Origin of the sequence: Pedobacter chinensis, from assembly GCF_003339865.1 — a bacterium.
GTDB classification, from domain to species: Bacteria; Bacteroidota; Bacteroidia; order Sphingobacteriales; family Sphingobacteriaceae; genus Pedobacter; species Pedobacter chinensis.
Window position 1 is genome coordinate 1 of sequence record NZ_QPKV01000014.1, and the last position, 57,671, is coordinate 57,671.

Genomic DNA, 57,671 nt, shown 5'->3' on the forward strand with positions numbered 1-57,671 from the left:
CTGGTATAACAGAAAGAGAAGGCATTCAGCATTGGACTATAACACTCCCGAACAAGCCGGGCAGACCATCGCTGGGGAAAAAACAGAAGCTGCATAAAAAGGTCTCTACTTTTCTATTGCAATTCCAAGGTCTATCTTCGCTGCATTGCGGGTCCCAGGGCAGGAAAAAAGCTCTTTGGTGTGGGCTGGCAGAACGAGTACATGGCCTGGGAAATACGTACCGCTGCCCAGTGGAAGCATTGTCTCGGTCAGAAAGGGATGAGCATTTTCAAAGGCGAGTCAAACCGGCTGGTACTTTTTGAAGGTATGATGGACTACCTGAGCTGGGCGACAAAAAATCCCCAGGACAAATCTTCGGTTTTTGTACTGAACAGCATTGCGTTGATCGACTATGCAATAAAGGCGGCAGTCGATTTTAAGGATAAGACCTGCTTTTTTGACAATGATGAGCCAGGCCGGAAAGCAGCAGCTTCTTTTTTGGCTGTTTACCCGGACGCTGCCAATGGTGCATCAGCTTACCAGGGCTATGAAGATTACAATGCCATGCTGATGGACGAGCCCCAGCCCCGGATGCCCTGGGAAGAAGAAGGGGTGTTCCAAAAGGTCCTGAATACTTATAAACGTTAAACTAATTACTTAAAAAATACAAGATGATGATGTTATGTTTTATCAATTCCAATGTGAATTTTATTTTACTGCTGACAAATATTGTAGCGAACATTCTCCTGCTTATCGCTGCTGTTTATTTTGCATTAGAAGCCATGCGCAGTCAATCAAAGGTCGTCCAGGCTTATGTGACAGGAAGGGCGGATGCGCTTGAAGATGTCCTGAGAGGTTTTGAGAAAATGGCAAAAGATCAGCCTTCAGCTCAAGCACCTGAAGCACCTTTGAAGCCTGAAAAATTTGAGCCGGTTAATGGCTGTTAAGCGGATTGGCCCGCAAATCTGTAAAGCGATTGGCGGGGTCAACAGTTGGCAGCTTGGCAAGCTAAACCCTTTGCATGCCTAATAATAGGCTGGCCAAGTGGTAGGCTCTTTTGCGAGCCGATCAGCCAACCAGCTGATTAGCCAATTTGCTAAAACCCCAAGTTGCGCGGGGTTTTTTACTCCTTTTCCCGAACCTCTCCCCTGATCAGGGGATGAGGCGGGTAAAGGCAAGTTAGTTTTCGGGTACCCGAAAACACAACTTGCCGAATACAAAAAGTCAGTACTTTATCGCGGATTCCTGCAAAACAGCTAAGCACTAGGCCAGCTAAATACGAATTACCGTAAACGGGTGCGTGCTGGTGGCAGGATCATGGCATCTATTCAATAAGATTTTTCTCAAGCGGATGAAAACACCTATAAAAAAAGTAGGCAGACCTGTACTGGAGTCGGGAAGGCGTGAGCATATATTGAAGGCAAAATTGACCGAGGAAGAACATCAACAGGTCATGGCTACTGCCCGGGAGTTAGGCATTTCAAGGACAGAACTCATCCGCACCAGACTGCTTAGTCAGCAAGGGCAGGTATTGGTCAATACATCAGAGCTCCTGGCATCCCTGGATAATATAGGATCGGAATTGGGCCGTAGTGGCAATAACATTAACCAATTGGCCCGGCATGCCAATGTCCTGAATAAGCGGGGAATGCTGGAAGCAGCAGTGATTTCAGAATTTAATGGCCTCTTTTCTATATATCAGCAGCAGCACCTGGAGATCCAGCAACTGATGCGGCTTCTGATCCGCCTGATGAAGGGTTGAAATATGATCGTAAAATTCCTTAGAAAATCAGAGACTTTCCGCGGGATCGGCTACAATTCTGGTAAGATGGAGAAAGATAAGGGAGAACTGATGCTGGTCTCCGGCTTCGGAGCTTTACAGGGAATGGACAACCTGCAGCCCTCAGACTACATCAATTACCTGGCGGCGGTGACTGCCCGAAGTTCAAAGATCGTGTATCCCCAGCTGCATGTCAGCATCTCCTGTAAGGGGCAATCGCATTCCAAGCAGCAGCTTACAGAGATCGCCGCTGAATGGATGAAAGGAATGGGGTATGGATCGCAGCCCTACATCGTCGTCTTTCATAACGACACCGCTAATGCGCACGTGCATATCGTCTCTACCCGTATTGACCGGTCTGGAAAAAAGATCAATGATTCCTTTGAGAAGTTAAAGGCTTACCAGGTGCTGGGCAGGATCATGGCCCAGGATCCTGCGGAGCAGTTTACAAAAGATATTACGGAAGCCCTTGCCTATAATTTTTCCACCCGGCCTCAGTTTGCCATGTTGATGGAAGCGAAAGGATACAGATTGGAAATGAAAGGCGCGGATTACAGGCTCTACAAATTTGGCCATATGCTGGGCAAAGTTCCGCTAAGGGATGTTGATAACCGGATTGCTGGTTATGAAAAGAATAAACCACGCACCAGCCAGCTCCGGGCGATTGTGGAAAGGTACCGCCTGATACATTCCGGGGAGGTCTTTCCTGTATCCAGACCATTGCCTGGTGGAACCGCAGGCCCGGCCTTTACCTATTCGTCAAAGCTATCTGAAGTACTCCAGCAAAAATTCGGGTTGCAGGTTTTATATCATGGCGCACCCGGCAAGCCCCCTTATGGCTTTTCTGTCATTGACCATAAAGAGAAAATGGTACTGAAAGGAAAAGAGCTGATGGACATCAGGGAACTGATTTCTCCTGTCGCCGGGTGGACGGAGGAACTACAGCAAACAGAACTTTATCCGCCAATTGCCGGTTTGGATGAACCGGTAACGGACAGCAGTCATTTGGACATCTGGCTAGCTGAACCCGAAGTAATGCCGGAACCCACCTGGACAGCTGAAGCTCCACAAGATCAATACGATCAATCCGGGCAAGCACCCATTTTATCTGCGCTGGAGGATCTGCGCCTGGATATTTCGGGTGATGTGGATGATGAGCAGATCCTGGGTCCAACCCGCAGGCGGAAGCGCAAGGCCCGAACAAATACCCGATAAATTTTTTTACCCTTTAATCGCTTTTTTATGGTCATTTTAATTGGCAACCAAAAAGGTGGCGCAGGTAAAAGTACACTCACCCTACTGCTGGCAAATTACCTGAGCCAGGTCCGCAGGCGCAGGATTACCGTCCTGGACATGGATTACCAGCAAAGTATCGTCACCAAATATGAAAAGGCGAAAGTACTGGAAAACCCTGAACCCTACGAAGTGATCCCATGCGACCTGAAGCATTTTCCGGTACTGCTGGAAGCCATACAAAGAAAAAAGGGAGAGTTGCTGCTGATCGATCTGCCCGGTAAGATGGACGATGATGGACTGATCCCTGTTTTTCTCTCTGCCGATCTGATCTTGTGCCCCTTTAATTATGATGAATTTTCAGTAGACTCGACCCTGCTATTCGCAATGGTAACCCAGCGGATCAATAACCACGCTCCATTGCTGTTTGTACCGAACCGGATCAAGACCACCGTACGTTATGAGACCCGCCAGCAGGTAGACCAAGTGCTGGAACGGTTCGGCAAACTTTGTCCTGGTATTGCAGACCGCGTGGATTTCCAGCGCCTGAGTACCAATGAAACACCGGCAATCGTGCTGCCTGTGGTGTTGCCCCTGCTGGAACACCTTTATGAAAAATATATTCCAAGGGAGGGCGCTTCATGAACGAGCAGATCAAAAGCCTCGCCGATGAAATCCGGGAGAAACTTCGTGCCAATGAGCCCCCGGAACCAGAAAAAAATGTTAAGCAATCGTTAGAACCGGATCCCGGAATTCAGTTGCCAGCCGCGCAGGTTAGTGATTGTTCTGCATCAACTTCGACCGATCAGGAAACATTGATGCCTGCCGCCAAAAAATATACCGAAGGGCAGGTTAACAAGTTTTTTGAACAATTGGAGGCTTTTAACTATTCGGGCGAGCAAAAAAGTATGATCCGGGTGGATGCGGGCACCATGAAGCTGCTCCGGCGTTTAAAGCTGGTCCGCGGCGTGGAGATGAACAAGGTTATTGTTTTTGCACTGCACAGGCTGCTGTCGAAACATTCCTGGCTGCAGACCTATATCCAAGACTCACTTAAAAATCCTGATTTATGACATGGACTACTTTTGGCCTATGGATAAGCCTGGCTTATCTGGCCTATTATGGCCTCAACCTGGCCTTTGATTTATTGATCTCTGGCCGCTCATCACCAGCCGTACCAGAGCAAGAGGAACTGTTTTTTGAAGAGTCCTCCGAGCCTGAACTGATTTCCTATTTGCAGGATTCCCCTGTTGATGAAATCCCCGCCATTGGTAATGCTATGGCATTACCAGGGACGGTTGTTTTGAGTTCCGGGCAGATCCAGGCAACCGGCGCGGTGAGTATTGCTGAGCTACTGATCCGGGCCAAGGACGAACTGATTCAGCATACCAGGGAGATCCCCTATTGATCTATGATCTTCAAATTTCTAAAGACAGTTCCGGCTGTCTTGTTTTATGCCCTCATTTTTTCCAGCGCCCCGCTCTCACTTTATGCCCAGCCGGGGATCGCTGAGTTTTATAGTGCAGGAAACGAAGTCCACCGATGGTACTTCAGCTTTACAGACCTGGTGCTGGTGATGGCCGCCATTGCCGGGATGTTTGGAGGTCTTCGTGTTTATGCCAATTGGCAGTCCGGTAGCCGTCACATTGATGCCCAGGTCATGGGCTGGTTTTTCTCCTGCCTGTTCCTGCTGCTGGTCGCAGGGTTTCTCAGCGCCCTTTACGGGATTTATTAATTCATCATTTTTTTACCATTAATCTTTCTTTATGACAGTAAAACCCAAAAGTCTATTGTCTTTGGTGGTCATTGCTATGGCTTCCTTCAACTCGGCTAAAGCCCAGGGCGGCGGTGTGACCGGTATCAATGCGGCCACTTCATCTTTAAGCACTTATGTCGACCCGGTTTCTTTTTTGATCCTGGCCATCGGCGCGGTGGTCGGTCTCATTGGCGGTGTGCGTGTATACATCAAATGGAACAACGGGGATCAGGACATCAACAAAGAGATCATGGGTTGGGGCGGATCATGCCTTTTCCTGGTCTTGGTTTCGGTCGTGATCAAAGCCTTCTTTGGCGTCTAATGGTTCGGTATCCAATTTATAAGGGGCTGCAAAAGCCCCTTATTTATCGCGGTTTTCGCGGAAAGTTCATTGCCTGGGGTATTGGCTCGCTTGTCATTGGACTGATTTCGGGCGGTATCATCAGTGCATTATCCAATATGTACCTGGGTGGACTGTTTACCATTCTGAATGCTTCGGCAGGTCTATTCTACACCTTTCATAAACAGAAAGGCGGTCTTTATTCCAGGACACTGCACCGGGGTGTCATGATCCATCCTATCCCTTTTCAAAAATCCTATGCAACATAAACGGGCATTTGAAATGCCTTTTGCCGGAATCGATGAGTTCCAGGGAAAGGCGATCTTGCTGGGAAAAGCCGGGGAAAGCTCAGTGATCATCAGTATCCGCAACCCTGTTATACAATATGGCGCTGATCCCCAGCCTTACCAGGGTTATCAGCAGGTTTTGCTGAACGCCATCAAAATTCTTGGAGAAGGTTATCTCCTGCAAAAGCAGGATGTGTTTTCCAGACGTGCTTTTGAGCCCCGTCCTGCATCTACTTTTCTTCAGCAAAAGTACAATGAGCATTTTTCCGGTAGGATCAGTACACACATCAACACATACCTGATCCTGACCCGGCAGGTGAAGAAAGGTGCATTTTATGTATACAACGAAAAAGTACTCTCCGAGCTGGTTCAGCATGCCGATAAGGTGCTGGACTTATTTTCCGGAGCCGGACTGCGACCAGTACTATTAATGGAACCTGACATCCAGAAATATGTCACCAGGGTACTTGCTATGGAATTTTCTTCCGGGCATCCGGTAATGGACAACCTGCTTTGCGGTGAACAGCAACTGGGGCTTGGGAGTAGGGCGGTGCGCAGTATTTCATTGATCAATACTGATGTGATAGATCTGCCTGAGGAAATCGCGCCCTATAGTGAACGGCAGGAATCTGCTGCGCTCAAAGGCTTTCCCGTTGATAATTTGTTTTTCCTGCACCAGGTGCCGGGTTATCATTGCATGATTTACAACCAGGTCATAGAAATTCCCTCACAGCAGCTGGTGCTCACCAAACTGGAGGTCAAGCGCAAGCGGCACAGCGGGGTGCCAGATCCGGCCAACCTGGTTTGTGTGCAGGATATTGATAGGCTAATGGAGGATGTGGCCAGGGAAAACCAGCTGTTGGTCCAGGCTCACTTTAATATCCTTGTCTGCGCAGATCAGGACAAAATTGCCAGGGCCTGCAACTTCGTGGAATCCTCACTCTTTCAACAGGGCATTTTGCCGAGCAGGCAAAGCTATAACCAGATGGAACTGTTCAGGACTGCCTTGCCTGGCAATGGGGTTGAACTCAAAGTTTACGACTGGTTTTTGACAACGGCGGATGCCGCTCTTTGCTTTTTCTTTAAGGAGAGCTTGCAGCAGGACGAGGATTCTGAATTTCTGATCCGTTTTACTAACCGGGAAGGGATTCCCATTGGCATTGACCCTTCAGATCTGAACTCCGGAAGGCTGAATAATAGGAATAAGCTCATCGTCGGGCCATCCGGATCTGGGAAGTCGGTATGCGTCAATGCGATAGTGGAGCAATATTTATTGTACAATATGGATGTGGTGATCGTTGATGTCGGCCACTCTTATTCAGGTCTGAATACCTACCTGAAGGCCAGGTACATTACCTATACAGAGGAAAGGCCTATCACGATGAACCCCTTTCTGATCAGCCAATCTGAATACAATATCGAAAAGAAGGATTTTCTGATCACCCTGGTCTCTTTACTTTGGAAGGGAACCGAAGGCCAGATCTCCTCTGTTGAACGGGACGTGATTGCCAGTGTCATCTCCGGCTATTATGCGACTTATTTTTCCGGATCAGATCCGGGTGGGGAAGATGCCTTTAAAATTGCCGAGCTGAATTTCAATAGTTTTTATGAGTATGCACTCCGGCGTATTCCGCAGATCAAGGAGCAGGAGCGCATCCCATTTGACCTGGATGAGTTCCGGTTTGTATTGAAGAAGTTTTACAAGGAAGGTGAATACGAGGCCATTTTGAATGAGCGCACGGATGCTTCGCTGTTTTCCGAACCTTTTATCGTCTTTGAAATTGACTCGGTACAGTCAAACAAAATTCTGTTTCCAATTATTACCCTGGCGATTGTGGATTTGTTCATCCAGAAGATGCGCTTTCGTACCCATCAGCGTAAATGCCTCATTTTAGAGGAATGCTGGAAGGCCATCGGGTCACCCCTGATGGCAGGATTTTTATTGTATCTCAATAAGACAGTCCGAAAGTTTTGGGGAGAGGTGATCGAAGTGACGCAGTCGCTGTCTGATGTGCTGGGGAATCCCATTTTAAAGGAATGTATCATCTCCGAGTCGGATACAGTCATCCTTTTGGACCAGAGTAAATTCAGGGACAACTATGGGGAGATTGCCCGCTTATTGTCATTGTCAGAGGCTGAACAAAAGAAGATTTTCACCATTAACAAGCTGGATAACCAGGAAGGCCGCGGCCGTTTTAAGGAGGTTTATATCAAAAGGGGAACCGTCGGAGAAGTATATGGGATCGAGCTTTCGATTTATCAGTACCTGGTTTATACGACCGAAAAACCAGAAAAAAATGCTGTCGAAACCTATGCAAGAAATTTTGGTGATTACTCCGCTGCTTTGAACGCCTTTGTCTCGCACTTAAATGAGAGCGGTTTATCTCTGGCCGCTTTTGTGGCTGAAGTCAACCGAAGCGGTATTTACCCATTTACAACTTAGTTTTATGAAACGATTATTTTTATGGATCGGATGCCTGCTATTGTACGGCTCAAGCTTCTCTCAGGCCATTTATATTGATCCGACTACCTCTGCCGCTATGGCCTCACATGGCAGCATCATCAATTCACAGCTGAACAGAACCAATGATAACCTGACCCTGATCCAGCGGGGACAACTGGCCGTAACTGGACAACTGACCATCGTCAATGATCTGCAAAGCCAGATTTATCGTGGCCTGAGTGAAGTGTCTGCCGTAGTCCGAAATTTACTGGCGGTAAGGGACATAGCTGAAATCAGTATGGATATCGCTTCGGATGCCAATAAAGCTTTGCAGATCGCCGGATCCAACCCTGTACTATTGTTATTTGCCGAAGGCGGAGCCAGGGAATTTAAAAACCGTTCAATAGCCCTTGCGGCTGAGGTCAGCTCATTTGTATTGGCTGGAGGGATAAATAATTTGATGGACTCCGGAGAAAGGGCCAGGCTATTGGGCAGGATTGTTACCGAGCTGACTATTTTGCGTGGGGTGGCCTATGGCATGCACCGGTCGATGTACTGGGCGAAACAGCGAGGCATTTTGAACTCCTTAAATCCCTACAGCGGATTTATGAATATGGACAAGCGCATTGCCGATGACATCATCCGGACGGCCAAATATTTGAAGCAATGAGGTTAGTGCTTTTAATATTGGGACTGTTGAACCTGCATGGACTGGCCATCGCGCAAACCAACGTAGTCCTGCTTCACCAGCTGGTGGACCAGAGCAAGTCGGAAAACACCCGGCAAAAAGAAGCCAGGGACAAACAAGCACTGGCTTCGGCAAACGAGGAAGTCAACCGTGGGCAAATGGCAAAATTGAAGTCTAAGTACAGAGAGCTGCAATCCAGGTTTAAGGTTTTAGGCCTGGCCATTGATGCGGCCCAGATTGGCATCCAGGCCGCACCGATCATAAGTGAGATTGTGGATCGTCAGCAGCAGATTATTTCGCTTGCCTCAGATGATCCCTTGCTGATCGCGCTGGCCCTGGATGTAGAAGCCGATCTGGTCGGGCAGGCACATTTACTTGGCAATTACCTCTATGGCCTGGCCATTAGTATTGGAGACTTAAACCAGATGAAATCTTCAGACCGGAAGATGCTGTTCGGTCATGTGCTGGTTGAGCTCAGGCGCATCGCGGGCACCTCCCGTGGTCTTGCCCAATCCCTGCAATATGCCAGCGGAAAGAAAAAACTGGACAGCCTCAATCCCTTTGCTGCCTTTGTCCAGCAGGACAAGCAGCTGGTAGAGGAGATCATGCGCCGCATAGATATTTTAAAACAGCCCTGATATGAGCAGATTTTTGCAAACGATCCTGCTGGTATTTTTTCTTTTGATTTTCAACCGGCAAGGCTTTTCCCAGCGGGTAGTATTGACCGCAGGCATTTTACTGCGGTGAATGAGAACGGGGCAATGCGGCTTACAACTGAAAATACACATACAGGGTATTTATCGACGATTAAGCAGCAGCTGGACGATATCAATCTGAATGTTTCCTCAGTGGTGCTGGTGCAAGACATCATCCGTGGTTCCTTAATAGAGGTCAACCAGGTGTTGAAAACAGGGATTATGGCCAGGCAGGTCGGGAGTTTGGCTACTGAAATCGTTTCAGAAAGCAATTACATGCTTGATTTGGCAGCCAATGATCCCCATTTGCTGTTATTTGCTGAAGACGTTGCTCGGCAGTTGAAAAACCGGGGGATCAATCTGGTTAGCGAGGTTTCTTCTTTCGTCCTGCGCGAAGGGGAAAATGTACTCATGGACTTTGATAAACGCGATCTGCTGCTGAAAAAGGTGATCCTGGAGTTGCAGGTCATGCGTGCACTGGTGTATAGTCTTGGACGCTCTATGTACTGGGCAAAGCAGGCGGGACTGCTGCGTTCGCTCAATCCTTACCAGGGCTTTATCAACCAGGACAAAAGAAAAGTGGATGAACTGCTTTTGAATTTAAAATTCTTAAAAAATTAATCATGAAATACGTGCTATTGGCTTTGCTCCTTTTGGGGCTGGCCATGCCTGTGGCCTTTGGTCAAAAGGCAATCCGCGATGATGCCATCCGTTACCAGCAGGAGCGTATGGTGTTTAAGCAATGGGACCGGAATAAGTTTGTGCCGGAACCGGGGTTTTTATACCTGAACCCTATGTACTGGCTCACTTGGGGTTTACATCCGAATTACCCTAAAACAGATTTGAGGCCGCTTAGCCCTTACGGTCCGCAGACCCAGCGCCTGGGCTTGGTGCTGGCCATGCAACAAAGCAGCAATTCCTATAAACTGCATGCGGATACCCTGCGAAATACCGCTTTAACAGAAACCTCCAACTATATTGGCGCTGTTTCCGGACTGGATCCGCTTTGGATGCTGTATTATTCCAAAGAGTTTGATCCGCTGACCGGGCAAAATGATGGGGCATTGCTTTCCGGATTGGAAATTAAGGAACGTGAGTACCTTCAAAGTACGGGCTTAGTGAACTGGTACCTGGAAGAGAGCCTTGCTATCCGCGAAAGGCTTGCCGCTTTGCGTACCGCCAATATGGACCGTGGTTCCCGGATCCTGGGCTATCACCGGATCCTTGGAGAATACCGCACGCTCAGGGCAAGCTGGGAAGCTAAAAGGCAAAGGTCTAAACTGTACTTGTCACTGGCAGAAACGGCGGAGAAGGCTAGAAAACCTAATGCACAGGCCACTTCAGCTGGTGAACAGAATGACAAGCTGATCGCCGACAGGATATTGAGTAATTCTAAACTATAGCTTATGGGATCGAATATGTTAGGCAGTTGCCTGTTGCTACAGGCCGCACCGGTTGATCCGGAAGCATTTAAGAATACTTTTAATTTTCTGCAGGGCAATGGGGTGTACGAGGAAGGTATGATGCACTTCTTAAAAGCCATGCGCAATACCGTCTGGACTCATTATGATGCCTTCATTGCTGATGCGCAGGCACTCTCTGCAATCTTCATGCTGATCTTCTTTGCAGTAAAGAGTTACGAAATGATGGCCGGTGACAAGCAGCTGGAGGTGATGCCACTGCTGCGTCCTTTTGGGCTGGTGATGGTGATCTTATGGTGGCCGGTCTTTACAAGGGTAGTGGCTTTTCCGACCGATATTGTGGCCAATAAGACCGAGGCCATGTTCGATGGCAGCCAGGTGGAGGTCAATAACCTGCGTTTGCAGCGTGCCCAGCTCATGAACGAAGTGGCCAATCAGCTGATGACCATTCAGGCGGAGACTGAAACGGCCAAAAAAGAGGCGGATACCTGGTATGAGAATGCCTGGGAGTCGGTGAAGTCCTCGGTAAAGGAAGGGTTTGCTGAAGTCTGGAACCCCATTGTTGAACTCAGGAACCGTTTGCAGGTCAGCTTGCAGTTACTGGCTACCTCTATGCTGGAAACACTGGCGCTTTGGATACTACGGATCTGTGTATATATTATATTTATGGTGCAGATTATTTTCTCGACCATACTGATCATACTCGGGCCATTCGCTGTAGCCATCAGTATTCTGCCTGCCTTCAGGGATTCTTTTACGACCTGGGTGGCCCGGTTCGTCTCAGTGAACCTCTATTCGGGGATTGCTTACCTGGTGCTTTATGTAGCCTCTCTTTTTCAGCAATATGCTATGGAGGCGGAAATATCACGATATCAGGAGTTAGTTGGAGGTGCTGGTTCAAATATGGAAAAGCTGCTTGCGTTCGCAGGAAACGGATTGCTTTCTTTCGGGATGGTGATCGTTACCTTTTTGATAGGCGGCCTGACCATGCTGACCGTACCCAGTATATCGACCTGGGTAGTTTCTACTTCCGGGATTACTTCAGCGGCATCCAGCATGGGGCGGGGTGCATCTAATTTGTCCCGTATGGCCATTAAAATGATGAAGGGGTAAACATATGATTATAAAGAATATTGAAGGAAAAGTCCGGTTGGCAACTTTCCTTTCCGCTGGCTGCTTAATTTGCTCGGTGTTAATAGCCGTCAGTGTCAGTTTTTTTGCCTACCGGCAGGTGAGCAATGCCCGAAAGAGCATTTACATCCTGGATCCTGGTGGCATTCCCGTACTTGCCAGGCAGACGGATGTACAGATGAACCGTGCAGCAGAATACAGGGCGCACATTGCGCGTTTTCACAGCCTGTTTTTTTCACTCACCCCCGATGATAAGTACATCGAATACCAGATGAAACAGGCCATGTACCTGATTGATGAGAGCGGCGCGGCACAATACAACAATTTAAAAGAGCGGAATTTTTTCAATTCTATCTTGTCCTCAAGCTCGGTGCTAACGATCCGGACAGATTCCATTTTTCTGGATGAGGCGCGAAAATATTTCCGGTATTACGGCACTCAAAAAATTGACCGGCGCAGTTCCATGATTACCCGCTCACTGGTTACTGAGGGTTATTTGCGTGACCTGGAGTTCCGTTCGGACAACAACCCCAATGCGGTGCTGATCACCTCCTGGAAGACCCTTCAAAATAAAGACCTGGAAAATGTTCAGAAAAACAATCTCTAAGCGCATTGCCTTCTTTGCGATGATCACGCTCATCCTGGGGTCTGCCCTGCTTGCCTTTACCGTGCTGCGCAAGCCAAAACCTGAAGGGTTTCCCAGGATGCCCGCACAGAGTTTGCCGTCCAGCGGCGGATTGGGCCAGGCTTTATCTATTTACCAGGACCTGGAGCAGCTGGAAGTGTTGAACGGGCAGGTCAGGGAGATACTAAAAAAGCAAAAGCTGTCGGATGCGGATAGCACGCTGCTGAAAGGTAAGCTCAAGCAGATCGATTCCATTTACAAGCGGGCAGGAGCCCATTAACAAAACCGTTATGAAAATGAATTTTAAGCAGCCCAGGTATATCCTGCCGCTGATTTTGTTGCCTTTTCTTTTTATTTTCTTCTATATCTATAAAGGTGTAGCTGACCCCCCAACATCGGGTGATCCGGGAAAAGATTCACTGCAAATGAATGTTGCCGGGGTGTCAGACCAGGTGAAGAATTCTGGTTTGAGCGGTAAACTGGATGCTTACCGCGACCGCTTTAAACAGTCAGATGGCTATACGGCCATAGGTGCGATACAGGAAGAACAAACAGTAGCTGCTGAGCCAGGCTCATTGTACAATGAGCGGGAAAAGCGAATGCTGGATTCCATTGACCAGGTCATGAAGTCAAGATATGGTGGAGCAGGTCATATGGGTAATCCCGGACAGGCTGGCACCTATTCTTCTGGCAGAGGCAGTGCCGGACGTTCTTCCTCTTTTGCCCAGGACAGGGCACTTGCAGATGCCCTGGCAAAAATGTCCAGGCCAGCCCCTGTGATTGGCCCTACCCGGAGCTCAGCTTCCGAGCCTGATGCGATGCAGCTTTTTCGTCAGCAGATGGCATTGGTAGACAGCATGGGTAAGGCCGCGGATCCGGAATACAAGGCAGCACAGGAAAAAAAACGCCAGCATGATCAGCTACAAGGGGACCGGGAATCTGAGAAAAAGCTGCCAGTGAGTAAATCTATTTCTGGATCATCCGTTTTCAATACCATTTCAGCGGCTTCCCCGGAGGGTTTTATTAACGCTATCGTCGATCAGAACATTACCGGGTATGCGGGGTCCAGGTTGCGGATCCGGTTGCTGGAAGATATGATGGCCGGCCGTTTCCTGATCAAAAAGGGGACTTATCTGTTTGCCCAGATCAATGGTTTCAGCGGGCAACGTGTGAACCTGGTCATCAGTTCCATTATGCAGGATGGCCATATCCTGCCGGTACGCCTGGAGGTCTATGACAATGATGGTGCCGCTGGTTTGTATGTCCCTGCTTCAGCTTTCCGGGAATTCTCGCGGGAACTGGGTAATAATACAACTCAGGGACTCACCTTACAGCAGCAGGCAGAAAACAACAATCAGCTGGTGATGGGGCTGCTCCAGAAAATGTTCCAGTCAACCACCACCGCTGTAGGAAAACTGATCCGCCAGAACAAAGCAAAACTAAAGTACAATACACTGGTCTACCTGATAGACCCGGAAGAACTCAGAAAAAATCAGAATAATTACTAAGCTTATGTCAAACCTGATCACCCGCCAGCCAATACGCTCTTTACTGGCATTTTTGTTTTCATTCTCTTTTTTGGCTGTTGCTACCCATGCCCAGCATAGTGCGCTGGTCAAGCTGAACAGCCTGCCAAGGATAGAAATTACCCACGGTGTTTCCTTGCACATCGTTTCTCCGGAGCCTATCCAGAAAGTGGACGTGTCCAGTCATGCTTTAGCCGGGGATTTGCTGGAGGCAAATGTGCTTCGTTTGAAAGTTATCCCGGATTCAGCCTATTTGTTGCTCCGTACTCCCGATGCTTCGGTCGTCGTAACCGTTATTGGAGAAAGCTTTATTGCACAATACCAGCTTTGCTTTGTACCACCAGGCCTGGGGTTGACCCCTACATTGCTAAACATCATGCCGGAGCACTGCCAGCCCCTGGATATTTCCGGTGTAGATCTGTCTACCCCGGCTATGAAAGTCCATGCTTTGAGCTTACTGAAAAGCAGAATGTCCGCTGCAATCCGGAGTGCAGATGGATATGGCATCCGCACCAGGCTAAACCAGGTTTACACATTGGGTGAATACATCTTCCTGGATCTTTCTTTTGAAAACAGGACTGGCCTTAAGTATAACATCGATGAACTCCGTTTCAAGATTGAGGACAAGAAAATCACAAAGGCAACCAATGTGCAGTCCGCAGAGGTCAAACCAGTGTGGCAACTCTACCCGAATACCCCCTTTAAACGGAACTACCGCAATATTTTTGTGCTGAAGAAGATGACATTTCCGGAAAATAAGGTGTTGAATATTGAGCTCACTGAGAAGCAAATATCGGGAAGAACGGTGACCCTGAAAGTGAAATATGGGGATATTTTGAAGGCTGATACTTTTTAGAATGGGTTCATTTTAAAAGCTTGTTCATGATTCATGAACAAATGTAACTGAAAAATAGTATATGCGTTTTACTGAAGTGAAGCCTCTTGTTATCAATTTTACTGAAGCAATAATCATTTTACTGAGATTTTGATCGGGTACAATAGCACTAATTCTGTTTACACATTTTGTAGTTTTCGGCGATGATCGCCGAAAACTCGCGTTTACGTAAATAAAATCGTCTGGGAAAAGAGCTGGAGGAGTTGATTTGTTCATTGAATTTGAATGTTCGTGTTTCATGAACATTTATTGGGATTGAACACGAAATATTGATTGCTTCTCAAGAATGATTAGGGTTTCAATTTTATGTTTGAAAGTATAAATGTATTTTAAATGCAATTAATTATTGCGTATTGTAAAGTATATAAAACAAATTTACTATTTTTGTGGTTATAAACGCATTAAAATATAACGTATGCTTATTAAACGCATTGAGGTCGGCGGGTTTGCGAACCTGGACCGTTTTCAGCTTGAGCTCTCTAAATTTAACGCCCTTGTGGCCTTGAATAACTACGGGAAATCCAACGCAATCTTTGCTTTAGATTTTGCTATTGATTTCATTAAGGCAAATACGGCAAAGAAGGATAACATGATGGCGTATATGCCGTACATCCCGACCAATATCCATAATGATAAATTACCCTATCATTTTGAAATTGAATTTGAAACAGGTCTAAAAAAGGACATTCAGACCGTTCTATATGCTTTTTCATTTGACTGGATCAAGAACAAAAAAAAGGACGGGAAAATTATACGTTCAGAATCGCTTAAGGTGAAAAGCGCAAAAGAAGCTAAGTTTAAGACTTACATTCTGAGGGAATTCGAAAAGGCCACCTATCTTCCTTCTCCCAGCGGAAGGTGTGACCGTACGGTAAAAATCAAATCCGATGAGCTGGTGATCAATAAACTGCTCAACTTTGATGATTTGTTTTATCTGTCCATTCTGGCAGAGATCAATGAGATTTCAATACTGAACGTAAATACCCTGGAACACCCCGACAAATTGTTCCGACGTATCGCTCAAGATGTAGTTAAAACAGAATACTCAGTAAAAGTACCAGAAGAATTTGATGTAGCATTTTTTATCTACAGTCTTGAAAAGCTAAAGTCGCCATTTTATAACATCTTTAGAGATGCCGTGATGACCCTCCTTCCTTGCCTGGAGGATTTTGAACCAGTTGAAATAGATATGAAGGCTATCTCCAGCCGAAAGAAGGTTAATGTTCCGCTGGAGTTCCCTGAAAAAATATATGATATCCAGGTAAAAGAGCGCAACTGCAACCAATACACGGCCATTGATAGACTTTCCTCCGGATCGCAAAAGCTTTTCTATGTACTAGCTATGGCCATTGCTGCTGAAATTAATAAAGTACCGCTGATTACTTTTGAAGAGCTGGAAAATTCCATTCACCCTGGTTTGCTACAAAAGTTGCTTCAGATTTTAAGTGGTATTTTGGAGAATACCAAGATCATGATTACGAGTCATTCTCCGTATTTACTGCAATACCTTGATGCTGAGCAAATCAGTATTGGTATGCCTAATAAAAAAGGACTAGCTACCTTTAGGAAGATTAAAAAGTCCAAGCTGAAAAAGATCACTGATATTGCCCAGCAAGAAGGCATGTCCTTTGGTGACTTCATATTCGATCAAATGATTGACAGTGCCATGGGCGAGTCAGAGGTGTTAAACGAATTGTGTGACTGATGGCCGGGAAGTTAATTGTAATCTTTGTTGAGGGAGAGACAGAAAAGGAGTTTTATAATGCATTGATTCAGTACTATAAGGCTCAGTCCTCTAACAAGCTTCGTGAATTTAAAGTCATTAATCTTGGGGGTATTAATCGTTTTGAAACGAAAATGGCGCTAAAACTTCAAAATGAGATCCTGGTGAAGCATAACCCGAAGGATGTAGAAGTTGTCTGCTGCTATGATACCGATGTATTTGAGTTTGCAAAACGCCCGCCTGTGAATTGGACTAAGGTTAAATCAAGGGTGGCGGATCTAGGCATCTCTGAACTGACACAGGTGATGGCCAGCCGGATGATAGAAGATTGGTTTTTAGCAGACCTGCCGGGGATATGTAAGTTCCTGAAGATTAAAGAAGTTAAAAAAGCAGATGGAAAAGATGGCAACGATAAGATGATAAAGCTCTTTAAAAAGGGCTCTAAACTGTATATCAAAGGTACGCCGACCAGTAAGTTTATTCCTTCGCTTAACATGGAAACTATCCGCAAACATGCTGCCTCGCAATTATCTCCCCTTGAAAAATTGCTGCATGTAAGTCTTGCCGAAAAGGGAAAGCAAAAAAAGAAAAAGTAGTCGATTGCGCTGCCTGTGACCTCAGCATAAGGCGATTTTCTTATCAAACATTCGGCAGTAAATTGGGATTACTGCCAATTGTTTGCATTTCGAAGTGGTTCGATCCAATTTTGAACCAGTCTGTTATGCTAAAGATTATCTGGAGATGTGATAAGGCTGATGCTTTATATCTTTCCTTTTTTATTAAACGTAGTAAGATCAACCCTAACCTAAAAAATTTGCAGAAAATGCCGAGTTAGCATTAAAAATTTGACTTATGACTAGTCATTTCGGTAATTCGCGTTAAAAATTTACCGGTGCATTGGGATGTGCGTGTCCCAGTTGCTTATTACAACAATTGCTCAATGTCTCTACGGGCAGCACCGAGACCCACCTTTCAATAGATTTATGGAAGAATCCAAAGAACAGCAGCACCTGCACAGGCTGCTGCAATTTGGCATATACCTTTCTGTGGCTTTCGATATCCTTGTATTTGTATATGCCGTTAAAATACTTGCTTTCCCCTGGGCGGAACATTACGGTCTTCACCGATTTTTCCAGGGGTTAAGCAAAATGATGATCTACCAGGCTCCGCTATACAGTAAGGCCTTTACCCTACTGCTCATTTGCCTGACTTCCGTAGGAACCCTTAGCCGGAAACAAAAAGACCTCAACCCTAAAAACAGTATCGTTTACCCTATGTGCGCTGCCTTGTTCATTCTGGGTGTCGGACTTTGGTGCTATGGAAAGCCAGGGCAGCAGGTGGTTGCATTGGCCAACTGGTATGAGCTGGCCTATATGGCCTGTTCCTTTACCGGCTGTTTGCTTTTACATCTGGCCATGGACAACATTTCAAAGATCATCAGCTCCAAGCTGGGGAAAGACAAATGGAATGTTGAGGGTGAAAGTTTCATGCAGGCAACCGAGCCCGTTCTTAATTCCCATGCCGTAAACATACCCATGCTTTTTTATTATAAGCGAAAGGTACGCAAGGGATATATCGTGTTACAAAATTTATACCGTGGTATGATCCTGCTTGGGGTTCCCGGATCCGGTAAAAGTTTTTCGGTCGTGATGCCGGTAATCAGGGGGATGATCGCAAACCGGGCCTGCCTGGTGATTTATGACATCAAGTTTCCGGACCTGGGCAAGATTGCATATTACCATTATTTACTGGCCAGGCAAAAAGGAGATTACCAGAATTTTAGGTTTCATGTAATCAACCTTAATGAACCGGAACGCAGCAGGCGCATCAATCCATGGAAAGCAATTTATTTGCAAAGCCTAGCTGATGCCTCCGAGACAGCGGAAGGCTTGGTTGAAGCTTTAAAGAAGGGGGATAAGTCCGGCGGATCTGACCAGTTTTTTACGCAGTCGGCGATCAACTTCCTTGCCGCCTGCATCTATTTTTTCAGTAAACATGACGGCGGGAAATATTCCAGTCTTCCTCATGTACTGGCCTTTTTGAACTGTTCCTACGAAGAGATCTTCAGTACCCTTTTTTCCAATAAAGAGCTTAGCTCACTTTTATCGCCGTTCATGACAGCCTACAAGGCCAAAGCTTTTGAGCAGCTGGAAGGCCAGGTGGGTACCTTAAAAATCTTTATCAGCCGCATTGCTACTAAGGAAACTTATTGGGTGTTTTCCGGTGACGATTTCGATCTGAAGATCAATAACCCGGCCTCTCCCGGAATATTAATCCTGGCGAATGATCCGCTGACCCAAAGCACCAATGCGGCCTGTTATTCCGTGGTATTGAACCGGATAACCAAACTGATCAATACAAAGGGTAATCTGCCTGTAGGATTGATTATAGATGAGGCAGCATCGCTTATGGTAAACCGTCTGGACCTACTATTGGCCCAAGCACGTTCCAATAAGGTCGCCACGCTTTTAGGCTTTCAGTCTATGCAACAGATCCAGCAGCAATATGGCAAAGAGACGGCCGCTACAATCACCTCTATTGTTGGTAATGTTTTGTCCGGATCGGTGCAGAACAAAGACACACTGGACTGGCTGGAGCGCATATTTGGAAAGGTAAAGCAGCTCAGTGAAAGTGTATCTATTGACCGAAGTAAGGTTTCACTGTCATTGAGTGAAAAACTGGAGCCACTGATTCCGGCAGGTAAAATAGCTGCTTTGAAGGCCGGGGAAATGGTCGGTCTGTTGGCCTCTGACGCCATAGAAGAATACACGGGCAGTTTTGAGCCCTCCACCGTTCATTGCAGGGTGAACCTGGATCTGGATGCGATTAAAAAAGAAGAAGAAGCCTACAGGGAGTTACCCCTATATTATGATTTCAAAGGACGCAGGGATGAAATCCTGCTTCAGAATTTTAACCGTATTACCCATGAAGTACAGGAACTGGTCAAGCAGTTTAAACCGGCAGCACGTCCGGCACAAGTTCCTCCGGCAATGAAGGGTTCAATGAGGCCGGGCATGGGCAAATAAAATTTTATTAATCAATTAACTTATGGACGAACTCTTAGGTATGCCAGTGATGGTACATCCCCAGCTCACCCAGGATCCTGTGCTGATGCGTGGGCAGGTGGGAACGGTTATCGGAGCGGATCTGCATAGCGACACCATTGTAGTAGCATTTGGGAACAAAGGTGCTGGAAGTTACCACAGCGATGCACTTCTGGTATTAAAACCACATAACGAATTGTACAAAGATCTTTTAGAAAAAGTAAAGCAACTAAAAATAGCAGATTTTAAAAGTCTGCTCAGGCTCAGCATGCACCAGAGTACGGGTAGCCCCCGTCAGATCATGGAGGCCATGGCAGCTTTGAAGGATAGTCCGCAGGCACTCGATTTCGCAACACGTCCTTTACCAGAAATGCTTGAGATGGACTATGGAACTGACCTTCAGCAGGGCAATAGCATTGGGATGGGCAGATAATGAGTTGGTTCTGTAACCGGCATGGAACATTCATCATGCTTATGGTGTTGCTGTTGTTTTCTCCAGTTTACCTGCCCGCCCAATTTTGTCTCCCTTTAAACTCCCTTAGGCTAACTTCTGGCTTTGGGTGGCGTAAGCATCCGGTCACGGGCAGCAGGGATTTTCATTATGGCGTGGATTTGTCTGCCAAATTTGAGCCTGTATATGCGATTATAGGCGGAAGGGTAACTTCTCAGGGATTTCATCCAGTTTTAGGAAACTTTATCCGTATGGAACATGGCGGATTTGAAGTTGTTTATGGTCATTTATCCGTTTCTATAGTTACCCAAGGGCAAGATGTCCAGACTGGGGAGTGTCTTGGCCTGACAGGTGATACAGGCAGGGCCACCGGGCCACACCTTCATTTAAGCATCAAATTTCGTGGTTATCCTATAAATCCACTACGATTTCTATTAGTTCTGGCCAATAATCAATAGTCTTTTAATTAATTCTTTATTCATGAACAATCCTTATGAATCCGGGGACTGGTATTATAACCGTTCGCTGGAACGGAAGCTCCAGCTTCTTGCTGAAGGAGAAGAAATGGAGCTCACACCAGAAGAGGCCGCCATTTACGGTGCCGATTATGCCGATGAGTTTCCTGAAGACGAATACTTTTTACAGGAGGATCAGGATGAGTACTAAAAAGGAAGCGCCTAAAGCCCTGCATGTGCAGGTTGCGGAAAAACTGATTGAACAACTCAAAGCGGGCACTGCGCCATGGCAAAAGCCATGGACGGCAGCAGGCAGCCCAGCCTTTCAACTTCCCTATAATGTCATTTCGGGTAACCGCTATAAGGGGATCAATACTTTCTCTTTGTTACTTGCCGGGTATGATGATCCACGGTGGATGACCTATAACCAAGCGGCATCCAAAGACTGGCAGGTAAAAAAGGGCGAGCATGGTACTACCATCCAGTATGTCCGCTTTTATGATGAACAGACAAAACGTGACCAGCAAGGTAAACCGATTTTAGATGCTTATGGTAAACCTGAAAAGGAACTGGTGAAGCTGGAAAAGCCGATCATCAATAGCGCGAAGGTCTTCAATGCGCGGCAGGTAGCGGGCATCCCTGAACTGAAAATCATCAATCCGGCAGAGCTAGGATGGGACCCTTTGGAGCGAGCCGAGCAACTGATCAAAAGTACCGGTGCCGATATCGTGTACCGTGCCGGAAACCGGGCTTATTACAGCCTGCTCGCTGATCAGATCACAGTGCCACTGAAAGCGCAGTTTGACAGCCCAGGAAAATTTTACGCCACAGTACTGCACGAGGCAGGTCACTGGAGTGGACACCCCTCCAGGCTTGACCGGAGCCTAATGAATAAATTCGGCTCTGAGGCGTATGCCAGGGAAGAATTGAGAGCAGAAATTGCATCCTTGTTAATCGGTCAGGAGCTTCAGATCGGGCACGATCCGGGCCAACATATCGCATACGTGAAAGACTGGGTCCAAATTCTGACGGATACTCCGTTTGAAATTCATGCTGCGACGGCTGATGCCGAAAAGATCTTCAACTATTTGATGGACTTTGAGCGAACTCGCATCCAGAAACAGGATCAGCAGGAAGAACTTAAAGTGGCTGAGGTAGAAAAGCGACCAGTTAAGAACCTTCAGATGGGGGACGAGATTGGCTATGACAATACTGTCTATCGTGTGGTCAGCCTCCTTAAACAAAGCCGCTTTAGGATGGAGAACTTGGGCAATGGCGCACAGTTTACGCTGTCTAAATCCGACGGACTGTATGCTTCGCTGGTTCAGGCGAAGGCCACTCAAGTCAGCAGACCAGTTCTGGATTTATCTGCGGTGATGGAAAAACAGCACGACCAGGAACCGGAGACCAATGCGGCTTATGGATTAAAACGTTAACCTTAAATCTTAATTTTATGAAACCTTTATTTTTAGAAAATGAACTGCCAGTAGACGGCCTGAGCAGAATTGGGCTATGGAAAGATGGTAAACCGGTGCTGTCGTCTGATGACCTTCGGGCCATGCTTGCCGGACGCCGTACCGGCCTGGTTACCCTGGAAAACGTCCAGGCGGATGGCTTTTTAATCAAACGGCTGGATGTTAAACTGTCCCTGCATAGGTCTGATTCGGGCCAGGTCAGTTTACAGGCCCATCCAATTCACCATGAGATTCAGTCTCATCCTTTGTTAACTGAAAAAGACATGAAGATGTTAACCGAAGGAAAGGTTGCAAGTATTGGAAAGGCGGTGGAAGGACCGGATGGTAAGGTTCAAAGCTTGATTTTTGAATATGACGCGGGCACAAAGGAATTTATATCCTATATTCCCAACCAGGTTCAGGCTCCTGACAGGGTTAACGGGGAGCTACTCACAAAAAAGCAAAAAGAAGCCTTTCAATTTGGGGAGCCGGTGGAACTTTCAGACGGGACAACCTTTCAACACCGCGCTTCAGAACCTAATGGAATATTGTCTGACCGTATCGCACTGGTAGTTTCTGTTCTGATGGATGGAGGCATTTCTTATTTGCTGCTCAGGGGTCTCCGAAATTTGCTAGGGGATAAAAAACCTCAGAAGGATGAGTACACTGCTGGGTTTAAAATGGCTTTGGCCGCAATGGAGCGTCAGCAGGCTCAAAAGGACTTGCCCAATCTTGATCAGCAAGAGTATACTCAAGGACGGGGCCGATCACGCTGAACAAAGTACTAACCCATTGAAATCAAATGATTATTCCTGAGTATTTTAAACAGAATCTGGAGCTGGACATCGTGGTGTTTGATGAGCCCGTTAAGGTTGACTATTGCTTCTGGTGGCCACAGAAAAAAGAAGATGGGAAGGATCCAATGTTTGCTCATGTTGAATTTCGATCCAATTCTGTAGTGATCAGTGAGACTGGTTATCGGTCTCACTTTTTTCATACTGACTACCTTAAGGATACACCTTACCAAAGCATTAACGAATTCGTGCAGGAACTGGCAGAACATTTTGCAAAAGAAATGGGCTATGAGCCGCCGGTACGTGGCAGCCAGCTCCGAATGTTTTAACAGTTAATTATGAACGAGAAAAATTTTGAGTACCTCAAAAAACTTTTAGATAATCTGGGCTTCGGCACAAGGCTGAACGGTGTGTTACAACAGGCGTTGGAAAAGGGCTTTAATACATTTACCCTCGGACTCAACAATTCATACCTTTCTGAGGAATCCAGGATCCTGGGAACCCCAAACAAGGATATTGTCAAATACAGGCTCAACTTTGCAAAAAGTAAAAATTCCGATTCGGTTTTTCTGAATGACTATCAGGTTTTTTTGTTTAAGCCACTGGAGATAACACCACGTTCGCACGCCTTTGATCTGGAACGTGACCACAGGATAACGGCTTTGCAGGCTTATCGGTTGCTCTCTGGATTTTCCATTCAAAAGGATGTTTTTCTGTCCCGCAGGGAAGGAATTGAGCCAAATGAAGCTCAGCCCGAGAGTAAGAAGCTATGGTTAAAGATTAACCTGGATGTAATAGATGCATATGAACAGCATCCGCTTCGGAAATTTTATCCGGAATATGGATACGATCTTGGTGCTAGTATAGATAAATATCCCTTTACCAATCTTTCTTCCGGGCCTATCCGGGAAATGGCTTTGCAGGATCTGGCCAAGGGAAAGCTTTTTAAAACAGAAATGCGGCTGTTTGATCAAGTGTTTCCTGTTTATGTTGCTGCTAATCCGCAGTCCAGATCACTGGAAATATATGATAAAGCACTCAGCAGGATTTCTGACCGGCAGATTTTTCCGGATAAGATCGAAAAGCTGGAATCCGGTGCCAGGCAGGCTGACTTGACTAAATCTTCTGATCTGCCTGAGAAAAGGGATCATCCCTGGGATCAGGATTCTGATCATGACAATCTTCCAAAGATTGGACGTTAAACCAAATATATTTATGCGTAAGGTTCGGTTAAAAACACCTATAAGTTATTATGGTGGTAAGCAAAAGCTTGCCGCGACTATCGTTTCCCTAATTCCTAAGCATACACTGTACTGTGAGCCATTCATTGGCGGAGCAGCGGTGTTTTTTGCGAAGAGGCCTTCGGAGATTGAAGTCATCAACGACACCAACAGGGAGCTGGTGAATTTTTACAGGGTGGCAAAGGAGGACTTTGTTAGCCTGGAGAAAGAAGTGAGGATTAGTCTGCATAGCCGGGACATGCACCGACGTGCATCCGTTATTTATGCGAATCCCGATATGTTTTCTGACTTGAAACGCGCGTGGGCAGTATGGGTGTTGAGCTCTCAAAGTTTCAGCGCCCAATTGGATGGAACCTGGGGCTTTGATATTTCCAGTAACACCACCACTAAAAAAATCCATCATCATAAATCGGGTTTTACCGAAGATCTCGCAATCCGGTTACAGAACTGCCAGATTGAATGTGCTGACGCCCTTTACATCATAGGCAGCCGGGATTCTGACCATACATTCTTCTACCTGGATCCACCCTACTACAATTCTGATTGCGGTCATTACAATGGATATAGCCAGCAGGATTATGAAAGCTTATTGTACCTGTTGAGCAGAATCAAGGGTAAGTTCCTGCTTTCCTCGTATCCCTCACCTATACTGGAGAAGTATATCATTACCCAGAAGTGGCAGAAGTGGTCTATCAGACAAAAGGTCTCGGTGAATGCGAAGGCAGGAAACCAAAAAACAAAAATTGAAATGTTGGTGGCAAATTATCCAATTGCGGAACAATTGAAAATTCTGGAGGCATAGACTATGGCCAATCATGTTTTTAATGAAGTTAATTTTCATGGGCCGGATTCTGATTTAATGGTGGCCGCGCATTTTTTTGAGCAGATGGAAGCCTGTGAACCCAAGACTGAGGAAGGCCAGTGGCCTCATTTTTTTATCGAAATGCCAAAACACTTTTTTGCCTATATCGAAGCTGCCCATCTACCTGGCATGCTGAGGGTGGAATACCAGACCGATTGGTATCCCAATCCCGAAGACTTGGTAATCATCGCCTCACACTTCGGGCTGGATTTCGAGTCCTCCTACGTGGAGCATGGAAATGGCTATTATGGGGCGTGCAGGTTCAGATATGATGATGGCAGATTCTTGCATACATGGCTCCAAGAGAGTGATCTGATGCAGATTGGGTATGATGATCAGAAGCGAGAATATCTGTATAACGAGCTTAGGTTCAAATTTCAGGGCAATTGCTATAATCATGTGCTGAAGGAAAAGCTGGATGCGCTTGAACAGCATCTCGGCCTGTCCAGGGGCAGATAATTTAAAGAATATGAAGTTAGAAATTCCGGAGGTGCTCTACCACGGCTCCTATTACGATTTCGGCGAATTTGATGACAGGTTTAGACGCAGCAATACAGAGTGGGAAAATACTGTACATGGTTTCTTTTTTGCTGATAAGGTGGAAAACGCCCTGCTTTTTGGCCCGAGAGTGTATAGTGCTGAAGTTTCGATTACTAAACCGTTGGATTTAAGGATCCACGGGATATTTTCCACCCTGGAACAAGCGCCTGTGATCTGCGAGATAATTTTTGAAAGGAAACTACAGCCAAGGGCAGCGTTGTCGCTGCTCAACCGGGAGATTGATTTGGGTGAGATTGCAGATCTGTACGATGCTTTAAATACCGAAGAGGCGAACGCGCATTTCAAAAAGTCAGGTTACGATGGAATCATATCCGATTTAGGCGACTATCAAAATGAGTATATCGCATTCAACACCAGTCAAATTAAAATTTTAGAGGCGTTGAATTATGGGGAGGAAAGGCACCTTATTGAGGTTCATGCCAGACGGCGGGGTTAATTAAAATCTGGAGCGTTTGTTTTGCAGGGCTATAAAGTACTGGTAAAACAGGCGCTCTTTTTCACGTTGTCTCGACCTCCTTCTGGATTTTCCGGTAATGTAGCCCATAAAAAGTAGTACAACAGCAAAGGCTATAGCTGGCCCAATATATGGGTAGGTTTTCATGCTCAATGATGCAAGCAGAGCGCCGGTGCTGATGACCATTGTAATGAGAAATAGGATGATGGTTTTCATACGTTTGTTTGTTGCCTGATTAATAAGCTTTAGCAATATTTGTGCCGGATACCATATGTAAGGTCACTTGCATATTTAGTTAGATTTACTCGTCGATCATCTGTTAAAGCCTCTAATCATTTGAATTTACTTTCACCCCCTTTTACGTTTCAGATCGTCTAGGATTTTATCAACAATAAGAAAAGCTCCATCGCTGATATGCGATCAGCTAAATGGCTTGAGATGGAATTATTATGTATCGGGTCTAGCAAAATCAAGTGATCCAGTTTTGACTTAAAAGCGAAATCCAGACTTACCAAATATCATGAGACTTATTCTCCTAAGCATAACCGATTATTAACCTTTAGTAAAGAGGTACTTCTGGAAGATTTTGTAATGATGCAACAATATTTTCTCTATCTTTTTTTTCCATTTTATCCCGGCAGTGGCCAAGTTTATCTTTACCTAGTATTGCAAGTAGAACATCCTCATCTGCGGCATTGAAATCTGCAGTTGTCAATATCCTCTGGCCTAAAAGCTGAAGATATTCTCCTCGACTTATTGCCTTTCCCAATATATTCGAAATCTCAAGCGATTCCGCTGGGATGCCCAGTTCCAGTCTACTCAAGAGTTTCGCCATTTTCTTACTTATAGCTTGCCCCCCAACAGTGAGTTCAGCTATTGCGGCCACTGTAGGGAGTACATCACATGTTCTTGCAACCACGGATCTCAAAGCCCCTGCCGCATCACTTGACACATTGTGCTGCATAAGTATGTTCTCGATATCTGCAAGGCTTGTTTTACTCATCCATATTAGACACGCTATCGTTTTCTTGGACTTCGCTGTAACATCGGCAGTTTGATTGGCGTGTTTTGAAAACGAACTAACAATAGTATGTGCAATGTTCTGCCGTTTTATTTCTGCTGCCCAGGTCGCTGGCTCCATCTGGGTGCTTCTTTTATTAATCGGCATATAGACTTCTTCCAATTCAACGCATAACTGTGTCAGCGCCAATAAATTTGGTTCGGTCATTTGAGCTTCGGTCAGTTTCGACAAACAATCTACCACCCGTATTATTGATTCAACTAACAGGCCGGAATCTCCTGCCAGTTTCCCAAGAGCCGTAGAGCGGTAGAATCCTTCTACGTCCTTATGCACAAGTTGGTAATTTTCTAAATCCGCTAATGCCTTTAAAATCAATTGAGCATTCCATGTCCAGCTTTCAAATCGCAAGCGTTCTTGAAAAGCGCCAAAACTTTGCTCCAAGAATGAAATAATCTGCTCTGGATCCATTCCGTTTTTTCTTCCGGTGGCCGACAGAACCCTTAAGATGAGGGACCTCACATCGGTATTGACCATAAGGAAGTTTGATCGCAAATCTTCTGGGGAAGCCATCACGTACCCCGTCCAATAGGAATGTTCCATTCCTCCCGTCATAGCGATAAGATACGACTCGCCTTTTTGAGAAAATCCCAATCTCCCGGCTCTTCCAATAATGTTTTTATATTCAGCCACCGTATATGGATTATCTCCAGGATGCATCAAGCCGGCAACCACGACCGCATCTGCCGGTGTGTTCACGCCCATGGCAAGCGTTGTAGTTGCCGCTATCACTTTTAGGCCCGAGGCTCTATCTCTGAAATTTTCCTCCACAACATTTCGTTCTTCAGGATCAAGATCTGCGATATGAAATCCAACTCCCTGTGACAAGACTCTTCTAAGCCTCTGTGAACTTCTTGAGGGGTCTTTATCAGGCAAAGCATCCATTGCGGACAAAGCGGGCGGGAGTCCGAGGTTATTTGCGAGGTACTCTGCACAGGCTGCAGCCTCAGGTTTTGTTTCCCTAAAAACTATTATGCTCTTACCTTCGGCAACCAGCTTTCTGACTAAGGGAATGATAACATCCTGGCTTGTACCCTTTCTATATTCGGGCTGGATAAGGCGTACATTACTCTCTTCCATTGTATCAGAGCTTACCGACCTATATAAGCCATTTGATGTCAAAATTCCTTCTTGTACTGGGACCGGCCTATCTTTTTTGATCAATAATCTTGCCCCTATCCATCTTTCAAATCCATTAAGATTTCCAATCACTGCAGATAGTGTAATGATTTGCGGTTCAATCCCCTCAAGTCTTTTCAATTTCAACAATGTCAAGGTAAACTCGAGGTTTACACCTCTACTATGATCGGCCAACATCTGGGCCTCATCGATCACAATAGTTCCAACTTGGTTCAGTATAAAAGGACAATTCAATACAATTGATGTAAATTTTTCATAGGTCATCAGGCAAATATCATATCGCCCTTTCATAAGCGGGCCAATATCGTCAGAAGTACTTTCTCCGGTAGCCTTTATTGTTTTGATGTTCAACGGGAGATAGACTTCTTCGAATTGCCTTAATTTGTCGTTTACCAGTGCCTTCAACGGAAAAAGGAAAATGGTTCTCTTCCGCTGTTTAACTCCAAAGATTGCAGCCATTTCTCCCAGCATTGTTTTTCCCGATGATGTAGGTGCCGAAACGACTAGATGAGATCCTTCTAATAATCCATACTCGTTGATTGCGGCAAGCTGCAGTTCATTAAGGGAAGGGATTGAAGCCTTCCATATATCTATTATCTGGTTGTCAAACCCAAGTCCGGAGAGCGAACTGATATCCGATTCGGCTTTTGACCGTTGCAGCTCGGGAAACGCCATCTGATACAACCGGCCAGGAACGAATACCGGTAAGTAAATCTCCTCCACAATTTGTCCAAGCAACATTGGATTTTGCTGTTGCCCTATTATGCTCGCCGAAGTTTTAACATTTGAAGTTACATATTCGAGCATCTTATAAATTCCAATCTTTCCATCCTTTCGTACCTCTTGGGCTCCCTGAAATGCCTGCAATAGATAATAGGTCAGCAGGCCGTGGCCATAACGAACATTTTCCCAAGCTTCCTCATTTGCTTTAGATGCGGTCAGCACAATGCGGCCTCTGCCAGAAAACTGGTTCAGCGCATCTTCGATAGACTTACTTTTTCTGGAAGCAAAATCTAACTGAAGTGCTTTAGCGCCCAGCCCTCCAGAAAAACAACAGTCAATGAAACAGAATACCTGCCTTGCCGGTATCTTACCAAGCAACTCTGCCAATCGATCAAAGGGAACCGTTGATTCATTTAGGTTGAAAATATCAGAATCGTGGGCTACAAGCTGATGTTCTGGGCTGCCGTGTCCTGAAAACGATATTATCACAATATCATCCTCGCTGCATATAGAAAGGTCCGAAATGGCTGACTCAATATTTGCCCTGGTTGCGCTGTCGTCATAGAACAGTTTGTATTCCCCCGGTATATTGTCACTAAATAACGAGAACAGTGCCACTGCGTCTCTCTTTGCACAGCTCAACCAAGGAATCGCCTCGGAACTGTATCGATCAATACCAATAAATACGCCATGTATCTTCATTTTCTTTGTTTTTTGGGCATCATTAAAGATCATTTAAATCTAAGGGTTGTATCTGTCAAACTCAATGATTTGTTTTGAACATTTTAGCAATCCATGACCTATGGCCAAACAACTTTAATATAAATTGCAGAATATAATTCTCCTTTGGCCTATTTGCTTCTGCTGAAGGTATTGCTGATTTTCTTTTTTCTTCAGCAATCGCATGCTGGGAAGCCAAATTTCCGTTCACCTTATCGCCTTGTCCGATAAGCTCTTGGTATTCGCATCCGCTTTTACAATTGAAATCAAAGTCCGCATCAATATTTCCCGTATTAAAATCGAATTCCTTTGGGCCATAATAGATTCCTAGAGGTTGTAGATTTAACGAAAGAAACTGTTGGATTTCCATTCCAGCAAGCCCCAAACTGAATGCGAATACATTTTCTCCCCGTTTCGCAAAATGTTCGTCAGGCAGTCCTTGTATATAGTGCGGATCCTCTAAAAGCCCAGACATTTCCAGCGAAACATCTTCTGGCGAATATTGTCCCAGACAACTCAGGCAAATTCTGCCAGGAGCTGTCACATGACTTTTCCATCTAGCTTGGCCAATATTATCTCTTTTTTTGTTTTGATTGGCATCAATTCCCCCATCGATAACCGGGATCGCATTCGCGTAGGAAATCTTGTTCAATACATACCTTGGCCATGGCCGATCAACGCAAGAAAAGATGACATCACTGGCAAGTATAGCCAAAAGACCCTCGCCCTCGATTAGGCTGTAGGGCAAGCTGATTATCGAGATTTCCAAACCAGGAGTAACGTCTTCCAAATGTTTCTTTATTGCATGAACTTTATGTTGTCCAACATGCTGTGAACCAATACCCTGAAGCCTGTCCAAATTTTTACGTTCTACTGTATCGAAATCCAGCAAAATCAATTTTCTAACGCCTGTCTTTACCAAGGCTTCGGCAATTATGGAGCCGACGCTACCCAAGCCAACTATCCCAACGCATAGCCGTGATATCTGATCCTGTTTGTCTTGTCCCCATGCAGAAATCGTACGCGTGAACTCAACCCCAAAATGGACCTTTGGTGCCAGCTCATCATAATATGAGACGTGGAGTTTTTTACCACTAACGCATACCTTCGAACAAAAGTGCCGACGATAGCTCTTTGGCCTGTCTTTTATCCAGAACCTTGCGCTCCATATACTATCTTCCCCAATGGTCATTCCAAGCAAGGGAAAATCGGTCATGGCTTTGCACCGTGGGGCCAGCATGTTTTCTGCATCTATATCATCACGGCTCATTCCCTGCCAGCCGCGTGCTGGGTGGCTATGCATAAAGCAGATCCCACATTTCTTTTCTCGTGCAATCTTACCCACACGATCAAGGTATTTACTGCTGAAGCTAACATTTCCGTGCACATCACGATCCCCTTGTTCTGGAAGGATGGCCTCAAAGAGAACCGCGCCCGCCATTCCCATTGCTGTAATGGGATTATACAGGGCAAAGCATAAATCCTCCTGACCGTCTGGTCGGATCAGATGGGACTTAAGGACATCATTCAACGCTTCGGGTATATTTACTTTGTAGTTCATTCGAAATCAAATAAGGTTCTTAAAAAAGAGACATAACTTTTAACATTTTTCTCCGCCTCGCTCCAGGAACTGCATGGCCTGCTCCAATACTGGTATTCCGGCGTCGGCATGTTATACTGGTGAACGCCGCCAGTTGGATGGACGCCACCTCCACCTGTTATCGGCATTAAATGCGGCCTGATGTAAGGGCCACTTGGTGGGATACTGGGAAACTGCGGCGCATTAAGGGCTATTTCTACCTCTTGCCCCCGAAATCTTCCATGCGGTATAGTGAATATGAAGGCGACGAAATCAGTGGCATTTCCATTCACGTCCAAAGGTACAGTTGGCTGAAAACCTAGTTCAGCCAACTGTGCTTTTAAAATTTCATTCCCGGTCATGATTAGGAAACTGTTGTGTTACCAATCTTGCAGCTTACAAATTTCATTTTGTGGTGCATTGCTATAACATGAGCCTTGTCGTTTTTGTAGGTAATTTCACGTGCCTCCAAAATCTGCTTGAGGTAATGCTTGTCCGCATCAATTCCAGCAAGAGTCAGGATTTCGGTTGGGGTCATGAAGATATGGGCGATGGGGTAAATCTCATCATCAACCTCAATTACTACCGACGGGTAAGGCTTGATGAAGAACGTCTCAATTCTTGGGTCGGCGAGGTCAACGACTTCATCCAATTGGATTGGCTCAAATTCCTTGCCTACAAGCTTGAACAAAATCTCATAATCGGTAGAGTGGTTCAGCCCGATAAGAATTAAAAGCTCTTTACCTGTAATGGTTGATTTTTCATAGTTGAACGTTCTATCGTTCACACGGATTTCAAAACTATTAGGTTTCATAAATAATAAGGGAAGTTTGTTTGTGCTTCCACCTATTAATGCTATAGTTTCATTTTTTTTTGCCACCTGACGGAAAAAAAATCTAAGTTTATAGCATATATAGTTGAATGCTATGAAATTAACCGACGATTTTATTTCCGAAACTGAATTGAAGGTGCGACTAGATGCCGTTGACTGGGGCGATGTTATTCCCAAACTGCATGCCTACGCGCTATTAAAATTGCAACGGTTTCCTATGCTTGAAGGTAGGTACAATGTAGAAAACCTATCGAGTTCAATCGCAGATGATGCTATTGAGTTGGTATTTGACGAAACGCGCAAGTGGAAACGCAGCGCCTACGCAGATGTATACGCGTTTTTGAAAGGTATCGTAGACAGTCTCATCTACAATTTCAGAAACAAGAAAGAGTTTTTGTTAACAGATCAACTTCCGGAGGATGATTTCGATTTGCAGGATCCAAACGCAGGCGATCCCGAAAATAGCATGATCGTGCGCGAGATAGAATCAGAGATCAGCGCCATCCTCTCTTCCGACCCGGATGCTTTAAGAGTATTTGATTGTTTAAAGGACGGGCTAAAGCAAAGAGAGATTGCGGAAGAGCTGAATATGAAAATAGAGGTTGTACGAAATATTATTAAACGCGTTCACAGAAAACTTAACGATTACAAACTCAAATTAAAAGCGGGCTAAAATGAACAACAATAGAAAAAGACTTAACGACCATCTACTGGACGCAATGATCGAAATAAGCGACAATAATGCCGCAGAGAGCATAAAAATATTGGAGGCCTCAGGCATTGATACAGAAAAAGCCATTTCAAGATCGCTGAACAAAGTCGAAGCGCTCAAAACTGCTCTAGCAGCAAGAACGACCTCAAATTCAGACAGCGTTGTTAAACGGATCAGTGAACTTCTCAAATCTGCACCAATGCAGACGACGAACTTTTTAAAAGATTATCTTAACATAAACGCGCCAACTTTGCAGTATCAGTCACGCTCATTATTCACAGCCTCGATGCTACAAAAAATGGAAGGAAAGATTGATTTTAATGATCTTGAAAAAAAGCTTTCTGAACAAAAGATAGATACAAATGGCAATGATCAAAAAAAATAATGGTCTATTTTTTGTTAATAAATCAATAATAATTGAATTATTTTATTTAGATTAGTTTACAACTAGTATAAATTAATTAATTTTGCGAATCAAAACCAATTAATGACTGGACTTAATATGAGTAAACTTGGTTTCTCAGACATCCTAAAAAACGCTGCTAGCTTCTCCACCAAACCTTCTGTTAAGGAGGATAAAATGGAACTGAAAAAGTTCGTTAATGAAGCTATAAAAAAACAGGCCGAAATCCTTAAACTAAAGGATATAGACGAAAATCAGCTTAAGATTGTGATCAAACTTTAGGTCAGCTGGTGGAAGTATTACCGTTCACCCCTGAAAACCTTGCGCACGCCTTGTCGAACACGTTGACAACGGCCGATATCATTCCGAATAAACGACAATATCATTATTACCTCAATTATTTGGGCGAACATGGATTGTCAGCAAAAACGATAGTAATCGAGGAAAATTATATAAGCAAGGATTTTCTCCATGACCACGCTACTTACTATGTGCTCTGTTTTCAAGATTATAAAAAAGTGTGTAAGCGTGTACACTTCTTTGCAGAAGCTTTTGATGAGCAAACGTTAAATGCCAATTTGCTGACTTCAGAAGAAATTCCTTTTTGGGAATCTTATCTGGGATTTACAGTAGTGAGACCGATTCCATACACAGTTATAGGATATACGGTTTTGCGAACTTATACCGAAGCTGATGCCGACGGTCAAAGGAACTACTGGGGACTTAGGAAATACAAAGTCCATTTTTTTGGACGTGAACTTGTGTTAAAGTCACTGGCATTCCAGGAACAGGATAGTGTACTTGCCGCCTGTGCCACCTCGGCAATTTGGTTCACGCTAAATAAGGCCTCTATTGATTTTTCTACGATCTTGAAAGTGCCAAGCGAAATTACAAAAGACGCCGCTAAGCTTCAGACCGATGGTAACAGACTATTTCCAAACAAGGGACTAACATTGCCGCAAATCAGTCAGGCTATCCACATTTCCGGACTAGCTCCTGAAGTAAGAACTGCTACAGAAGAAAAGAAAGATGCATTGGGTGATGATACGCTCTATGTGAAAAGCGAATTTGTTAGAAAAATTGTGAATGCTTATGCCCCGATTGGTATTCCGATTATCATGGGAATAAAGGTGCCAATGTACGATAACAGCACGGGCAACTCTTTTTACGGCTTCCATGCTGTAAGTATTTTGGGGCATAAGGTTGGTAGTGAAAATGCTCCCTTTGCCTGGAAGTCAGATAATATCACTAAACTCTATATCCATGATGACCAGCATGGCCCATTCGCGCGTGTCAGATTCTTAGAGGATGGGGAACTACAGACTCCTTGGACGGATATTCATCCTGAACAACTTCCAAGTTATATTACTTCTCTTGTGATACCGGTTTATCCAAAGATTAGGATAACTTATGAAGATATTGAAAGCCTTGTCATTGGGGTTTATTATATTTTGATAGCAGCTTTTGGGGAAAATCTTGAGCAACAGTGGGACATTCAAATTAAATATAGCGAAGACTACAAGAAAGAAATCCTTGTTTCAAGTCTGGAAGATGCGGACAAGCTGTCAATTATCAGTTCCAGTATGCCAAAATATATCTGGATCTCCACTCTTTATTCCGGCGAAAACAAGGTAATGGAAATCATTTTTGATGCAACTGGTGTAAAAAATGCGATGATTGGGTTGAGATTGAACACGTTTCTGGACGAAGATGTCAAAGCTTATATAAAGGAATTCATCGTCAACCATACCGATGACCTAAAATCACTTTTTGGTGCTTCGGGTATTAAATACATTGATTTTCTGATTGATAATTTATAGTTGCATTTAAAACAGAGCTTCCATATCTTGTCGCTTAATATAGTTGGCCAACAGCGGAACAGCGAACGAGTATTTACCTCTTCTGTTCTTAAAGATAAGACCAGCTTCTATTAGCTTCAACAGCGAATTGTTAATGTGAGCCGTTTTGAAAATATTTTTTAGTTCGATTGACTTATCTGCGATTTCTTTATTAGTAAACTCGGAATCTGCATTTGGCAAAGAAGCAATAATCATCAACAAATCTCTTTGACGATCTGTTATTCTGCTCCATCTGCCTGAATAAAAGTCAGAATCCAATTTTAAGACCATTTGCGGAACCGAAACATTAGGTTCAGTAACCCCAACCCTTATTTGTTGAAGAATAATATCAAATGCTTCTTTACAGAAAAACTGTATGAAATAAGGATAGCCACTAGAATATTTCAAAATTTCCGAAATGCCATATTCAGTAAATGTTACTGGACACCCCTGTTTATTGATCGGTTTTAAAATCGCCTCTCTACTCTCTTTTTCATCAAGCCGGTCAAGGGTTGTAATATTAAACATTCTCTCCGCATAAGTTCTAGATTCAACCAAATTTGGGAACAGCGTGGGTAAACCAGTAAGTACAAGAAGATAAGGTATTTCCTTTTTTTGAAGATATTGTACGACTTCTAATAAAAGAGAAAGGGGATATTGCTTGTCTGCCGCCTTGTCTTTTAATATCTGCGCCTCATCGTATGCAAGAACAATTCCCTTAACTTTCGTTTTAACAACATCCCATACAATTTCAAGAACTGTTTTCAACTTATCGGACTCTAACCCAGGAGTGTTGTTATAAATTTGAACAAGTGTTTGGTAGTTAAGCTTTATCTCAAAGGTTTCTTTCGAAATACCAAAGCCAATTCTTTTCACCTCTTTTTCTTCCAGAACAAAAGACGAGACTAATGGCGCTATATCAGCCAACACTCTTGTGGATAGAGCAAGTTCACTTACGCTAGCTGATTCACTTAAATCATTTCCAGCCCAAAACCAAGCTTCCTGGAGTGCAATGGGTCTAAGGGTTTCCAAAAGCACGGTCTTTCCAACACCACGAAGCCCAGTCAAAATCACGTTTTTCAATATCGGATTTTGCCCTAATAATTTTTTGAACCCCTCTTTTTCATTGTCACGACCTGCTAGATAAGGAGGTGGCTGGCCCGCACCAGGTCTGAATGGATTTGCAAATTCTTTCATTTGATACAAAATATATGCAAATATATAAATTTAAGTATATATACATTTATTTATATAGAAATGTATATTTAAGATTTTTAACTATTATTTTTTCAGAACTCTTCGATAAAAGTTGTTTTGGACTGGTACAACCAATAGTGGGCGATTTATTTCAAGAATCCGGAATTATACTTAGAGGTTGATTATTTATTCTATTTTTTATATTTTTGAATAGTTTGCAGCTTGAATTAAAAAAGATAGTGAGTAATTCGGTGAGTCCAAAGATCTTAAAGTCTTTAAATTATTGAAAATCAATTGATAAAGTTATGACGGGAGGTTCTCGTCGGGACCACTTCCTTTGTCAGTAGTTATACATAACTGCTGGCTTTTTTGCTTCAAGGGGCGAGTAAATTTGATGAAGATGAATCGGTATTAAAATGATTTAATTTGGGCTTTATCTTTTGGCTTCATCAAAATGGGTTCCTCAAAGCTCAAGAAATTAAATTCCTATATAAAAAATAAACGATATTTAGCAACAATCAATTTCAGTAGTAACATGGATAGATACATCGACTTGATTCTTACTGCAGGCATGTCGCTTGGCTTCATCATATGGAAGGGAGAGTTATGATTAGAACTAATTAGATATTTTGATTTCGTTTACAGGTATTGCAAAGATTTACCCTAATTCGGTAACAAATTAACAATCTATTTACCCTAATTTTGCAAACAACATATCGGAAATTAAATTTATCCGCAGCCAAAATAAGATCATTTACTTGTATTTTGGCTGCGGATAATCTTGTTTGAATTTTTAAAAGGGATGATAAATGATATATCAAGAACATAAATAGAATTAAGGTAAATGTATAAGCTGTCGACATAAGAATTACGGTTTATTAGTGAACGCTGCAAATCTTAATGAATTCGATTCTCTTGAACCAAGTATATTTGGTGGGCATGACAAACTGATAAAAATAGAGCTTTGAACCTCCTGATATATTATACTAAGGTAAAAACAAATCATCCATGGTAACTTCGTTCTGTACCAGGCCAATAGAATACATATTATTTTTAACGCCATAGGTTGTAACCATGGCAAGGAACAGTGCTTTTTTAGTTTTGCTCTCCCTACGGAATATATCAAGTTTGTACTGTAACTCGGCAGCATAGGTTTTATCTATTGCGAACTCAGTATTTGAAAACTTCATTTCACATATGCTTATCACATTATCCTGTCTATCCAGCAACAGATCGACCTGTGCGCCGTTTCCATCTTTTGGAGCATGCCGCCAAGCTGATGTTTCAGTGAACACTCCGGAAATACCCAGTGCCAGCTTGATATTATCTGTATGCTTCATGCAAATCCCTTCAAAGGCATAACCGCTCCAACTCCTCCAGGAAGACGTCGATGATTTTTTTAGCCATGTGCCTGCACCGGTGGCGCGGGAATGTTCGATGAATTTAAGATAGAAAAGGCTGTATTCGTCGCTGAGTTTGTAAATGCTCTGATTGGCATTCTTCTGGAAAGGCAGGTGCGGAGTAATGAAGCCAGACTCCACAAGTTCCTCAAGTAAAAGACTGGTAGTCCCTCCACTCCGTAGGTTACATGCCGCAATGATTTCGTTTCTTGTTAATCCTGATGGTTTATCCGCGAGCGCTTTGACTACGGAAATGTGCCTGTCTGCGTTTTCGAACAGAGAGCGGTATAGGTTTGCGAATTCTGTTGAAAGGAGGCCATCCTTAGTGAAGCAAAGCCTGTCAATGGCCTGAGTAGCACTTTCCCCTTTTTTGAGTTCTTTCAGATAATGTGGCACACCGCCCATTGCCATAAAAATGGTTAGCACCTGGTAACGGTCAATATGGATATTATTGCTTTTTAGGTACTGTTCTGTCTCGTGCAACGTGAAAGGTAACAGGCGTATTTTACGCGTTAACCGATTGTGCAGGCCTCCTTTGCTGTTGACAACTTTTTTGATCATCCAAGTGGCAGCAGATCCACAGATAGCAACAATCAGGTTCGGCTGTTGTGAGGCCCATTGGTTCCAAAAATATTCAAATGCAGAAAGGAAGCCTGATTTATGCGAACTTAGCCAAGGGAATTCGTCAAAGAAAATTACAGCTTTTCTTTTTTTAATTATAGGGGCTGCAAATTCTCTGAGTTGCCAGAAGGCTTCCGTCCAGTTCTTAGGGGCTGCAGGAGTTAATTGGGAACCTAGCGCATCTGCGATGGCCTTGCTGAAATTGAGCAACTGCTCGGCAGCATTCGCATCGTGAACTCCCGAAAGCTCAAAAATGAGCTGTTTCTGGAAGACTGAGCGGATCAGGAAGGTTTTTCCGACCCTTCTCCTGCCAAATACCGCTAATAGTTCTGATGAAGACGAGGCTAGTGCCTCTGATAATATTTTTTTCTCGGCTATTCTTCCAATGAGCAATTCCATTTATTGTCCTTTCTAACGGTTAACGATAAAAAATAATTTTATCCGCAGCCAAAATGTGCTTCAAATATAGAGTTTTGGCTGTAGATAAAAAAATATCTGCAGCCAAAATACCAGAAATAAGCAATGATTTGGCTGCGGATGATAGATCTCATTTTAATGAAAAGGGTCCTTAATTCATGGCGACTTAATAAAGTTGATTTGAAAAAAAAAGTTTCTTTCGCTTTTCTTAATATTTTGTATCTGGTATTCTTAGATGATTTTCTTGTGTTGAACGAATTCATTTCGTAAAATTGAGTGATAACATTTGAGCCTAATATCAGTCATTTTGGATAGTTAGTGAGTTGTTTTATAAGAAATTGTTAGTCAGCAGGTTGTGTGAGCGAAATGTGTTTGCAGGTCGTCAGGACCATAAAATCAGCAAACCTTTGGATTAAAAGTCTAAAGGCTTTTTATTTGGTATGGTACTGATAAACATTGAGGGTGCTACCAATGAGGTATTCCGTTACACTACAACCTTGCACAATGGCGATAGCAAATCAAAGATTTTTGAACTTAAAGCCCAACTTCCGGCAGGCTGGATGATTAGTTACAAGGTTGACGGTAGTGCAGTAATATCGGTAGCAATGGATGCTGGAAAAATTCAGGATATTTTTATAGAAATTAATTCTACATCAACTGCAGATCCTCATAAATATAAAAACATTGTCATTCAATACATTGATTTAACGATAAATAGAATAAAATGTCTCAATTCAAGATAACTTAATGAAGCTCACTAGCAAAAATTAACTCCGATATTTTTCTTAATGCGTTATAGCTAGCTATATAGTTTATTTATTTTTCTTGTGTTATTTCAATTCATTTAGTAAAATTGAAGAATAACATTTGAGCCTAATAACTGTTATTTAAAAGCAGTCGGTTGTTTTGTAAGAATTATTAGCCATGAGTTTACGTGACTGGAATGTGTATCTATTTATCATCGGGACCACCTCAAAAAAAGATGTGCACCTATCGCATCTTTCTTGTTAATTAACCTGTTAAGTTGCTATACAGATTACTTCTGCTTCATTACGTTTTTGCTGCGGTCTGAACTTGCTATGGCAATGAAGCGCATGAATGTGAACTAAAAAACAGGCGTTATTCTGTTATACTATACACTTTTTGGTAAAAAATAAAAAAAAAGCAAGATTTCTTTACTAGAAATTTGTGAGTAACAAATTATTTTCATATGTTAGGTGTTGTTAAACGCCAAACTATGAACCTGATGATTTTATGTGGAGCCGTATTGTATACATCTCTATTGATCTGGCTGATTTTCGATGCGAAAAAAGCCATTGTCTTAGATGAAGATGCATATTGGTAAGTTCTGATGTGGAGCCGTTTTGAACGGCCCCTCATCATTTTTTTATGAAGGGTTACCTTATAGTTTTGCAGACAGGCTAGCGGCTGAGATAATCAATCGAGCTACCTCTTTTGCGTGCGAAATATACACCGAATGACTTGCTCCTGCTATTTCCACTATATTGCTTTTTGCACGCTTTGCATACATTCTTTCCAGATCGGGATTAATTATCCGATCTGATTTGGCAACCATGTACCAGCTTGGTTTTATTTTCCAGGCAGGATTACGGATGATTGCATGAAACACAGAATCAGCAGTTGGTGTTTGGGCGCTAGCCATGAAATGCGCCTTTGATTTTGGCAGGTCGGCCGAAAAGTCGGTCACAAAATGATTGGGATCGATATAGTCCCATCCATCCTTTCCCTTGATCAGCGATTGGTAAGCTGATGGATAAGTTTTACCATTGCCCGCCTCCGATTCTCCATCATCCGGGGCATGAGCGGCAATGTATACCAGTCCGGCAACTTTCGGATCATTGCCAGCTATGGTAATAACAGCACCTCCATAACTATGTCCCACTAAAATGCACGGTCCATCCTGAAGATCAATTATTCTTTTTACTGCAGCCACATCGCCTTCAAAACTTGTAAGACTATGCTGTGTAACACTTACCTTATACCCTTTCTTAGTCAGGATCTGATATACTGGTTGCCACCCGGCGCCATCTACAAATGCACCATGAACAAGTACAATGTTTTGGATCTGTGTTGGTTCCTGTGCTTTTAGCTGAAATCCAAAAGACGTGACCAAACAGATCAGCATATAAAATGCTTTTATGCGAGTATTTAAATTTAAGATCATCAGGGCGGTTTTTTTTAATGTTGTTGTTTTCATGATAACTTACTATTAATTTCAATAGTAAAGTTGCGCAGGAATCAATTCAGTGACTTGTATATTTCCTGAAAACTCTTATACATTTCCGATCCAACATAAGGCACATATATTAACACAAACAGGCAGCGCTGCCTGTTTGTGTTTTTACAGTTGTTGAGTTTAAACTTATTGTGCAGAAAGATCTTGTAGTTTCAGATAAGACACTGTATATATTCTGCGATACATTGTATAGGTTACTGCAACTATCGTGAAAGCAATAATGGCATCTATAGTAGCGGCAGGGCCAATCACAACTAATTTTGAACTAAATGCGAAAATGATATCAAAGAATATTCCGGCAAATACCCATTCCTTCAGTCTTAAAAATTTGTCGGGAATCAGTAAAACAACAATGCCAGCCAACTTTGCAATTCCCAGTACGTAAATGAAGTAAGGAGGGTATCCTAACTGAAGGGTTATATCCCAAACGATGGCGTTTTTGGTAAGTTCACAGATGCCGCTGGTGCCAAACCATAAGGAGGTTAATATGGCTCCGATCCAGTAAATTGTTTTTGTGGTTTTAAGTGTCATAATATTTTCTTTTTAAGTGTAGCACAAAATTGCCTCACAAACAGTCAGAAATTCAGCAGAAAGTATATGAGTTAGACAAATTAAATCGTGAGCCAGACAATTAGGGCTGTGCTGTTAAATCTGTTTATAGGATAAGTTTATTGTCTAGGCACAGATGTTCCTGATAAGTCGATACAAATCTCTAAGCCTGTGTAATTTATGTTTTGTGGCAATCTCATTGCTGTAATTCCATTCTTTAAATAGCTCTCGGTAATTATTTCTGAAGGAGATTGCATAGCCAATGAAGAGTTTGCTTCGCAAGGCCGGCGCCACTGATTCGTCAATGTCGACTGAAGCAGCAGAACAGAGAGGTCTTATGCGGAAATGCCTAAGGTTAATCGCTAGGAAATTGAGGTTAATCTCTGGCAAAATAATGAGGTATTAGATATTTGATAACCATCTGATCAAACATCCAATACTCCACTGGCCTTAATATTAATAGCCAAAATTATTTGCCATTGGCGGCCTCAATAATGACCTTTGCCACTGCCTGAGGCTGCGATGCAAAAACAACGTGGCTGCCTTTTATTTCTGTAATTTTGGTGTTTGAGCGCTTATACATATTCCGCTCAATATCTGGATTGATGCTTTTATCTTCTGTGGCTACAATGCCATACGTGGGTTTGTTTCTCCATGCGGCTTCAGTTACTGGTGTTGTGAAGCTTTCTGCTAAAATTGGTTGTTGTGAGGCCAACAGGAAAGCCGCTTCCGATTTGCTTAAATCAGCAGCAAATCCAGCATGGAATTTTTCTTTGCCATAATAAACAAAGCCTTTGTCATCAGGCGGCAAAATTCCAAATTCAGGAGATGCAGGCAATAAAGAAGCCCATTTTAAAGTATTCTCGCCCTTATCGGGTTGATAAGCTGCCACATATACCAGGGCAGCCACCTTTGCATGTGTTCCTGCCTCTGTTATGACCACTCCTCCCCATGAATGACCGACTAAAATAGTAGGACCATCCTGTTTATCGAGAATTCTTTTTGTGGCATCCACATCGTCCTTTAATCCAGTCAAAGGGTTTTGCACTACCGTAACGTGGAATCCTTTTTTTGAAAGGATATCGTAAACTCCTCTCCAGCCCGATCCGTCAGCAAAAGCGCCATGAACGATAACAACATTTTTTATAGGGGCTTCCTGTGCCAAGGATTTATTGGTCAGAAAAAGCATGCTGCCAATCAATACCAAAAGGGCGAGAATTGCTTCGTAAAATCTGTAGTTAAAATTTAATTTAGTTTTCATCTTTATATATTTAATGTTTTTTATGATTTGTCATTTTTGCCAGAGAGGCGGCGATCGCCTTTACTTCCCTGAATAATGGATTGCCCAACTTGTCTATGCCACCAGTTCATCCTCATCGTTCAGTCCGTTCGGCTTTCTCTTCCCGATGGTTTGTACCATCTCACATTGCTGTGGGTTTTTTTCAAAAGGCGGACTGATGAAAAAAAGCGCTGACATGATTGAAGCAAGTCCGATGAGCAGGTTATGCATCTTGCTATTCACTTGATTTTCCATGTTGATTTGATTTAATTGTTTTGCTATTGAATTACGCTCACGACGTTTACTGCTGAGATTGCTCCTGTTTTTCTGTTCTGGATCATGCCAATTACTTCCCATTGTTCGGCAGCTATACTTTTGGGGATATTCAGTTCCGCCGATCCGGATGGTGTATCCTTTAACGATACCTGAGCCATTTTGCGGACGATCTGGACATGGGAAAACTGCAAGCCTGCATTCTCTCCACGCAATACATTCGTACTGCCGTTTTTCTGTACAAGGGCCAAAAGAAGATCATCACTGGCTTGAATATCTTTGGTTTTGTAGTTTATCTTCACAAGATCGCCATCCCTATGAATATCAAAAGACAGATCAGCAGTATGTTTGATTAACAGTTGAGTCTCAATGGCGTTACGGATTTCTCTTTCATTGCCACCTACAAACTCTTTGGAACCGTTGATGATTAGTTGAGGTGTATAAACCTGCGCATTCAGCCAGCTGCTGTACTTGCGTTGTCGCCTGGTATTGTCAGGGCTGCCAAATACGTCCTTCCATCCCAGGTTATCAAAGTAATCAACATGATATCCAAGCACATAAACGGGTTTTCCGTTAGATTCTTTGTCAATTCTGGCGAGGAGTTGTTCAGCAGGAGGACAACTGTTGCATCCTTCAGAGGTAAATAACTCCAGAACAGCAAAACTTTTTCCGTTAATCGTCTGCTCTATGTTTTTCTTCTTTGGCCCCGTCCAGATAAATGCGGTTAGCGCAATGATCGCGATGATGGTAGCGTTTACCAGAGCTATTTTTGTTGGTGTTTTCATGACTTCGTTCTTTTTTGATCAAAAATATCTGCTTATGAACGGCATGGTGAACGTTAACTAGATGAAATAGACAAATTGGGGGAAGAGGCAGACTTGGAGCGGCTGAAACAGATTGATCAAAAAATGCAAATCAATTAATGACTATGGTATAAGCTATTTGTATGAAAGAATTTTCCTCATGGTAACGAGCTAATGGCTTTTCTTTGTTTTCAATCAGGCATAAGGCAATCTATTTTAGCCTGAAAAATAAACACTAAATATAGTAGCAGGACGAATATTCAGGATTTGTGCACAGGGTTCTGTTGTTCGATTGAACTAATCGCTACATCCCCAATCCCTGTTCATAAAGACAGTATGACGTTTCTTTATTAAATTCAATTGCAGGTATTATTTTGCCTCATTGTTACTGATGCATTCCTGCTGTTTTTTGGGTGTACCACTCCTGACTTAAATCGATATATAACCAGAAAGAGTTAACAAATATTAAATTGAATCAATCTTCTATTTTTGAATGTTGTTTAGTGTCTTTCATCGTGATGTATAAAATCAGTGAAATTAAAATACAACCAGTTACATACCAGTAAAAATAAGATTCATGGCCAATGTTTTTAAACCAAAGTGCAAAATATTCAGCCGTTCCGCCGAAAATAGTAACAGTTAAAGCATAGGGCAAACCAACACCCAATGCCCGGATTTCTGCGGGGAACAATTCTGCTTTCACAACTGCATTGATACTGGTATAGCCGCTTACGATAATCAAAGCACCAATCATCAAAAAGAAAATAATGGTGGTGTTGGTTTCGTGCGATAAGCTTGTTAAAATCGGAACCGTACATAAGGTTCCTAAAACACCAAAGCCGATCAGTAATGGTTTTCTTCCAATTTTATCAGAAAGTAAGCCAAACAAAGGCTGCAAAATTGCAAAGATCAAAAGTGAAACAAATGATAGGATGGTAGATGTCTCCTTACTTAAATGAACAGTGTTCACTAAGAATTTTTGCATGTAGGTACTGAAAGTATAGAATGCTATTGTACCTCCCAGGGTTAAACCAACAACTGTAAAAACTTCCTTTGGATATTTTAATAATACAGCTATTCCACCTTTCTTATCTAGTTTGTTCTTGCTTTTAAAGGCTGAGGTTTCATCAATGTGTCTTCGTAAATATAAAGCGATAAAAGAAAGAACGGCACCTATAAAAAATGGAATTCTCCAGCCCCAATCATGAAGTTCGGCAGGTGTGAGCAACCAGTTTTGTAGGATTAATTGAATACCTAATGCCAGTAATTGTCCACCGATCAGGGTTACATATTGAAAACTCGAATAAAAACCCCGGTGTTTTTTTGCGGCCATTTCACTCAAATAAGTTGCAGAGGTTCCATACTCGCCACCTGTACTCAAACCTTGAATTAACCTCGCAAAAACCAGTAATAATGGAGCAGCTATTCCGATTTCCTTATAACCAGGTGTTAAGCCGATAATCAAAGAGCCAATAGCCATAATCAGTACAGAAAGGGCCATAGATTTTTTTCGGCCTTTTTTATCGGCTATGCTACCGAAGAGCCAACCACCAATTGGGCGCATTAAAAAACCAACCGCGAAAATTCCTGCACTGTTTAATAGCTGAGCTGTAGGATTGCTGTTTGGGAAAAAAGCCGGAGAAAAATACAATGCAAAAGCCGAATAAGTGTACCAGTCATACCATTCTACCAGGTTTCCAACCGAACCACCAAAAATAGATTTTAACCTGTATTTTACCTCATCAATTTCTTGTGGCTGAAAATCATTTGAAGTTTTATTCATGTTATAGAATTGAGTGTTGATTGAATTTTGAATGAGAGAATTAAAACAAATAGCTTCTGTATTGTTTAAATATTTAAATTAGTTAATCGTAATATAACAGGAGAATAATAGAATTGCAAGAACGTATTCAAAAAATCACTCATTCTCATTCAAAATTCAATTATTAAAAAATGAAAGATAACTTCTCTAACCAATCTGCAGAATATGCCATTTACCGGCCAACATATCCTCAGGAATTGTACGATTACCTTTTAACATTAGTTGAAAACCGGGATGCAGCCTGGGATTGTGCTACCGGAAACGGGCAAGTTGCAAGGGTTTTGGCTCAACACTTTAAAGCCATTTATGCAACGGACATTAGTGAGAAACAATTAAGCCAAGCTTTGAAAATACCAAACATTACTTACCATGTTGAGCCCGCTGAAAAAATAAATATTCCCAATGGAAGTTTTGATCTGATTACCGTTGCTCAGGCCATACATTGGTTTAATTTTGAGGCTTTTTATGGCGAAGTAAAACGTACGCTTAAGCCCAATGGAGTTTTAGCCGTAATTGGTTATGGCTTAATGTTTATTGATAAAAAAGTAGATCAGGCTGTCCACAAATTATACGAAGATATTCTTGGTAAATATTGGGATCCGGAACGAAGATATATTGAAGAAGGTTATAAAACCATTCCTTTTCCTTTTGAGGAAATTACTGCACCGCATTTTCAGATTAAAACATCATGGAGTTTTAACCAACTGATTGGGTATCTTAATACCTGGTCATCACTGCAACATTATAAAAAGGCTAACGAGAGGAATCCACTGGAATATATGTTCACAGAACTGAAGGAGGCGTGGGGCAATGATGCGGTTAAGGATGTGCATTTCCCGATATTGTTGCGGGTTGGAAGGTAGGTTTACTGCAATTTAAGTGGTAAGTTTAACCGCTCTGTGGTAAAATTTAACCGCAAAGGCGCAAAGTTTTTCCGCAAAGAAACGCAAAGTTAGGTTGTAAGTTTAACCACAGAGAAAACAGAGAAAAGGCACAGAGAGCACTAAGGAAAGGTTTAACCGCAAAGAGCACAAAGTTTTTTTCGCAAAGAAACACAAAGCTGGGTGGTAAGTTAACCACAGAGAGACAGAGAAAAGGCACAGAGGACACTAAGCAATTCTTAATTTCGAGCATATTTTATAACATTCTCTGTTTGCCTCTGTGAAAACTCAGTGTGCTCTGTGGTAAAATTTAACCATAAAAGCGCAAAGCTGGGTGGTAAAACGAATTTATTAAAAGCTTAGCTTTGGCGATTTTTTTCTTTGTGGTTAATCTACTTCAGCAAATCCAAAATTCCAAGCACCGTTAGCTTTTTCTGCTCGCCACTCTGCATATCTTTTAATGTTAATTCTCCATTTGCAATTTCATCGCCACCGATTAAAATTACATAAGGAATATTCTTCGCATCGGCATAAGCCATTTGTTTTTTAAGCTTGGCCGAGGTTGGATACAATTCAGCCGAAATTCCGGCATTTCTGAATTGCTGTAAAATAGGTAGCGCATATTTTTCTGCCGCCTTATCAAAATTGCTGATCAAAACCTTTGTCCCAATTTCTGCTGATGCCGGGAAAAGATCAAGTTCTTCCAGTACATCATAAATCCGATCTGCCCCAAAAGAAACGCCAACTCCGGTTAAATCCTTTAAGCCAAACATGCCCGTTAAATCGTCATAACGTCCGCCTCCACCAATGCTTCCCATGGCGACTTCGTTGGTTTTAACTTCAAAAATACAACCGGTGTAATAGTTCAAGCCACGAGCCAGGGTAATATCTAATTCTAATTTTGCCGTTAACGGTAAGGCATAGGCAATCAGGTTTTCTACATATTCAAAAACCTGTTCAATTTCTTCAATACCTTTTAAGCCAATTTCAGAAGAAGCCAAAACTTCTTTAAGGCGTGCTAATTTTTCTTCATTAGCCCCTTCCAGCAAAATAACCGGGCGAAGTTTTTCTAAATCATCTTCAGTGAAACCACGTTCCAATAATTCTTTGCTTACACCATCTAAACCGATTTTATCCAGTTTATCAATGGCAACCGTCATATCAATAATTAAATCAGGTTTACCTATAATCTCGGCAATGCCTGATAGAATTTTTCTATTATTGATTTTAATGCTGAAATCTTTCAAGCCAAGTTTACTCAAAGCTTCATTGTAAATCAGGATGAATTCTGCCTCATTTAATAAACTTTCAGAGCCTACAACATCCACATCACATTGATAAAATTCACGATACCTTCCCTTTTGCGGGCGATCAGCACGCCATACTGGCTGAACCTGAAAACGTTTAAAAGGCAGAGTGATTTCATGCTGATGCATGACCACGTAACGTGCGAAAGGCACAGTTAAATCATAGCGTAGGGCTTTCTCTGAAATCAGCGGGATCAATTTATTGCTGTTGTCATCCTGAGCGAAGTCGAAGGATTTCTTTTTAGCATCTTTTAAATACTCGCCGCTATTCAAAATTTTAAAAATCAGTTTATCACCCTCATCGCCATATTTTCCTGTTAAAGTAGAGAGGTTTTCAAAGCTTGGCGTTTGAATTTCTGCGTAACCATATTTCCTGAAAACCGATTTAATGGTATCATAAATAAAATTGCGTTTTACCATTTCCACAGGTGAAAAATCGCGGGTACCTTTTGCTAATGAGGGTTTAATAACTGACATAGCCGCAAAAATACAAAAAGGTTTATTAACCACAGCGGGCAGATGAACATAGGGCTTTATTTCTTTTATCCACAGCTAAAACTTAATGGCAATGAATTTTGCAAGAGATTTTTTAGGGCAATGGTGTAAATCCTACTTTCCTAAAACTGCCTTAACCACTTCCCGATTAGGTTTCGAAACAGGGATTTTATCGCCATTATTCATCAATAAAGTTCCACCGTCTTCTTTAAGCCAGCTTTTCACAAATTTGGGATTAACCAAGTGACTTTGATGTGCCCGAACGAAGCCCTGTGGTTTCAGCAAGTCTGAATACTCTTTTAATGGTTTGGAGATTAAGATTTTCTCATCGCTTGATAAATAGAAAAAGGTATAAGTATTATCTGCAACACAACGAATAATATCATCAACTGAAACATAACGAATTTCATGTTGTTGAGGCAATGCAATTTTGGGAACGCTTGGTTCTGTACGTTTGATTTGATTGAGTAAGAAATTGAGCTGTTCACCATTAATTTTACTTGCTATCCTATCTTTAGCTTTAAATACAGCAGATTTTAATTCATCTGGGTCGACCGGTTTAAGCAAATAATCCAGGGCAGCAAATTTTACCGCCTGGATTCCGTAATTATCGTATGCAGTTACGAAAATGACTTCAAAAGTTTTTTCAGAAAGCAAGTTTAGTAAATCAAAACCTGTGGTTTTACCCATTTGAATATCTAAGAAAAGTAAATCAGGGCGATGCAAGTTTACTTTTTCATAAGCATATTGGATATTGTTGGCAATAGCCACCACCTTAACTTCGGGACAATGCCTAGCCAGCATAACCTGCAGGTTTTCTAAATTTGCTTGCTCATCATCTACTAAAACAGCTCTCATTTCACAGCCATTGTGTTAAAGTAATTGTAACTACCGTTCCGTTTATACCCGATTGAATATCCAAAATAAAAGGTGTGTCTTTATAAATCGTATTCAGTAAAGATATTCGATTTTTGCTGAGTGTCAAGCCTAAACCGTTGTAATCTTTAGCAGTATCGAAACCTTTGCCATTATCCCTAATGCTCAAAATTAAATCCGACGATTGCTTTTTAAAATCGATTTCAATGTTACCACTGGCGCCCTTTTCTGCGATGCCATGTTTTACGGCATTTTCTAAAAATGGCTGCAAAAGCATTGATGGGATTTCTATATTTTCTGTATCTAAATCAGTATTCGCATTTAACTTATATTGAAAACCAAATCGCAATTGTTCCATTTGCAGGTAATCATCTAATAAAGTTTTTTCTTCAGTTAAACTGATCAGCTCTTTACTATCTAAAACATTTCGGGTTAATCGGGCAAATTTATTAAGGTATCGATTGGCATGATCGATTTCGTTTTTGTTCATTAGATTTTGAATGCCTGCCAATGCATTAAATAAAAAATGTGGATTTAATTGAGAACGTACTGAGTTTAGCTGTAGTTGAGCGATTTGTTTTTCTTTAGATTGTTGTGCAAGTTTTTTGGCCTCTTTCTTTTTAATGTAGATAACAGCTACTCCGAGAATAGTACCAAGAACGGCACAAATAATTAATGCATAAATGATGAGTTGTTTTTTAGAGAAAAGTTTTATCTCTTCTTTCTCTGGCAATACAGTAAATTTATAACTGTTTGATTTATTTGACAAATAATGCACAGGAGTTCCTCCTGGTAAGGTTAACTTTGGTGTAAGAAGAAGCTCATACTCTCCTGGAACTTTCCAAAACTCCTTATATATGTAGAACGATTTATCATAATTCCCCAGTTCAAATTTTTCAGGTTTATCTTTCGATTTTTTAATAAGCTCGGCTTTATAATTAAAACTAGTTTTTTTAAATTGAATGTTTAATCTCACAACAGAATCACTCAAAAAGAACTTCTTATCGTTTAATGAAGTTGTACCTATTACATTGTGATATTTTGTAGCTTTTAGTTTATCAAGCGAGGCATAATACAGTCCATCTGATCTGTTTTTCATTTTGTAATCCACTCCAACACTGACTACAGCTTTTGAAACAGGCCTCCAGTCAATCATGATTGCTGCTCTATCAGAATAATCTTTAATATTATAAATTTCTATTTTAATATAGCCATTTACTTGACAGTTATAACTGCCTAAATAAACATAAGTTCCATTACCATCAGTTGTCTTTTTAAAAATAGTTGGGGTAGTCCAGCCAACTATTTCTTTTCTGTCATTTGCAACAACGTGAAACCGGTAGTTTTTTGCATTCTCTCTGGTAATACTCACATCTGCAAATTCAACATTTGCATCTCCTGCTATGATGTAATTATTATAATAAGTCCTTTCTCCCCAAGCAAAGCTATTACCATCATAAACTTTAGAGTTTGTGTTTTGCTGAAAACGTACTGCTAAAGTTTGATTTGTGCCTGCCAATACAGCACCTATTGAAAATCCAAATCTATCTTTTGCGATTGACTTAAGTTTTTCTTGTCGTTTAAGTTGTTCTAATTGTTTTGGGGTTGCGTTTCGGATATCAAACATCCACCCGCCAACATATCTAATATATTTCTTGTATTCTGCACGTTTTTGTTCTAAAAACTCATTATTTTTCATTTGTCCAAAAGACATAATTGAAAGGCTAATCAACAAAATTGAATACAGAAACTTGCTCATACGTTATCTTTTTTTATAAAGCTCCGTTTAAAAGCTGGCTCATAAAATACCAAAATAGTAAATGAAACCATTAACTCAGTATTTGTACGTTTTGGAGCAGAATTTAGTTTCCCTTTGCTAAAGCCGAACAACAAAGAATTTGTGATGCTACTATTCTTGCCGTAGGCTTTAAGTTGCAATGGCGGAAATGGTGCGAAATGCGAATAAGGCACTCGCTAAACAAGCCATAACCAAGAACCACAATCTTGATTACCTAAACCCGATGGCAGCGGAAATACTTTTTAATGAGCAGCAACCCTAAATATGCTGTCATGCTGAGGCACGAAGCATCCCAATGCTATGAAAAACTGATACTTCGTTCAGCATTGAAAGCCGTTGATTAAAAAGATTGCAGCGAATCAGCGGGGCCGAACCAATCCGAAGAACCATTAAAGTACCTTTCCAAAATAAAAATCTGTGTAAACAAACCGAAGGCTAAAATCAATAAAATCATTCCGAATGAAATATCGAATATAATACCTTGCTTTATAGGCAAAAAACTTAAATTTGCGACAACAAAAATCAAAATATAATGAGTTTCAGAATAGAACACGATACCATGGGCGAGGTGCAGGTGCCTGCCGATAAATACTGGGGTGCACAAACCGAACGCTCACGAAATAACTTCAAAATTGGCCCTGAAGGTTCAATGCCAAAAGAAATTATCCATGCCTTTGGCTATTTGAAAAAAGCTGCTGCTTTGGCAAACACTGAGCTTGGCGTACTTTCTGCAGAAAAAGCTGATTTAATTGCGAAAGCCTGTGATGAAATTATTGCCGGTGAATTAGACGATCAGTTTCCATTGGTAATTTGGCAAACCGGTTCTGGTACTCAAAGTAACATGAACGGAAACGAGGTGATTGCAAATCGTGCTCATGTAATTAACGGTGGCGCATTAGCCGATGATAAAAAAGTTCTTCATCCTAATGATGATGTGAACAAATCGCAATCATCAAACGATACCTATCCAACTGCCATGCACATTGCAGCTTATAAACTAACGGTAGAGAATACCATTCCTGGTTTAGAGAAACTGCGTAATGCTTTGGCTAAAAAAGTTGAAGAATTTTCTGGAATTACTAAAACCGGCCGTACGCATTTTATGGATGCAACGCCACTTACCCTTGGACAAGAATTTTCGGGTTATGTACAGCAAATAGACAACAGCATCAGAGCCATTAAAAATGCTTTGGTAATGGTTGCCGAATTGGCTTTAGGTGGTACGGCGGTTGGTACAGGCTTGAATACACCTAAGGGTTACGATGTTTTAGTGGCTAAAAAAATTGCTGAATTAACGGGTTTGCCTTTTGTTACGGCTCCAAATAAATTTGAAGCTTTAGCTGCTCACGATGCCATGGTTGAACTTTCGGGTGCTTTAAAACGCACTGCGGTTGCCTTAATGAAAGTGGCTAACGATGTACGTATGTTGAGTTCCGGTCCGCGTTGTGGAATTGGCGAAATCGTGATTCCTGATAACGAGCCAGGCTCTTCTATCATGCCCGGAAAAGTTAATCCAACTCAGCCTGAGGCATTAACAATGGTTTGTGCCCAGGTTATTGGCAACGATGTTGCGGTTTCTGTGGGTGGTATGTCGGGTCATTTCGAATTAAACGTTTTCAAACCTTTAATCGCTGCCAATGTACTGCAATCGGCTCGTTTAATTGGTGATGCCTGCGTTTCTTTCACGGTAAAATGTGCAGAGGGAATTACCGCCAATTTACCTGAAATAGAGAAACATTTACAAAATTCGCTGATGTTGGTTACGGCTTTAAATCCTCATGTTGGTTATGAAAATGCTGCTAAAATTGCGAAGAAAGCACACAAAGAAAATAAAACTTTAAAAACCGCGGCTGTAGAGTTGGGCTTATTAACCAACGAACAGTTTGATGAGTGGGTTCGTCCGGAAGATATGGTTGGTAGTTTGAAATAACCTCCTAGCCCCCTAAAGGGGGACTTCTTTCTACAGCTCATTTTATGCGCTAGAACGAAAAGTCCCTTTAGGGATTTAGGGTAAAGCAAGGTTATTCGTTCTTCGGATTCGAAAGCCCCGCTTTTTGCTTCAAGTTTTTGTAAAGTTACTCACTCTAACAGGCGATTTGCAGAGTGGAGTGAGTAACTTTTAAAACAAAAAGCTTTCCGCTTCAATCGGGTTTATTTAACTCAAAACAGTACATAAAACTTCGTTTGCAAATAGACACTTCGAAAACATAAAGTAGAAAAATAGGGAGATTCATTCATGACAACGTTATACAGTTTAGTTTCAGTTATATCGCCACTCATTATTTTTATAGCTTGTTGTTATTATATTTCCAGGCAAGTAAAAGCTGATTCAATATTAATTATTATTAATCGGCTCTGGCGTATCGTTAATTTTAATGGGCTTTTACCGCGTTTTAATGCCGTACCTTATTCGGTATGGCGAGATGGTCACCAGCTATCACACCGTTTTTGGAGTAATCAGTTTTTTTGCAGGAATTTGCTTTGCAATAGGTTTTTTTATATTAATTTATAACACTATGAATGCCAATAAAACCTTTCTCGATCAATTTCCTCCGAATGAATTTAAATAAATATGCCTACACCTAACAAGTTTAAGGAGTTGAAAATATCTAATCCTGTTTCAAGATTAAGGCATTTATACTTTTTATTTTTCGCCTTTTATCTTTCAGCTTTTTTCTCAGCATGTTCTCCACTTCCGAATATTCAGGGCAAGGGCGAGGAATTTATGCAAGGCGTGTGGAATCAAGATTCTGTAGCTTACAGTAATAAATTAAGCAATTACACACAACATCATTTTAAATTTACCTGCGATTCTGTGTACATTGACCTGGTAACCCATAGCAAAGTGAATTTCTATGAAGATTCCTGCTATAACAACGGTGTATGGAAAGAATATGCTAAAGGTGTTTATGCTGTTCGTGGCGACACTTTGTTGGTTGGCGCAACGTTTACTCACGCCAATTACAAACAAAAAATTTCTGGCTGTTATCGTATTGGCCGGTATGATAAAAATTTCCTGATCAGGAAAAAAACAACAGACACCTTGGTTTTAGAAAGCATGAGCGACCAGCGAGAAATCACATTATCATTAAAAGAAAAAGTTACCTGCATACAAAAAGAATTATAACATGAAATTCACATCAATAAAAAAGAAGTTAACCACGGCAGCAGCCATCAGCCTGCTGGCTTATTTACCAATGCAGGCAAACGCCTGGGGAATGATTGGGCACCGCGTTGTTGGCGAAATTGCCGATAGCTATTTAAAAGCAAAAACACGTAAGGCCATTCAAAGTATTTTAGGCTCAGAAACACTGGCAATGTCGGCCAACTGGGGCGATTTTATTAAATCAGACTCGACATATAATTACCTATACAACTGGCATTTTGTAAACTTACCGGCCGGGCAAAACAAAGAAGGTATTTTTAATTTTTTAGAAACCGAAAAATCGCCTAATCTTTACAATAAGATCATTGATTTAACTGCTGTTTTAAAGAAACCAGGCAGCACAGCTGATGAAAAGAAACTGGCATTGCGCATGCTTGTGCACATGGCCGGCGATTTATGCCAGCCGATGCACGTTGCCCGTAAAGAAGATTTAGGCGGTAATCGTGTTTCGGTGTTGTGGTTTAACGAAAAATCCAATTTGCACCGCGTTTGGGATGAGCAATTAATCGAGTATCAGCAATTAAGTTATACTGAATATGCGAAAGCGATCAATCATCCATCGGCTGTTCAGCTTTATAACTGGCAAAACACCAGTTTAAAAGATTGCGTTTATGAATCGTATCTGGTTTGCAATAAGATTTATGAAACCATCAAGCCTGATTCAAAATTAAGTTATCGTTATAACTTTGATTGGGTTGACACGCTTAATGAGCAATTATTAAAAGGTGGCGTTCGCTTAGCGAAAATGCTGAATGATATTTACGGATAGTAAAAACCAAGCCCAACAAAAAATGCGCTGATTTTAAAATCAGCGCATTTTTTGTTGGGAATAACTTGAGTTAATAATTTAAAATTATTCCTAAATATTTGTTTTCCGATTATAAATCAGTTTTAATTTTCAATTCTTTCAACTGCTTTTCGTCAATCGTGCTCGGGCTATCGATCATCACATCTCTGCCAGAATTGTTTTTAGGGAAAGCAATTACATCACGAATCGAATCTAAACCAGCAAAAATTGAAGTTAAACGATCGAAACCAAATGCAATGCCACCATGAGGAGGTGCGCCAAACTCAAAGGCATCCATTAAGAAACCAAATTGTTTTTGAGCTTCTTCGGCACTGAAACCTAAATGTTTGAACATCAAGGCCTGTAATTCTCTATCGTGAATACGAATAGAACCACCACCTATTTCTGTTCCATTGATAACCATATCATAAGCATTTGCACGAACGTTTTTAGGATCTGTATCTAACAATGCAATATCTTCTGGCTTTGGAGAAGTGAACGGGTGGTGCATGGCGTGGTAACGTTCAGTTTCTTCATCCCACTCTAAAAGAGGAAAATCCAATACCCAAAGTGCAGAGAATGTATTTTTATCGCGCAAGCCCAAACGGGTACCCATTTCTAAACGAAGTTCGTTCAACTGTTTACGAACCTTATCGGTTGAACCCGCTAAAATTAAAAGCAAATCGCCTTTTTCAGTTGCAAAAGCTTCACTCCATTGTTTTAAATCATCTTCATTAAAGAATTTATCTACAGAAGATTTAATGGTTCCGTCTTCATTATGGCGGGCATAAATTAAGCCTGTAGCACCAATTTGAGGGCGTTTGATAAAATCAGTTAACTCATCCAACTGCTTACGTGTATAGCTTGCTGCTCCTTTTGCATTGATACCCACAACCAGTTCTGCATTGTCAAAAACAGGGAAACCTTTACCTTTTACCAAGTCGTTTAATTCAACAAATTGCATGGCAAAACGTGTATCTGGCTTATCAGAACCGTATAAACGCATCGCATCGGCATATTGCATGCGGGGCACTTCAGGCAAATCATAATTACGAACTTCTTTAAATAAAGTACGAATCAATCCTTCAAAAGTGTTTAAAATATCTTCTTGCTCGATGAAAGACATTTCACAATCAATCTGTGTAAATTCAGGCTGACGATCGGCTCTTAAATCTTCATCTCTAAAACATTTTACAATCTGAAAATATCTGTCGAAACCAGAAACCATCAGCAATTGCTTAAAGGTTTGAGGAGATTGAGGCAAAGCATAAAATTCGCCCTCATTCATGCGACTAGGCACTACGAAATCTCTTGCGCCTTCTGGTGTAGATTTAATTAAAACCGGAGTTTCAACCTCAATGAAATCTAAAGCATCTAAATAACGGCGAACTGATTGGGCCATTTTATGACGTAAAACCAGGTTATTGCGAACCGGATTACGGCGTAAATCTAAATAACGATATTTCATGCGCAGCTCATCACCACCATCAGTTTCGTCATCGATCATGAATGGAGGTAATTTTGCAGCGTTTAAAATTTCTAAAGCAGAAACCTTAATCTCTACATCACCCGTTAACATTTTTGGGTTTTTGTTGCTGCGTTCAACAACCGTTCCAATGGCTTTGATTACAAATTCGCGACCTAATGAACGTGCCGATTCGCAAAGTGCACGGTTATCATCCATGTTAAAAACCAGCTGTGTGATACCATAACGATCGCGAATATCTATAAAAGTCATTCCACCTAAATCTCTTGATTTTTGTACCCAACCACACAGGGTAACACTTTCGCCTAAGTTGTTGAGGGTAAGTGCACCACAAGTTACTGTTCTTAACATATATTGTAATCTAAATTAAGCGGCAAAAATACCGATTTTGTTTCAAACTTTTGAAAAGAAGATTTAAGGAATTTTTAGACTAAAATAATAGATGTAATCTTTGTTGATAGGTTCTGCTTAGTAGATGCAGTTGAGGCAAAAAAACCAATGCAATGACGAATCTTTTTAGTATTTCTCCTCCAATACCACTTCAACCGAAATCACTCTCCATTCACCTGCTATTTTTTTCCATTGGTAAATTTCTTCAGTTTGGATGGTTTGTTTTTTCGAAAACACCAATAAATTTGGCTTTATGATCACAGATTTACGGGCAATTTTTTCATTGAAAATTTCATTTTCAAAAGATGATTTTATGCGATAATGACTGGTTTCGATGCTTTTTGCATTTCTAAAAAGACTTTGAGTATCCAGCTTATAATCACGAAGATTAAGCACTTTGCCATCTGCTCCGGTAAACTGAAACGATTGATCGAAAATTAAAAAGTAAGCCTCAGCATCTTTATTTTCTATCGCTTGGTTTGCTTTTTTATGTAGTGCATCAATTGTCGAAATGATTAAATCGGTTTCCATGGCATGAAGTTAAACGTTTGCATCCTGTTTTCAAATTTATGATGAACTCATTCATTACATTCCACAAAAAAAAACCGCCAAATTCATCATTTAGCGGCTTATTATTGTTAGACTTTGTTAATTCTTCATCCTTCCCTGCTCTGATTCTAAACCAGTACTTCTGTTACGGGCAGGCTTAATTTCATTTTTACCGAAACGGTAAGTAAAAGTTAAACTTACATACTGCCTGTCGTTGACCTGATACAATGAATAATAAAGACCAGGGAAAGCACTGTTAATTCTATTGATCTGCGTATTAAAAATGTCATTTGCAGCCAGTTTTAAACTTGCTTTTTTATTCAATAATGATTTGCTAATACCGGCATCTAAACCATAGCGGGTTTTGATCTCCATCACACCAAAGGTAACCGGACTATCATATCTAAACATTAACTCGGCTGATAATCCTGGCTGGATATTAAAACTGTGCTGCG

Annotated in this window: 61 protein-coding genes (1 of these 61 running past the window's edge); 42 read left to right on the plus strand and 19 right to left on the minus strand. The window is 42.1% G+C overall.

Features of this window, described 5'->3' with window-relative positions:
* The first annotated feature begins 201 nt into the window (after positions 1-201).
* The 33 genes from DU508_RS21600 to DU508_RS21760 all read left to right on the plus strand — a co-directional run bounded on the left by DU508_RS21600 (position 202) and on the right by DU508_RS21760 (position 25,820).
* A complete protein-coding gene (locus DU508_RS21600) occupies positions 202-627 on the plus strand; it encodes a toprim domain-containing protein (RefSeq protein ID WP_115404746.1) in 426 nt (141 codons plus the stop codon).
* Positions 628-650: 23 nt separating this feature from the next.
* On the plus strand, positions 651-926 hold the full coding sequence (locus DU508_RS21605) for a hypothetical protein (protein WP_147273670.1): 276 nt from the start codon (positions 651-653) through the stop codon (positions 924-926).
* Positions 927-1,330: 404 nt separating this feature from the next.
* Entirely contained in the window at positions 1,331-1,741 is a 411-nt protein-coding gene (locus tag DU508_RS21615) for a plasmid mobilization protein (RefSeq protein ID WP_115404749.1), read from the plus strand.
* A gap of 66 nt (positions 1,742-1,807) precedes the next feature.
* Positions 1,808-2,974 carry a relaxase/mobilization nuclease domain-containing protein gene (locus tag DU508_RS21620; RefSeq protein ID WP_158542227.1) on the plus strand — a complete coding sequence of 389 codons (1,167 nt, stop codon included), beginning with the start codon at positions 1,808-1,810 and terminating at the stop codon, positions 2,972-2,974.
* 27 nt (positions 2,975-3,001) lie between these two features.
* Entirely contained in the window at positions 3,002-3,637 is a 636-nt protein-coding gene (locus DU508_RS21625; protein WP_115404751.1) for a ParA family protein, read from the plus strand.
* Positions 3,634-4,065 carry a hypothetical protein gene (locus DU508_RS21630; RefSeq protein WP_115404752.1) on the plus strand — a complete coding sequence of 144 codons (432 nt, stop codon included), beginning with the start codon at positions 3,634-3,636 and terminating at the stop codon, positions 4,063-4,065. The genes DU508_RS21625 and DU508_RS21630 overlap by 4 nt, the downstream gene beginning before the upstream one ends.
* Positions 4,062-4,400: a hypothetical protein gene (locus tag DU508_RS21635; protein WP_115404753.1), complete on the plus strand. Its 339-nt coding sequence runs from the start codon at positions 4,062-4,064 to the stop codon at positions 4,398-4,400. Before DU508_RS21630 ends, DU508_RS21635 begins: the two co-directional genes overlap by 4 nt.
* Before the next feature lie 3 nt (positions 4,401-4,403).
* Positions 4,404-4,727, plus strand: coding sequence for a DUF4134 family protein (locus DU508_RS21640; protein ID WP_115404754.1), 324 nt, complete (start codon positions 4,404-4,406; stop codon positions 4,725-4,727).
* 31 nt (positions 4,728-4,758) lie between these two features.
* Entirely contained in the window at positions 4,759-5,070 is a 312-nt protein-coding gene (locus tag DU508_RS21645) for a DUF4134 domain-containing protein (RefSeq protein WP_115404755.1), read from the plus strand.
* Positions 5,070-5,357: a DUF4133 domain-containing protein gene (locus DU508_RS21650; protein WP_115404756.1), complete on the plus strand. Its 288-nt coding sequence runs from the start codon at positions 5,070-5,072 to the stop codon at positions 5,355-5,357. Before DU508_RS21645 ends, DU508_RS21650 begins: the two co-directional genes overlap by 1 nt.
* Positions 5,347-7,818: a TraG family conjugative transposon ATPase gene (locus DU508_RS21655; RefSeq protein ID WP_115404757.1), complete on the plus strand. Its 2,472-nt coding sequence runs from the start codon at positions 5,347-5,349 to the stop codon at positions 7,816-7,818. The genes DU508_RS21650 and DU508_RS21655 overlap by 11 nt, the downstream gene beginning before the upstream one ends.
* Positions 7,819-7,822: 4 nt before the next feature.
* Positions 7,823-8,488, plus strand: coding sequence for a hypothetical protein (locus DU508_RS21660; protein ID WP_115404758.1), 666 nt, complete (start codon positions 7,823-7,825; stop codon positions 8,486-8,488).
* Entirely contained in the window at positions 8,485-9,144 is a 660-nt protein-coding gene (locus tag DU508_RS21665; RefSeq protein ID WP_115404759.1) for a hypothetical protein, read from the plus strand. Before DU508_RS21660 ends, DU508_RS21665 begins: the two co-directional genes overlap by 4 nt.
* A 105-nt stretch (positions 9,145-9,249) precedes the next feature.
* Positions 9,250-9,822, plus strand: coding sequence for a hypothetical protein (locus DU508_RS21670; protein ID WP_147273671.1), 573 nt, complete (start codon positions 9,250-9,252; stop codon positions 9,820-9,822).
* A gap of 2 nt (positions 9,823-9,824) precedes the next feature.
* On the plus strand, positions 9,825-10,604 hold the full coding sequence (locus tag DU508_RS21675; protein ID WP_115404761.1) for a hypothetical protein: 780 nt from the start codon (positions 9,825-9,827) through the stop codon (positions 10,602-10,604).
* A 3-nt stretch (positions 10,605-10,607) separates the two neighbouring features.
* Positions 10,608-11,735: a plasmid transfer protein gene (locus tag DU508_RS21680; RefSeq protein ID WP_115404762.1), complete on the plus strand. Its 1,128-nt coding sequence runs from the start codon at positions 10,608-10,610 to the stop codon at positions 11,733-11,735.
* 4 nt (positions 11,736-11,739) lie between these two features.
* The gene (gene traK / locus DU508_RS21685) at positions 11,740-12,360 is read left to right on the plus strand and encodes a conjugative transposon protein TraK (protein ID WP_115404763.1); all 621 of its coding nucleotides are present in this window, start codon (positions 11,740-11,742) and stop codon (positions 12,358-12,360) included.
* A complete protein-coding gene (locus DU508_RS21690) occupies positions 12,338-12,658 on the plus strand; it encodes a hypothetical protein (protein WP_147273672.1) in 321 nt (106 codons plus the stop codon). The genes traK and DU508_RS21690 overlap by 23 nt, the downstream gene beginning before the upstream one ends.
* 10 nt (positions 12,659-12,668) lie before the next feature.
* Positions 12,669-13,886, plus strand: a complete 1,218-nt coding sequence (locus DU508_RS21695) for a conjugative transposon protein TraM (RefSeq protein ID WP_115404765.1) — start codon at positions 12,669-12,671, stop codon at positions 13,884-13,886.
* A 4-nt stretch (positions 13,887-13,890) separates the two neighbouring features.
* On the plus strand, positions 13,891-14,760 hold the full coding sequence (gene traN, locus DU508_RS21700) for a conjugative transposon protein TraN (protein ID WP_115404766.1): 870 nt from the start codon (positions 13,891-13,893) through the stop codon (positions 14,758-14,760).
* A 454-nt stretch (positions 14,761-15,214) separates the two neighbouring features.
* On the plus strand, positions 15,215-16,504 hold the full coding sequence (locus tag DU508_RS21705; protein WP_115404767.1) for an AAA family ATPase: 1,290 nt from the start codon (positions 15,215-15,217) through the stop codon (positions 16,502-16,504).
* Positions 16,504-17,118, plus strand: coding sequence for a hypothetical protein (locus tag DU508_RS21710; protein ID WP_115404768.1), 615 nt, complete (start codon positions 16,504-16,506; stop codon positions 17,116-17,118). The genes DU508_RS21705 and DU508_RS21710 overlap by 1 nt, the downstream gene beginning before the upstream one ends.
* 387 nt (positions 17,119-17,505) lie before the next feature.
* Entirely contained in the window at positions 17,506-19,548 is a 2,043-nt protein-coding gene (locus DU508_RS21715) for a TraM recognition domain-containing protein (RefSeq protein ID WP_115404769.1), read from the plus strand.
* A 22-nt stretch (positions 19,549-19,570) separates the two neighbouring features.
* Complete coding sequence (locus DU508_RS21720; protein ID WP_115404770.1) at positions 19,571-19,999, plus strand: hypothetical protein; 429 nt, start codon at positions 19,571-19,573, stop codon at positions 19,997-19,999.
* 173 nt (positions 20,000-20,172) lie between these two features.
* Positions 20,173-20,475, plus strand: a complete 303-nt coding sequence (locus DU508_RS23940) for a M23 family metallopeptidase (RefSeq protein ID WP_158542228.1) — start codon at positions 20,173-20,175, stop codon at positions 20,473-20,475.
* 22 nt (positions 20,476-20,497) lie between these two features.
* Positions 20,498-20,683 carry a hypothetical protein gene (locus tag DU508_RS23945; RefSeq protein ID WP_158542229.1) on the plus strand — a complete coding sequence of 62 codons (186 nt, stop codon included), beginning with the start codon at positions 20,498-20,500 and terminating at the stop codon, positions 20,681-20,683.
* Positions 20,673-21,908, plus strand: coding sequence for an ArdC family protein (locus tag DU508_RS21730; RefSeq protein WP_158542230.1), 1,236 nt, complete (start codon positions 20,673-20,675; stop codon positions 21,906-21,908). The genes DU508_RS23945 and DU508_RS21730 overlap by 11 nt, the downstream gene beginning before the upstream one ends.
* A 17-nt stretch (positions 21,909-21,925) precedes the next feature.
* Positions 21,926-22,702, plus strand: coding sequence for a DUF4099 domain-containing protein (locus tag DU508_RS21735; protein WP_115404773.1), 777 nt, complete (start codon positions 21,926-21,928; stop codon positions 22,700-22,702).
* 26 nt (positions 22,703-22,728) lie between these two features.
* On the plus strand, positions 22,729-23,049 hold the full coding sequence (locus DU508_RS21740) for a hypothetical protein (protein WP_115404774.1): 321 nt from the start codon (positions 22,729-22,731) through the stop codon (positions 23,047-23,049).
* Positions 23,050-23,058: 9 nt separating this feature from the next.
* The gene (locus DU508_RS21745; RefSeq protein ID WP_115404775.1) at positions 23,059-23,922 is read left to right on the plus strand and encodes a hypothetical protein; all 864 of its coding nucleotides are present in this window, start codon (positions 23,059-23,061) and stop codon (positions 23,920-23,922) included.
* A complete protein-coding gene (locus tag DU508_RS21750; protein WP_233509699.1) occupies positions 23,894-24,763 on the plus strand; it encodes a DNA adenine methylase in 870 nt (289 codons plus the stop codon). Before DU508_RS21745 ends, DU508_RS21750 begins: the two co-directional genes overlap by 29 nt.
* 3 nt (positions 24,764-24,766) lie before the next feature.
* Positions 24,767-25,282 carry a DUF1281 family ferredoxin-like fold protein gene (locus tag DU508_RS21755; RefSeq protein WP_115404777.1) on the plus strand — a complete coding sequence of 172 codons (516 nt, stop codon included), beginning with the start codon at positions 24,767-24,769 and terminating at the stop codon, positions 25,280-25,282.
* A gap of 10 nt (positions 25,283-25,292) precedes the next feature.
* A complete protein-coding gene (locus DU508_RS21760) occupies positions 25,293-25,820 on the plus strand; it encodes an ADP-ribosyltransferase-containing protein (protein ID WP_115404778.1) in 528 nt (175 codons plus the stop codon).
* Here DU508_RS21760 and DU508_RS21765 read toward each other — a convergent pair whose 3' ends face one another.
* The 5 genes from DU508_RS21765 to DU508_RS21785 form a co-directional block, all read right to left on the minus strand.
* Positions 25,821-26,054 carry a hypothetical protein gene (locus DU508_RS21765; RefSeq protein ID WP_233509700.1) on the minus strand — a complete coding sequence of 78 codons (234 nt, stop codon included), beginning with the start codon at positions 26,052-26,054 and terminating at the stop codon, positions 25,821-25,823.
* Between the two features lie 343 nt (positions 26,055-26,397).
* Complete coding sequence (locus DU508_RS21770) at positions 26,398-29,481, minus strand: DEAD/DEAH box helicase (protein ID WP_158542232.1); 3,084 nt, start codon at positions 29,479-29,481, stop codon at positions 26,398-26,400.
* Positions 29,482-29,542: 61 nt separating this feature from the next.
* Positions 29,543-31,060 carry a HesA/MoeB/ThiF family protein gene (locus DU508_RS21775; RefSeq protein ID WP_115404781.1) on the minus strand — a complete coding sequence of 506 codons (1,518 nt, stop codon included), beginning with the start codon at positions 31,058-31,060 and terminating at the stop codon, positions 29,543-29,545.
* Positions 31,057-31,440, minus strand: a complete 384-nt coding sequence (locus tag DU508_RS21780) for an E2/UBC family protein (RefSeq protein ID WP_115404782.1) — start codon at positions 31,438-31,440, stop codon at positions 31,057-31,059. Before DU508_RS21780 ends, DU508_RS21775 begins: the two co-directional genes overlap by 4 nt.
* A gap of 2 nt (positions 31,441-31,442) precedes the next feature.
* Positions 31,443-31,892, minus strand: a complete 450-nt coding sequence (locus DU508_RS21785) for a multiubiquitin domain-containing protein (RefSeq protein WP_147273673.1) — start codon at positions 31,890-31,892, stop codon at positions 31,443-31,445.
* Between the two features lie 112 nt (positions 31,893-32,004).
* On the opposite strand from DU508_RS21785, the gene DU508_RS21790 reads away from it, so the two are divergent.
* The 4 genes from DU508_RS21790 to DU508_RS21805 all read left to right on the plus strand — a co-directional run bounded on the left by DU508_RS21790 (position 32,005) and on the right by DU508_RS21805 (position 34,845).
* A complete protein-coding gene (locus DU508_RS21790; RefSeq protein ID WP_115404784.1) occupies positions 32,005-32,583 on the plus strand; it encodes an RNA polymerase sigma factor in 579 nt (192 codons plus the stop codon).
* 1 nt (position 32,584) lies between these two features.
* Positions 32,585-33,007 (plus strand): hypothetical protein, encoded by a 423-nt coding sequence (locus tag DU508_RS21795; RefSeq protein ID WP_115404785.1) that lies wholly within the window; start codon positions 32,585-32,587, stop codon positions 33,005-33,007.
* Positions 33,008-33,109: 102 nt separating this feature from the next.
* Positions 33,110-33,307: a hypothetical protein gene (locus tag DU508_RS21800; protein ID WP_115404786.1), complete on the plus strand. Its 198-nt coding sequence runs from the start codon at positions 33,110-33,112 to the stop codon at positions 33,305-33,307.
* Between the two features lie 8 nt (positions 33,308-33,315).
* On the plus strand, positions 33,316-34,845 hold the full coding sequence (locus DU508_RS21805; protein WP_115404787.1) for a hypothetical protein: 1,530 nt from the start codon (positions 33,316-33,318) through the stop codon (positions 34,843-34,845).
* A 6-nt stretch (positions 34,846-34,851) separates the two neighbouring features.
* Here DU508_RS21805 and DU508_RS21810 read toward each other — a convergent pair whose 3' ends face one another.
* Positions 34,852-36,060, minus strand: a complete 1,209-nt coding sequence (locus DU508_RS21810) for an ATP-binding protein (RefSeq protein WP_115404788.1) — start codon at positions 36,058-36,060, stop codon at positions 34,852-34,854.
* Between the two features lie 986 nt (positions 36,061-37,046).
* Entirely contained in the window at positions 37,047-38,480 is a 1,434-nt protein-coding gene (locus tag DU508_RS21815) for an AAA family ATPase (protein ID WP_115404789.1), read from the minus strand.
* Between the two features lie 458 nt (positions 38,481-38,938).
* On the opposite strand from DU508_RS21815, the gene DU508_RS21825 reads away from it, so the two are divergent.
* Complete coding sequence (locus DU508_RS21825; protein ID WP_115404791.1) at positions 38,939-39,241, plus strand: COG1470 family protein; 303 nt, start codon at positions 38,939-38,941, stop codon at positions 39,239-39,241.
* 659 nt (positions 39,242-39,900) lie between these two features.
* On the opposite strand, the gene DU508_RS21830 is transcribed toward DU508_RS21825, so the two are convergent.
* The 6 genes from DU508_RS21830 to DU508_RS21855 form a co-directional block, all read right to left on the minus strand.
* A complete protein-coding gene (locus tag DU508_RS21830; RefSeq protein WP_199562765.1) occupies positions 39,901-40,716 on the minus strand; it encodes an alpha/beta hydrolase in 816 nt (271 codons plus the stop codon).
* Between the two features lie 165 nt (positions 40,717-40,881).
* A complete protein-coding gene (locus DU508_RS21835) occupies positions 40,882-41,286 on the minus strand; it encodes a DoxX family protein (protein WP_115404792.1) in 405 nt (134 codons plus the stop codon).
* Positions 41,287-41,773: 487 nt separating this feature from the next.
* Complete coding sequence (locus tag DU508_RS21840) at positions 41,774-42,565, minus strand: alpha/beta hydrolase (RefSeq protein WP_115404793.1); 792 nt, start codon at positions 42,563-42,565, stop codon at positions 41,774-41,776.
* 93 nt (positions 42,566-42,658) lie between these two features.
* Entirely contained in the window at positions 42,659-42,838 is a 180-nt protein-coding gene (locus DU508_RS21845; protein ID WP_115404794.1) for a hypothetical protein, read from the minus strand.
* A 23-nt stretch (positions 42,839-42,861) separates the two neighbouring features.
* The gene (locus DU508_RS21850; protein WP_115404795.1) at positions 42,862-43,641 is read right to left on the minus strand and encodes a DUF1223 domain-containing protein; all 780 of its coding nucleotides are present in this window, start codon (positions 43,639-43,641) and stop codon (positions 42,862-42,864) included.
* A gap of 493 nt (positions 43,642-44,134) precedes the next feature.
* A complete protein-coding gene (locus tag DU508_RS21855; RefSeq protein ID WP_115404796.1) occupies positions 44,135-45,442 on the minus strand; it encodes an MFS transporter in 1,308 nt (435 codons plus the stop codon).
* 170 nt (positions 45,443-45,612) lie between these two features.
* Here DU508_RS21855 and DU508_RS21860 point away from each other — a divergent pair, with 170 nt between their 5' ends.
* On the plus strand, positions 45,613-46,344 hold the full coding sequence (locus DU508_RS21860) for a class I SAM-dependent methyltransferase (protein WP_115404797.1): 732 nt from the start codon (positions 45,613-45,615) through the stop codon (positions 46,342-46,344).
* A gap of 410 nt (positions 46,345-46,754) precedes the next feature.
* On the opposite strand, the gene hisS is transcribed toward DU508_RS21860, so the two are convergent.
* The 3 genes from hisS to DU508_RS21875 form a co-directional block, all read right to left on the minus strand.
* Positions 46,755-48,146: a histidine--tRNA ligase gene (gene hisS, locus DU508_RS21865; protein WP_115404798.1), complete on the minus strand. Its 1,392-nt coding sequence runs from the start codon at positions 48,144-48,146 to the stop codon at positions 46,755-46,757.
* A 132-nt stretch (positions 48,147-48,278) separates the two neighbouring features.
* A complete protein-coding gene (locus DU508_RS21870; RefSeq protein WP_115404799.1) occupies positions 48,279-49,022 on the minus strand; it encodes a LytR/AlgR family response regulator transcription factor in 744 nt (247 codons plus the stop codon).
* A gap of 1 nt (position 49,023) precedes the next feature.
* Entirely contained in the window at positions 49,024-50,799 is a 1,776-nt protein-coding gene (locus DU508_RS21875; protein WP_233509701.1) for a sensor histidine kinase, read from the minus strand.
* Between the two features lie 571 nt (positions 50,800-51,370).
* Between DU508_RS21875 and fumC the strand changes: the two genes are divergently transcribed.
* The 3 genes from fumC (at position 51,371) to DU508_RS21905 (ending at position 54,773) form a co-directional block, all read left to right on the plus strand.
* Positions 51,371-52,768 carry a class II fumarate hydratase gene (gene fumC / locus DU508_RS21890; RefSeq protein ID WP_115404802.1) on the plus strand — a complete coding sequence of 466 codons (1,398 nt, stop codon included), beginning with the start codon at positions 51,371-51,373 and terminating at the stop codon, positions 52,766-52,768.
* 642 nt (positions 52,769-53,410) lie between these two features.
* Positions 53,411-53,965 carry a fumarate hydratase gene (locus DU508_RS21900; RefSeq protein WP_233509702.1) on the plus strand — a complete coding sequence of 185 codons (555 nt, stop codon included), beginning with the start codon at positions 53,411-53,413 and terminating at the stop codon, positions 53,963-53,965.
* A 1-nt stretch (position 53,966) separates the two neighbouring features.
* Positions 53,967-54,773, plus strand: coding sequence for a S1/P1 nuclease (locus DU508_RS21905; RefSeq protein WP_115404804.1), 807 nt, complete (start codon positions 53,967-53,969; stop codon positions 54,771-54,773).
* A gap of 109 nt (positions 54,774-54,882) precedes the next feature.
* Here the strand turns inward: DU508_RS21905 and aspS are convergent, their stop codons facing one another.
* From aspS to DU508_RS21920, 3 genes are all read right to left on the minus strand, one after another.
* Positions 54,883-56,628 carry an aspartate--tRNA ligase gene (aspS, locus tag DU508_RS21910; RefSeq protein WP_115404805.1) on the minus strand — a complete coding sequence of 582 codons (1,746 nt, stop codon included), beginning with the start codon at positions 56,626-56,628 and terminating at the stop codon, positions 54,883-54,885.
* A gap of 165 nt (positions 56,629-56,793) precedes the next feature.
* The gene (locus DU508_RS21915) at positions 56,794-57,198 is read right to left on the minus strand and encodes a hypothetical protein (RefSeq protein WP_115404806.1); all 405 of its coding nucleotides are present in this window, start codon (positions 57,196-57,198) and stop codon (positions 56,794-56,796) included.
* 117 nt (positions 57,199-57,315) lie between these two features.
* On the minus strand, positions 57,316-57,671 hold the final stretch of the coding sequence (locus DU508_RS21920; protein ID WP_115404807.1) for an outer membrane beta-barrel protein. The gene runs 2,086 nt beyond the window's last position; the window shows 356 of its 2,442 coding nt (coding positions 2,087-2,442); its start codon lies beyond the right edge, outside the window — the gene reads right to left on this strand; the stop codon is at positions 57,316-57,318.

What these genes read in the sequence shown, in the direction of transcription:
- DU508_RS21600 (WP_115404746.1), top strand. Translation starts at nt 202, where the DNA reads ATGGCCTGGGAAATACGTACCGCTGCCCAGTGGAAGCATTGTCTCGGT.
- DU508_RS21605 (WP_147273670.1), top strand. Translation starts at nt 651, where the DNA reads ATGATGATGTTATGTTTTATCAATTCCAATGTGAATTTTATTTTACTG.
- DU508_RS21615 (WP_115404749.1), top strand. Translation starts at nt 1,331, where the DNA reads ATGAAAACACCTATAAAAAAAGTAGGCAGACCTGTACTGGAGTCGGGA.
- DU508_RS21620 (WP_158542227.1), top strand. Translation starts at nt 1,808, where the DNA reads ATGGAGAAAGATAAGGGAGAACTGATGCTGGTCTCCGGCTTCGGAGCT.
- DU508_RS21625 (WP_115404751.1), top strand. Translation starts at nt 3,002, where the DNA reads ATGGTCATTTTAATTGGCAACCAAAAAGGTGGCGCAGGTAAAAGTACA.
- DU508_RS21630 (WP_115404752.1), top strand. Translation starts at nt 3,634, where the DNA reads ATGAACGAGCAGATCAAAAGCCTCGCCGATGAAATCCGGGAGAAACTT.
- DU508_RS21635 (WP_115404753.1), top strand. Translation starts at nt 4,062, where the DNA reads ATGACATGGACTACTTTTGGCCTATGGATAAGCCTGGCTTATCTGGCC.
- DU508_RS21640 (WP_115404754.1), top strand. Translation starts at nt 4,404, where the DNA reads ATGATCTTCAAATTTCTAAAGACAGTTCCGGCTGTCTTGTTTTATGCC.
- DU508_RS21645 (WP_115404755.1), top strand. Translation starts at nt 4,759, where the DNA reads ATGACAGTAAAACCCAAAAGTCTATTGTCTTTGGTGGTCATTGCTATG.
- DU508_RS21650 (WP_115404756.1), top strand. Translation starts at nt 5,070, where the DNA reads ATGGTTCGGTATCCAATTTATAAGGGGCTGCAAAAGCCCCTTATTTAT.
- DU508_RS21655 (WP_115404757.1), top strand. Translation starts at nt 5,347, where the DNA reads ATGCAACATAAACGGGCATTTGAAATGCCTTTTGCCGGAATCGATGAG.
- DU508_RS21660 (WP_115404758.1), top strand. Translation starts at nt 7,823, where the DNA reads ATGAAACGATTATTTTTATGGATCGGATGCCTGCTATTGTACGGCTCA.
- DU508_RS21665 (WP_115404759.1), top strand. Translation starts at nt 8,485, where the DNA reads ATGAGGTTAGTGCTTTTAATATTGGGACTGTTGAACCTGCATGGACTG.
- DU508_RS21675 (WP_115404761.1), top strand. Translation starts at nt 9,825, where the DNA reads ATGAAATACGTGCTATTGGCTTTGCTCCTTTTGGGGCTGGCCATGCCT.
- DU508_RS21680 (WP_115404762.1), top strand. Translation starts at nt 10,608, where the DNA reads ATGGGATCGAATATGTTAGGCAGTTGCCTGTTGCTACAGGCCGCACCG.
- traK (WP_115404763.1), top strand. Translation starts at nt 11,740, where the DNA reads ATGATTATAAAGAATATTGAAGGAAAAGTCCGGTTGGCAACTTTCCTT.
- DU508_RS21690 (WP_147273672.1), top strand. Translation starts at nt 12,338, where the DNA reads ATGTTCAGAAAAACAATCTCTAAGCGCATTGCCTTCTTTGCGATGATC.
- DU508_RS21695 (WP_115404765.1), top strand. Translation starts at nt 12,669, where the DNA reads ATGAAAATGAATTTTAAGCAGCCCAGGTATATCCTGCCGCTGATTTTG.
- traN (WP_115404766.1), top strand. Translation starts at nt 13,891, where the DNA reads ATGTCAAACCTGATCACCCGCCAGCCAATACGCTCTTTACTGGCATTT.
- DU508_RS21705 (WP_115404767.1), top strand. Translation starts at nt 15,215, where the DNA reads ATGCTTATTAAACGCATTGAGGTCGGCGGGTTTGCGAACCTGGACCGT.
- DU508_RS21710 (WP_115404768.1), top strand. Translation starts at nt 16,504, where the DNA reads ATGGCCGGGAAGTTAATTGTAATCTTTGTTGAGGGAGAGACAGAAAAG.
- DU508_RS21715 (WP_115404769.1), top strand. Translation starts at nt 17,506, where the DNA reads ATGGAAGAATCCAAAGAACAGCAGCACCTGCACAGGCTGCTGCAATTT.
- DU508_RS21720 (WP_115404770.1), top strand. Translation starts at nt 19,571, where the DNA reads ATGGACGAACTCTTAGGTATGCCAGTGATGGTACATCCCCAGCTCACC.
- DU508_RS23945 (WP_158542229.1), top strand. Translation starts at nt 20,498, where the DNA reads ATGAACAATCCTTATGAATCCGGGGACTGGTATTATAACCGTTCGCTG.
- DU508_RS21730 (WP_158542230.1), top strand. Translation starts at nt 20,673, where the DNA reads ATGAGTACTAAAAAGGAAGCGCCTAAAGCCCTGCATGTGCAGGTTGCG.
- DU508_RS21735 (WP_115404773.1), top strand. Translation starts at nt 21,926, where the DNA reads ATGAAACCTTTATTTTTAGAAAATGAACTGCCAGTAGACGGCCTGAGC.
- DU508_RS21740 (WP_115404774.1), top strand. Translation starts at nt 22,729, where the DNA reads ATGATTATTCCTGAGTATTTTAAACAGAATCTGGAGCTGGACATCGTG.
- DU508_RS21745 (WP_115404775.1), top strand. Translation starts at nt 23,059, where the DNA reads ATGAACGAGAAAAATTTTGAGTACCTCAAAAAACTTTTAGATAATCTG.
- DU508_RS21750 (WP_233509699.1), top strand. Translation starts at nt 23,894, where the DNA reads ATGACAATCTTCCAAAGATTGGACGTTAAACCAAATATATTTATGCGT.
- DU508_RS21755 (WP_115404777.1), top strand. Translation starts at nt 24,767, where the DNA reads ATGGCCAATCATGTTTTTAATGAAGTTAATTTTCATGGGCCGGATTCT.
- DU508_RS21760 (WP_115404778.1), top strand. Translation starts at nt 25,293, where the DNA reads ATGAAGTTAGAAATTCCGGAGGTGCTCTACCACGGCTCCTATTACGAT.
- DU508_RS21765 (WP_233509700.1), bottom strand. Translation starts at nt 26,054, where the DNA reads ATGAAAACCATCATCCTATTTCTCATTACAATGGTCATCAGCACCGGC.
- DU508_RS21770 (WP_158542232.1), bottom strand. Translation starts at nt 29,481, where the DNA reads ATGAAGATACATGGCGTATTTATTGGTATTGATCGATACAGTTCCGAG.
- DU508_RS21775 (WP_115404781.1), bottom strand. Translation starts at nt 31,060, where the DNA reads ATGAACTACAAAGTAAATATACCCGAAGCGTTGAATGATGTCCTTAAG.
- DU508_RS21780 (WP_115404782.1), bottom strand. Translation starts at nt 31,440, where the DNA reads ATGACCGGGAATGAAATTTTAAAAGCACAGTTGGCTGAACTAGGTTTT.
- DU508_RS21785 (WP_147273673.1), bottom strand. Translation starts at nt 31,892, where the DNA reads ATGAAACCTAATAGTTTTGAAATCCGTGTGAACGATAGAACGTTCAAC.
- DU508_RS21790 (WP_115404784.1), top strand. Translation starts at nt 32,005, where the DNA reads ATGAAATTAACCGACGATTTTATTTCCGAAACTGAATTGAAGGTGCGA.
- DU508_RS21795 (WP_115404785.1), top strand. Translation starts at nt 32,585, where the DNA reads ATGAACAACAATAGAAAAAGACTTAACGACCATCTACTGGACGCAATG.
- DU508_RS21800 (WP_115404786.1), top strand. Translation starts at nt 33,110, where the DNA reads ATGACTGGACTTAATATGAGTAAACTTGGTTTCTCAGACATCCTAAAA.
- DU508_RS21810 (WP_115404788.1), bottom strand. Translation starts at nt 36,060, where the DNA reads ATGAAAGAATTTGCAAATCCATTCAGACCTGGTGCGGGCCAGCCACCT.
- DU508_RS21815 (WP_115404789.1), bottom strand. Translation starts at nt 38,480, where the DNA reads ATGGAATTGCTCATTGGAAGAATAGCCGAGAAAAAAATATTATCAGAG.
- DU508_RS21825 (WP_115404791.1), top strand. Translation starts at nt 38,939, where the DNA reads ATGGTACTGATAAACATTGAGGGTGCTACCAATGAGGTATTCCGTTAC.
- DU508_RS21830 (WP_199562765.1), bottom strand. Translation starts at nt 40,716, where the DNA reads ATGAAAACAACAACATTAAAAAAAACCGCCCTGATGATCTTAAATTTA.
- DU508_RS21835 (WP_115404792.1), bottom strand. Translation starts at nt 41,286, where the DNA reads ATGACACTTAAAACCACAAAAACAATTTACTGGATCGGAGCCATATTA.
- DU508_RS21840 (WP_115404793.1), bottom strand. Translation starts at nt 42,565, where the DNA reads ATGAAAACTAAATTAAATTTTAACTACAGATTTTACGAAGCAATTCTC.
- DU508_RS21845 (WP_115404794.1), bottom strand. Translation starts at nt 42,838, where the DNA reads ATGGAAAATCAAGTGAATAGCAAGATGCATAACCTGCTCATCGGACTT.
- DU508_RS21850 (WP_115404795.1), bottom strand. Translation starts at nt 43,641, where the DNA reads ATGAAAACACCAACAAAAATAGCTCTGGTAAACGCTACCATCATCGCG.
- DU508_RS21855 (WP_115404796.1), bottom strand. Translation starts at nt 45,442, where the DNA reads ATGAATAAAACTTCAAATGATTTTCAGCCACAAGAAATTGATGAGGTA.
- DU508_RS21860 (WP_115404797.1), top strand. Translation starts at nt 45,613, where the DNA reads ATGAAAGATAACTTCTCTAACCAATCTGCAGAATATGCCATTTACCGG.
- hisS (WP_115404798.1), bottom strand. Translation starts at nt 48,146, where the DNA reads ATGTCAGTTATTAAACCCTCATTAGCAAAAGGTACCCGCGATTTTTCA.
- DU508_RS21870 (WP_115404799.1), bottom strand. Translation starts at nt 49,022, where the DNA reads ATGAGAGCTGTTTTAGTAGATGATGAGCAAGCAAATTTAGAAAACCTG.
- DU508_RS21875 (WP_233509701.1), bottom strand. Translation starts at nt 50,799, where the DNA reads ATGAGCAAGTTTCTGTATTCAATTTTGTTGATTAGCCTTTCAATTATG.
- fumC (WP_115404802.1), top strand. Translation starts at nt 51,371, where the DNA reads ATGAGTTTCAGAATAGAACACGATACCATGGGCGAGGTGCAGGTGCCT.
- DU508_RS21900 (WP_233509702.1), top strand. Translation starts at nt 53,411, where the DNA reads ATGCCTACACCTAACAAGTTTAAGGAGTTGAAAATATCTAATCCTGTT.
- DU508_RS21905 (WP_115404804.1), top strand. Translation starts at nt 53,967, where the DNA reads ATGAAATTCACATCAATAAAAAAGAAGTTAACCACGGCAGCAGCCATC.
- aspS (WP_115404805.1), bottom strand. Translation starts at nt 56,628, where the DNA reads ATGTTAAGAACAGTAACTTGTGGTGCACTTACCCTCAACAACTTAGGC.
- DU508_RS21915 (WP_115404806.1), bottom strand. Translation starts at nt 57,198, where the DNA reads ATGGAAACCGATTTAATCATTTCGACAATTGATGCACTACATAAAAAA.